This window comes from Burkholderia paludis (genome assembly GCF_000732615.1).
Lineage (GTDB): Bacteria > Pseudomonadota > Gammaproteobacteria > Burkholderiales > Burkholderiaceae > Burkholderia > Burkholderia paludis.
The window spans coordinates 1-56,810 of record NZ_JPGL01000035.1 but is presented as its reverse complement, the minus strand read 5'-3'; the positions used below and the strand labels follow the sequence as shown (position 1 = coordinate 56,810).

Genomic DNA, 56,810 nt, shown 5'->3' with positions numbered 1-56,810 from the left:
GGTTCGATCAACGGCATGGTCTACAACCGCGGTCAACAGGCCGATTTCGACGGCTGGGCCGCACTCGGCAACCCGGGCTGGCGCTACGACGACGTGCTGCCGTTCTTCAGGAAGGCCGAGACGCGCATCGGTCCCGGCGACGATCGCTATCGCGGCCGCAACGGCCCGTTGATCGTAACCGACCCGATCATGCCCGCGCCACTGTGCGACCTGTTCGTCGAAGCGGTCGAGAGCCTCGGTTATCCGTATGTGGCCGACGCCAATGCCGACGCGCAGGACGGCGTCGGCCCATGGCATTTCATGATCGACACGCGCGGCCGCCTGGCGCGGCGCTGGAGCGCCGCGAGAGCCTACCTGCATCCGGCCGTCAGGAAGGGACGCGTGACGCTGCGCACCTGCAGCCCCGCGACGCGCGTGCTGCTGGACGGCCGCCGCGCGATCGGCGTGCGGTATCGGACCGGCGGCGCCGGCGCACCCGAGCGCGAGGTGCGCGCCAATCGCGAGGTGATCGTTGCGGCGGGTGCGTTGAACACGCCGCGCCTGCTGCAGATCTCCGGCATCGGCGACAGCACGCATCTGCGCGCCATCGGCGTGCAACCGCGGGTCGACCTCCCCGGCGTGGGCGCCAACCTCGTCGATCACTTCAACCTGCGCGTGGCCGTCAAGGTGAAGGACGTCGCCACCCTCAACGAACGCGGGCGCGGCCTGCCGCTTGCCCGGGAGATCGCCCGGTATTTCCTCGGGCGGCCGAGCATCCTGAGCATGGGCCCGGTCCCGATGCGCTTCTTCTTCCGCTCCGAGCCGTCGCTGCCGCGCCCCGACCTGCAGGTTTCCTTTACGCCCGGCAGCTATCAGGAAGGATTGCCCGGCCTGCTCGATCACTATCCGGGCATGACGCTGGGCGGCCACAAGCAGCGCCCCGACAGTCGCGGCTGGGTGCGGGCGCGTTCCACGAACATCGATGAACTGCCCGAGGTCCAACCCAACTACCTGACCGACGAATCGGACCAGCGCGCGATGGTGAGCGTGGTCAAAATGGCGCGGGCCGTACTGCAGGCGCGGCCGTTCGCGCCATACTACGTCGACGAGATGTTTCCCGGCAGCGACATACGCAGCGACGACGAGATTCTCGCGTTCGCGCGCCAACGCGGCGGCACCGTCTATCATCACAACGGCACCGCACGCATGGGGCCCGGCAGCGACCCGATGGCGGTGGTCGACGCGCGACTGCGCGTGCGCGGTGTGCAGGGCCTGCGCGTCGCCGATGCGTCCGTGATGCCGCTGCCGATTTCGGGTGCGACCAATGCCGCCACCATCATGATCGGCGAGAAAGCCGCCGACATGCTGCTACAGGATGCGAAAACGGCGCCCTGAGCACGCGTTCGAACCTCGCGTCGCGCCGGGCGGCCGCAGGCAGGCCCGGGCCGTTGCGCATCGCGGGTTTCGCGCCTCGATGAAAGCAGGCGGGCCGGTGCGTCGGCGACCGGCAGCGGCCGATCGCCGACACCGGCGCTACGCGATCGCGTCCTTCACGGTCGACGCCGACGACCATCGGACAACCTGCTCGAGCCCGTGCCGGCACAGGATCTCGCTCTCGTTGAAATGGACGAACGGTTTCGCGCCCGTCTCCATGCCGGCCTGCATCGATTCAATGTTGCCGAGATCCTCGAGCATGCCGTCGGAGATGTGCGACGTGAAATGCTCGAGTTGCAGACGCTCCCGCACGCTCTTCGGTTTCTTGTTGTAGAAGCGCGCTTCCCAGACCGTCGTGTTCGCCGACGTCGGCCAGAACTCGTGCGTCCAGAACTGGTTCGCCGAGATCTGCAGATGCCAGTTCGGGAAGAACCAGTTCACGTCCTGCGACCAGTCCGGATGCCGCTCGGGATTCACGCCGCGGTGCTCGGTGAGCGGATTGGCCTGCGCGATATTGCGCGTGCCGGTCACCGTCTCGCCGGCCGAGAACAGCCAGCGCATCACCTTCGCGTGCGCCGGCACCTGGACGCTCTGGTTCAGCCACAGCGAGAACGAGCGATGCGCCCCGCGCAGGGTCGCACCCAGCGGCCGCCCGAACGGGTTTTCCCTGCCCGTGTAGATCGGCCCGAACGTTTTCGGGTGGATCGACGCGATGTGATACACCTCGCTGAAGTTTTCGGCCACCGCCTTCCAGTTCGCCTTGAACTCGCCGCGCAGCACGATCGCGTTGTCGGCGTCCGGATAGTCGATGCCGGACAGTGCATCGGCCATCGGCCCGAGGAATTCCGCGAGACCGACCTCCGGCGCCGGCGCCAGGTTGATGAAGATCCAGCCGTCCCACACGTCGAGCGCGACGGGCGTCAGCCCGCATTTCTTCCGGTCGAGACGGAAGAAGCCCGCTTCATCGGGCACGTTCGCCAGTTCGCCCGCGTTGTTGTAACCCCAGCTGTGGTAACGACAGACGAAGCGCTTCGCGTTGCCGGCCGGACGGTGCTCGACGATATTCGCGCGATGCGCGCAGACGTTGTGAAACGCGCGGATCTTGCCGTCTTCCGAACGCGCGACGATCACGGACGCCTTGGCAACCGCCAGATCCTTGACGAAGAAATCGCCCGGCTTCGGGATCCGCTCGACGCGGCCCACCATCAGCCATGCGCGACGGAAGATTCGCTCGCGTTCGGTTTCGTATTGCTCCGGATCCGTGTACAGCGTGGTCGGCATCGGCCTCGTCGACAGGCCGACGGATTCGGTCAGGCTCGGTTTGAGTTCACCAGGGTGGTTCATGCCAGCTCCTGAAAGGGATGGGGGCGACGGGTTCTGATCGCCCGAGGACGCGCGCTCAGCCGTGCGGCTGAAAGCCGGCCGCGATCGTCAATGCGTGAACGGGTGGCGCATGCCGGATGCCCGACGCCTTGTGCATTTCGACGGCGATCGCGGCATGGCACATCGCCAGCAGCAGGCGAAACAGGTTCCGCGCGGGCGCTGGCATGTCGTCGAGCGGAAATTGCTCGAGATAGACCGTCGCCTCCTCCGCCCGCTCGGACATCGCTTCGTAGAACGTCACGATCTCTGCGTACGGCGTAGCCGCGCGATGGATCCAGCGCGCGTGCGACGTCGGCGCATGCCATCGGTCGAGAAACGGTTCGAGCGCCTCGAAGCCTTCCGGCAAGCGCTGCGAATCGCGTGATACATCGTCAGTCATCGTGCTCCTCCAGTTCCGGAACGCTACGCCTGCGCCCGGGATGGGCGCAGCGCATTGCGTCGTGTCACAGCGTGATACGCGACCTCACGGCATCGACGCCGGGCCGTTCGTGCGGCCTCTTTTCCCCTGTCGATCGGCAACGCCGACGTATGCGCGTTCCATCGGCCAAGCGTCGCATTCCGTGCTTCGGAATGCGGAGCGGGCTGCCGGCGGGCACGCCATCTTCGGCATCCTCCGTTTACCTAACGAACGATAGATTGATTCGACGCAGGCGATCGCTCCATCCGGTCAAACCCGAACGCGGATGCCGATTCCGGCGGGACCGGGCGCGCTGACGTATCGACAACGCGCGCGCCGGACGCCGCGTACGCCACATCGGGTCGCACCGCGTGAAAGTCGCCGCTTGATTCATGGCCCGCGGCAGCGATGCTTAATGGATAACACGCATGGCACATCGCTTGGCGTCACGCCAAACTACCTAACGATAGTTTGGTAATCGAGCACGTGTGAGCGGCATCCCCCATGCGTCGAACGACCACCCAGGCTGACCAGATGCCCATGACCGGCCCGACGCGCAAGCGGCATGCCGTCCCGACATCCCCTTTCACATGCATCAGACGATCGTATCGGAGACAAGATGAGGAATGCCATGAATGAAGTGCCGCCTGTCGGCGGCCTGGACGATGCGCTATCGGGACGAACCTCGTCGAGGGTCGTCCATGACAGCCTCCGGTCGTGGTACATCCTGGCCATCATCACGCTCGCGTATTCCCTCGCGTACATCGACCGCCAGCTTCTCAACCTGCTCGTCGACCCGATCCGTCACTCGCTCGCCATTTCCGACACGCAGCTCAGCCTCGTTCAGGGCATCGCGTTCATTTCCGCCTACCTGATCGCGTCACCGCTCTTCGGCCGGCTCGTCGACATCGCCAACCGGCGCAACATCCTGCTGGTCGGCATTTGCCTGTGGTGCATCTTCACGGCCCTGTGCGGCAAGGCCACGACATTCCAGGGGCTGTTCCTCGCACGCTTCGGCGTCGGGGCCAGCGAAGCCTGCGTGTTTCCGATCGCGCTGTCGATGATTGCCGACTGCTTTTCGGCAAGGCAGATGCCGCGCGCGATGAGCGTGTTCATTCTCGGCCCGATGCTCGGCGGCGGGCTTTCGCTCGTCGCCGGCGGCCTCGTCATCTCGTTCGCCCGCGACGTTCATCGACAGTTCCCGGTACTCGCCGGGTTCGAGACATGGCAACTGGCATTCGTGCTGATCGGGCTGCCGGGCGTGCTGTTCGCGTTGCTGGTGTGGCTGACGGTGCGCGAGCCCATGCGCAGCAAGGTCGTCAGCGGCAGTGCGGACGACCGCCAGTTCTCGACCCGTGAATCCGCTGCATTTCTGTGGGCGCGGCGCGGGTTCTACGCGCGCATTTTGCTCGGCGTCGGCATGCTCGCCATTGTCGTGCTGGGCATGCCCGCGTGGATGCCGACTTACCTGATCCGTTCGCACGGCATGCCCGCTGCGCTCGTCGGGTTTCGTTTCGGCGCGCTGGTGGTCTGCTGCGCGATGGCGGGCGCACTGGCGGGCCCGTGGGTCGTACGCCGCTTCGAACGGCGCGGGTACGAGGACGCACCGTTGCGCACGGCCGCGTTTGCAATGATCCCGATGCTGCTGTGCTGCGCGAGCATCCCGTTTGCGCCCGGTGCGACAGGTACGCTGGTCGCAGCCGGCGGCACAGTGTTCTTCTTCACGTTGCCGACCGGGTGCATGGCGGCGGCGCTGCAACTCGTCGCGCCCAGCCGCATGCGCGGCACCGTCGGTGCGCTCTACTCGTTTTTCGCGCAACTGATCGGGTTCGGGCTCGGGCCGACGCTGATCGCGCTCTTCAGCGATCGCGTGTTCGGCAATCCGAAGATGGTCGGCGATTCGATCGGGATCGTTTGCACGATCGCGGCCGCGCTCGCGGTGTGGTTGCTGTTTGGGGCGCTGCCTCACTATCGCCGGTTGCTTGCGGAGGAGCGTGGCGCGCAGGTGGGGTGACATCGGGCGATGCGGCCAGACTCCGTACCGTTGCGGCGAAAGTCACGCGAAGCGGGTACGGGGCTCGATACGGACGGGCGTCACGTTCGCCCGTCCGATTTCAAACCAAAGGATTCCGATACGAGGTTGAAACGACAGGATCCCAATATCTTTATGAGGCGGTTTCACGAAGGTTGACGAGTCCGCTGCAAAGTATTCCAGGCGATCGAGCGGCAGCCGAGTTTGAGGAGTGCGCGGCGAATGTAAGCACGGCGCTCGAAACGCATACGAAGACGACCGAAGTGATGCAGCCTGGCATGCGTGCGCTCGGCGACCCACCGATATTTGCCGAGGCCGCTGCCATGGATGGCACGGCGCTCGGCGCGCAACGGCTCGATACCGCGCTTGCTCGACGTCAGAGCAGTACCCGTCGCACCGCTCGCCACGGCGGGTTCACGATTCACTCATGCCCTCTCCAGAATGCCAGCAGACCAATCAGGGAGATCCCCGTGAACGTGGCCCATCCCGGCGTAAGCACGGTCCAGCCGGCGGCAACGCTGCCAATGAAGTTGCCGAGCATCCCGCCGATCGCCCAGGAGATCGCCGATGCGCCAAAATAGCTGCCGGCGTTACCCTCGGTCGTCAGATCGGCAAGCGCGATATTCGATGCCGGAAGGATCAGGCTTTCGCCAAACGTGAAGACGATCGCGACGACAATCAGAATGACCAGCGACGCGCCGGCACCATCGATGCGACCGAACAGCAATGCAGCAATCGCAAAGCAGCAACACATTGCCGCGTGCCCAATGGTCATCAGGGATCGCCAGGCCGTCCTCTGAAACCAGTTCATGCCAAGCGAAGCAGTGGCGATTCCGATCAGCGCGTTCGCGATGTAGAACGGCCGAACGCCGTTGTAGCCGTTTGCGCCATGCGAAAACGTCAGCGGGATGAAGACATAGATCTGCGTGTACACCGTCCAGAATGGAACGAGCGCCCAGCATAGCCGGCGGAACCGCCTGTCTCCGAACACGATCAGCAAGCCGCGCAGCGGATGTACCGCGGCAGCTTTGCGTGCGCTCCGCCCCGAGATCCAGGGCGCCACGAATGCGAGCGCGGTGAAAATCACGCCGCTTGCCAGAAACGGCATCGAACGATCGTTGTTCGGCACGGCAATCAGCAGCGCCGGACCGATCAGCGCCCCTAGGTTGAGCGCCAGATTATTCAGTGCAAACACCTTTGGACGCACGGCAGAATCGAGCGACCCGAAGATCGAATACGCGGTTGTTTCATAAAGAGCAGCACCGAGCCCGGACAAGCATGCCCACATCAGCAGCCCCGGAAACGACGACGTAAACGCGAATCCGAAAAATCCTGCGGCACGGCAGATCAGACCGAGCGTGGCCAGCACGCGGCTGCTGAAACGATCCGTCGACGCACCCAGCACCAGCGGCATCAACCGGCTCGCCAGCAAGTTCACTGTCAGTACGCTGGCAACGCGGCCGGCGTCCAGATGACGCTCAAGGTCAAGAAACGCAGCGAGCAACGGCAGCGACCCGAACACGGACAGATTCACAAGGAACTGGAAGATCAGCAGGATTCGCGTTGAAATCGGCACGTCCTCGGCTATTCCGGCAAGCCATACCGACGCGCGCGTGAACTTGATTGCATCCATCGTCTCACCCCGGTAGTGCGATCGACTCGCGAGCCGTCTCCAGCCCGCGCTGGAACGTACGCTCGAGCGCAAGCGCGTCGGACCGCTCCCCCGCAGACACCATCCCCTCGATCGCGCCGCCGCCAGCCGTGCCTTCCGTGAGCACGACGGCTGCGCGGTCCCGCACCCCATCGTCGCCGGCACGGACCGCTGGCTTCGTCGACAAAGTCACATCGAATTCTCCAAACCCTGAATCTGCATGGATCGTCCGTGGCAACACACCGAATCGTGCGACTTTGGCCTCGATCCGATCAGGCGTACGGAGAACCTGGGCATCGTCCTGAGTGAACGCGCGGGCGCGCATGGGGCCGTGGCGCACCCCGGACGGTTCGGCTCGATGGACTGCCCCGAATTCGGAGTATCGAATCGGGAGATCCGGGTGCGATCGGGCGCCTTTCTTGAAGATCTGCACGCGACACGGGCAACTCATCGGCTTGAGACCGTGCGGGTTGCTATCGTCTTCAATGGGAAACATAGGTATCCATAGCGTCTCAAACCGACCGCTCCGTTTCCGAAGACTGCACGAGATAATCCGAGGAGGCCACGCGCCGGAGAAGCCGACCTGGCGCATGCGGACGTGGATATATCCCCCCACGATCCGATAAGGAATCATTCCGCGCCGGCACCCCAAAATGGCGACTGGACTTTCATCTTGCCGGTAAAACAGATCCAGTTTTTTACCAGGCACTCGGTGGTCGACTTCGCCCATTATGTTCTCCGTTGACATGGGTACCAGTCGAACGGAGCATTAAAAAAGCCCCGTCCGTTTCCGGCGGGGCTTGGGGATCGCTTGAGGCGCCAGCCTACGACGTACAACCTCTCCCCGGCCCGCCATTGGCGGTCGTGGTAGTAGTCGTGGTAGTCGTGACGAAAAGTGCGCTCATGTGGTCAATCTAACCAGTCGGCCCACGCCTGTCAATAAGACATTCGAGTCTGGATTTACTTTATACATCTCATGATTCTTAAAAATCGCCAAATTGCATCGACAACGAAAGAATATGAAAGCAACAAGAAATGACGTAGTAGAAAGTGCACGGCGTCTTTATTCGCGAATCAGAGATCGTCCGGCCACGGTATGCACATACTCGCCGCCAGCAGTCCCTCCCAACGCCTGGCTTGAATCGCACCTCGTCTGGTTCAGAGTCGCGGCACCGCAGGTTCGACACTGTAGAACGTCACGTTGCGCAACCAATTCCGCCTTTACTTGAAAAAGGGAATCCGATCTGCTTCCGGCTCCCCGCCCCGCCAATCGCCACGTCAACCTGTTCGCGAAATCACGCGTCCTGGTCATCGTTTACGACAGACCGCGGTATTCCGTGCGGTCATCAGGAACGATCGTCCTCTGAATAGAGTAAGCGCTCGACATAACCCGACAACGTTGCGGCCTTCGACCGCACGCTTCGAACCGATTCGATAGCGTTCCACCGCCCGCGCGAGTAAGCTGCGCATCGATGCCGGCCCCGGGCATACCCCGGGAGCAACCACTGCGCAACACGAGATAGGTCTCCGCATGAATTTGCTTAGAACACTGATAGTGGGAAATTCCGGTTCGGGAAAGAGCTGGCTTGCCGAACGCATTGCAAATCGCATGGGGTCGCCCTGTATCGATCTGGATTCGATTCATTGGCTTCCAGGCGGGTACAACGTTGCTCGCGAGCGCAACGAGGCCTTACGGTTGCTGCGAGACGCCGCGAGAACCGACCGCTGGGTGATAGAAGGAATTTACGGCTCGCTCGTCAACGAGATCCGTAGCGACTCCACGGCACTCATCTGGCTGTGTCCCGATGAAACGGAATGCGTCGAGAACATTCGCCAACGGGGCGTGCGTCGTGGAGGAGACGCGGCGTCATTCGACGCATTGCTGGATTGGACTTCGACGTATCGAAGCCGTCAAGGGCCAAGTTCATACATTGGCCACCAGCGACTGTTTGGCGACTACGGGGCAGACAAGAAAATTCTTGGATCACGCGACGCGATAATGGCGTTCCTGGATCGCCTGGAAACGTAGCCTGCCCTCGTGTTTGCGAATTTCGGCGCAATGAATCGCGTCCATACGGTCGCGACGTACCGCAGGCCCGCTCGAGAATACGTCGAACGACTGCAGAAGCGCGGCATCGACGTCAGCTTCGCGGACGCGCCAGCAAAGCCACCATGCGTGCCACGGGGCAAACCACCCCGCGGCACGCGCCCTGCCGTTCGGCAAGGACGCAGCGCAAGCGTCAGGCGGCCTGCTTCATCGCAGTGGCCGCGGATTCCGCCTTGAGCGCGGCAACCGCGCCGATCGTATCGACGCATGCACGCGCGAGCTCCGCGCCTTTCACGAGGAAGTGTTCGTGGAAGAAACCGACATGCTCGGCCGATCCATGGAAATGATGCGGCGTCAACACAGCCGACAGCACCACCACCTCGGTATCGAGCTGCACCTGCATGAGACCCGAAATCACTGCTTGCGCGACGAAGTCATGGCGGTAGATGCCGCCATCGACAACCAGCCCGGCGCAGGCGATGGCCGCGTATTTGCCGGTTTTCGCGAGTAATTTGGCATGCAGCGGAATCTCGAACGCGCCGGCCACTTCGAAGAAATCGCAATCCGCTTCGCTCATGTTCGCGTGGCCCAGTGCATCGACAAACGCGATTCGGCACTGGTCGACGATCTCCTTGTGCCAGCACGACTGGACAAAAGCGATACGGGGAGCGGCAGTTGGGGAAACGTGGGAAATCTGTGTCATCGGCTGATCCTGTGTGAGTTGAATGGGCGCACAGGGACAAGCCGCGTACCTTGCGTACGCAACGAACCCCGCTCTCTCTCATCCGGACTTTAACCGTCGGCCCCGGAATCACACCGGGTCTGCTGACCTTGCCGTGACAACCATCCCCGGCAAGCGCTCGCGGGCTACGCGCAATCGCGCGATTACCGCCGGTGGGGAATTTCACCCCGCCCTGAGAACGTTCGCAGCACTTGGCTGCAGACGGAATCTACCACAGTCCTGCCGCGATTGTTTCTGGCTTCGATCGTCCTGTACGATCGCGCACGCGAACCCGGATTTTGCAGGCTGGCGGCTTACACGCTCCATGCCTCACCAGTTGCATCCGCCCATCAACGGGGCCCTTCGGCAGATTCAGACGGCCCCAAAGCGTGATCGGCTTGACGCAAGCGCAACCGGTTCATGGCAAGCCGCTGCCAGGTTCCGGCCACGTGTTCCGCAAGACTCGCGCCCGGATCGCTCCAGGTTTCCTTGGCGCGATTCCGTAGCACAAGAGCATCGCCGCATCGCCCGAAGATGCCTCCCGTCAGACCATCGCGCCCCGGCGGCCGGGCCGGAACCCATGCATCCTGGCCGACTGCGCCACGGCCGGCGCGAGCAACGCCAACGCCACCATCGCCCACGGCAACGAGGCGGCCCCTTCGCGCCCCAGCAATAATGACAGGGACGCGAATTCACGGATAGGTGTATAGAGTCAACCGATTATTCGATATTTCATGTTCCATCAATACAATTGATTCGAAAATACATTTGCAAATCGATATCGACTTACCTTCTCGCCAGGCAGTTTTACCGAACGAAATTGACGTCTCGATAGCGTTCCCGCTTCACACGATCGACCGCGGCTTGCGTTACATCAAGGCGCTCGACATTCGCCACTGCGACAGCTCGCCCAATCGCAATGGCGAATGCAAACACGGGGAAACCGCCTGTAGCGGCCAGGATGTAAATCGGCGACCATTTCACGATCGCTATGGCGTTCGATTATCCTATCCGGCATCGTCACGCGCGCGACCAGCCATTGTGATGCGCGGAGGCCCCGTGGACCAACCCGCCGCGCTCGCTCGCCTACGGCTGCGTGCTACTCTCGTTAAAGGCACCGGCCGAGACAGTTCAGTGGTGCGCGACCAGTGAACATCGTGGATTTACGCATCATGTACTCGATCTTTCCCGCGTTCATATCTGCCCTGTTCCTCGGGTTCGGCCTCTACGTGCTGGCCACCAAGGGGCTCACGCGCGTGTCCGTCCCGTTCGCGTTGATGTGTGCGTCGACCTTCGTCTGGCAGGGAACATGGGCGTTCCTGTTCCAGACGACCGATGCGAACGTCGCCAACCTGCTGGTCAAGGCAGGCTATCTGTTCATCCTGTTCCTGCCGACGACCTTCTATCATTTCGTCACGGAGATCGTGTCGCGCCGGAGCGAGCGGCCGATCATGTTCGCATCCTACGGGCTCTGCGTCCTGATGGCCGGGCTGCTGGTCACGAGCAATGATGTCGTCGATGGATTCCGCCTGCATTTCTTTGGCCCGTATCCGAAGGCGGGATTCCTGCATCCGTTGCACGTCGTGCAGACGGCTTTCCTGGCCGGCCGCAGCGCCTGGCTCCTGATCGAGGCAAGGCGGCGGGAGAAGGCGCGAGACGTCCGTAAACTGCTTGCGCAATGCCTCGTCAGCCTGGCCCTCTACTCGCTCGCGGCCACCGACTATGCCGTGAACTACGGAGCCGAGTTCTATCCGGTGGGGGTGCTGTTCATTGCGCTCAGTCTCGGGATTCTCGCGGCGTCGATCGTCCGCTATGGCCTGATGGGCCCCTATCTGCTGGCCGCGACGGTCGCACACGAGGTAGCCACGCCGCTGGCGGCGATCGGCCTGCACGCGGACGAGTTGCGGAACGTCCTGCCGGTGCTGCTGCGCGGGTATCGGTTGGCGGTGGAGCACCGGCTGTGCGCCGACGGCTTGTATCCTGGACAACTGGAGCGGCTGCCGACGCTCGCATCGTCGATCCGGCGCCAGGTCGACACCACGAGTACCGTGGTCGAAATGTCCCTGGCGTCGTTTACGCTGGACCGGCTGGATCGCCACGGCTTCGCCGCCTGTCCGATACGGGCCTGTGTCGACGCCGCGCTGGATCGCTTTCCCTTCCGGCCCGGCGAGCGGGACCGCGTGTCGGCCGACGCGATCGATCCGGGCCTTCAGTTTTCCGGATCCGACTCGCTCGTGACCTTCGTCATCTTCAATCTGTTGAAAAACGCCCTGTACGCGATCCACGCAAGCGGCCACGGGCTGATCGAGATCGGGGCCGATCGCAGCGACGGTTACTGCGTGGTGCGTTTCAGCGATACGGGACCGGGCATCGCCCCCGATGTGCTCCCTCGAATCTTCGACGATTTCTTCTCCACCAAATCGCACGGCCAAGGCGCCGGCATAGGCTTGAGCTTCTGCCGCCGCGTATGCGAAGCGTTCGGCGGCACCATCGCGTGTGAATCCGTCCCAGGCGTCCGGACCACGTTCACGATCCGGCTGCCGGAACCCGGTTCGCCGGCGGACCAGGCATTGCGCGATCCGCCGGCGCCCACCCGGCGCTATCGCATCGGGTAAGGCAGTCTCACCTTCAGTTCGCGGCCGACGGCAGGATCAGTTCATACGCCTTGACCCGCTCGATGATGCCCGCCGGAAACCGGCGGATCCGCTTGTCGGAACCGGCAAACACGATCTGCTGATACCCCAGCGACACCTGCCGCCCGTCAACGTAGAAGCGGAACAGCAGATAGGCCGAGCACTGCCGAACCTCGAACGTATTGAGGTAGCAGTCGACCCGCTGGAACGGAAACGTCTCCTGGACGTATTCCTGATGCGCGCGCTTCGTCACGAACGACCCGCCGGCCGCCAGCAGGTTGTTGTGGATGCATTCGTGAAACCAGCGTTCACGGCACACGCCCTGCCATTCGAAATATCGTGCGAAATAGGTATTCATAAAGGCATTGGAATCCTTGAGGTAAATGTCGACCACGTGATGAAAGGTCTTTTCGGACAGATGGGTCGTTTCGTTGGAAAGGACGTGAAGAATCGCGTCTCGCGTCAGCATGGAAAACTCCTTGAGTCGCTACTGGCGGTAGCTGCGCATTCCTTCAACGAGAAGGAATGGCCCGATTCTCCCTGTGCATTTCTGCCGAGTGGCGCGATTGACACACGCCGAATGCGCGGATGAGTAACAGTTGATGCGCATCCCGTTTTCGCCGGATAATTGACGCGGTCGTGCAACGCGGCCGTCGTTTGCGGTAAAGCGTCTCCGGTACCGCACGTTCCTCTGCTGATTTATCGAGACTCGAATGCAATCCTTCGCTAGGCAGCCGGTGCTTTACCCCGTGTCCGTGGTGTTTGTCGACGACAACCCGGATTTCCTGCAGGCACTGCGCGGCGCATTTCCGGACGAACACCTGCACCGGTTCTTTACGCAGCCCCAGGCGGCGCTCGACTTCGTGTCGTCGCGTGACGCGGAGATCCCACCGGCCGCCGCGGACTATTTTGGTGCAGAGAAGAGCGGCGGAAATGCGATCGGCCACGATGTGCTCACGGATCCCGCCCGATTCGAGGCGGTGGGCGCGGTGGTCGTCGATTATTCGATGCCGGAGGTCGACGGCATCCGGTTTCTTGCGTCCATCCGCAACGCGAACTGCATGAAGATCCTGCTGACCGGCATCGCCGACGAGCGCGAGGCGGTGGAAGCATTCAACGCGGGACTGATCGATTGCTATCTGAAGAAAACCGACGTCGAGATGCCCCGCAAGCTGGCAACCGTGCTGGACAACGCGAAACGCAAGTTCTGCGCGGCCCGCGGGCACATCGGCCTGCATGAGGCGGGGGCGACCTACCGGGATCCGCGGATCGTCAGGCTGATCGACGAGGTGGCCGCGCGGGAAGGCATCGTCGAATACTACTGGCGCCCCAATCAGGACGCGGTGCTGATGTTCGACGCCGCCGGTGCGCCAAGCGTCTTTCTCGCCTGGAACGAGGAGGACTGGTCGTTCCACTGCGAAATCGTGGCCGACGCGGGCGGGCCGGCCGAATTGCGCGAAGGCATGGAAGCGCGCCGCATCATGCCGCTGTTCTGGCCATCCCAGGCCTATCGGCCGGGCCTCGCGGACATTCGCTGCGCGGCTCCGCTGCCCGTTCCGGGATGGGACGGTACGTTCCATAGCTGGACCCGTCTGGACGATGCGGCCGTCGAGCGCGAACTGCCCACGTTGGCAAAATGGCGTCACGCGTAAGCGATCGTCCGCTCAGCACTGAATGGAAACGGCGGGCAAGGCGGTGCTGCCGTCGGCTCGGTAACAACGTGAATCAGGGCGACACCTGTCAACATTGACAGTTATCATCGGCGCGGACTTTTGCTTTAATAGCGCCCTATTCCGAGGGCCACTCACTATTCCAATCAGGTGGCTCGTCCATTCGGGCAGGTTTCAGAAGCGAGGAAAAGGCCCGTCAGCGCGCGACCGATATCTACGTCGGTAAAACGCAGCGAAATCAACGGCCACCTGGTAGCGCCGCAGGGCTTCGATTGGCCGGCGGTACGTTCCCTGCCCGTCATTCGAATGCGAAACCTGCCGAGCAGATCGGACAGTTGGGCAGTCTGATAGAGCGTGTCACCCTTGCGCTACCGCTCCCCATCCGCGCCTTTCGAGGCTCGATGTAGTCGATCCTGCTCCGCTGCTTTATTTGCAACACCCCCAACTGCTTACGCAGTGTCCAGAGTGTTGCATCGACCGGTTGAATCCCCCTGACGGCCACTCATCAACTTGTGCGACTAGATTGTCCACAATCGCCGTTTTTGCAATCCGCCACATCTCGACACGCCGGTTCGCGACATACCGCAGTTCAGGCTTCTCATCGGCGCGTCACGCGCGGAGGGTCCGAATAGAATCGCTTTTTTGTGGCGGAGAGGACTCAAATGTTCACGCCGGAAATGGTAAACACCGGGTTGGGCGAGTTCGTTCTGGTAGCCAACCACAGCCTGGAATCCACTGAAGCCGTGCGACTTAGCGTCGAATACAACCGTGCGCGAATTCTGCACGGTCGGCCGCACCTGCCTTCAGACTCCTGGAAATGCAGACTTGTCCATGACGTCCGTGGGCAATCGGTGAGCGAAGCGACGCTTGATCGAGTCAGAGCACGACTCCGTGATGTTGCCGCCGTGGAGTTCAAGCGCTGATGGGCATTCAAGTCGTCGTTGTGGCAGGGAGCCACGCCGAAGTGGTCGAGAAATTGGGCAGCGTGGCTCCGTTCGCCGAGATCTTTCCCCTGCCGGAAGGTCGTTTCGGAATCTCCGTCCCATTCAAGGTCGTCGATGACACCGGCGAGCAAGTCGTGCTCGGCCGAATCTCCGCCTTCAGGTATTTCGATCTATGGGCGGGCGAATGGAAGTCGCCGACGTAGACGCTGCTCGGAAAGCGAAGGCGACATGTACAAGGCCGCCGGCATCGGTCGCCAGGCGGCCAACTCCTGTCAACGATTGATGGCTTACAAATGACCGAACTGACTGTTGGTCTCAATGCGTGGATTATCCAGGACGGAAACTACGAAGACTTCAAGCGCGGCGAGTCGTACGCGCTTGCGCTTGAATTCGGTGGTTCGGCATTGGCTCCGTCCGACGAGCGCGCAATGCGTTGCGCCCCAAATGGGGATTGCCGCTACAACGTTGTAGCGCAAGTGATATTCGCGACCCGTCATGTGTGGGTCATAGACTTCGGAGTCAAGGTCTTCTCCAATACCAGACCACCAAGATTCGCGAGAGTCGGGCAGTGGGTGGAGGGTCTGATATGGCTGGGCGTCGACCCGTACTTTTATAAGGAGCAGTTGCACCGAACACCGCGAATGCCGAACCTTTTCCTGGAATGGATAGTCATTCGAATACAACTGGATATCGCACGCCCGATCGAAAATAATTCCGGATCCGGAAAAGTAGTCGAGCGTGACCTTGATCCCAAGGACCGGGTCGATCGAACAGAAACGAATGTGTGGAGGGACGGTGGTCTAGCGGACTATCTCCTGTCACTATCGAAATCGTGAACCGGTCGGAGCGTCCCCTTCGGACGGCCATGAAAGTAGCATCCAGTGGGAGGCCCCCCCCATCTGCCGCGGTCGGCGATCAGCCAACAACGGTCCGTGAACTGACGCGTCCGGATTGGCGACAATCGGGCGATTCCCGGGGCGCCCGTCTCTGCATGGCGACCGTTATTCTTCTTCTGCCCTGAACTGAAAATGTTGCGTCTCTACAAACTTGTCCTCGGCCCCGTTCTGTTGATACAGGCGCGCAGGCTAAGGCGAACCGCGCTGCGTCTGCCGGAAGCAGCAGGACCTCGTTGCGGGAGTGAGGGCTTGCGAGACGTCCCGCAACCGGCATTGCGAATTCTGGTCGTCGGTGATTCCTCGGCGGCAGGAGTGGGCGTAGAAGATCAGACGCAGGCATTGGCGCAACCCGTCGCCAAACTGCTGGCCATCAAATTGGGCAGGCAATTACATGGCAACTGGTCGCAAAGTCGGGTGTCAACACCGAGGAGTCGCTGGCGTTGTTAAGGCAGAGCCAATTGCAACCGGCGGACTTTCTCGTGATTGCATTGGGCACGAACGACGTAACGTCGCAACGTTCGCCACTCCAGTTCCTGCAAGACTACCGGCGGCTGGTCGAAGAAGTCCGCCGTCGCACCGGCGTAGTTGGCCTGGTTGCAACAGGGTTGCCGCCATTGAGGATTCTGCCGGCGACCCAGCACCCGCTACGCTGGTATCTGGGCCGATATGCAACGCGTCTGGACCGTATGCTGCGACGGTGGATAAGCCAGGACGACGCCGCGCGCTATATATCGCTCGACTGGGCAGCAAAGCCGCTCGAGATGGCCCGTGATCGATTTCACCCGGGTGCTGGCCAATATCGTCGCTGGGCCGAACTCGTCAGCGAGCAAATCGTGGACTTGCTGGTCAAGCAGCGCGGTTTCAAACAGGCAACCATCCGCAGTGATTGTTGAGACCAACGTGCGTGCCGAGTGGTCGATATGGGCGGGTACGGCGCAAGGCCCGAACGTTCGATATCGAGAAAGGCAACGGGCCGAAATGGGTCGGCTACCTTCCTCCGCGTTCGTCGGTGTCGTGAGCGTGGACGTTCATGCGGCCTGTCGAATCGGCTAATGTAATCGGCATGACAAACGACCGGGATCAAAATGGATTTTCTCGAATTTTCTTTCGCCGAATCCCTTGAGTCAAATGACCATGAGGTGCGTCCGCTGGCCACCGGGATTGATATTCTGAACACGCTTGGGCCAGACTGTCTTGGCCTCGACCCTCCAGAGTTCTTTGGTCAGCCCGCACTTCGGGCCGGCGGAGAATTTCTTATCGGAAGATGCAGTTGCGGTGTAATTGGCTGCGGAGATCAGCTCGCAGACGTTGAGGTGTTCAGTGACCAAGTCGTCTGGCACCTGGCCCAAGGTCACCGCATCGTCTTCAAAAAGGAGCAATACGAAGCGGCGCTCGCGCAGGGCGCAGCGTCGACTCATTGGGAATCACCGGAGCGGACGGCTGAAAGACTCGTCAGTTGCCTGGACTTCTCCAGTCGAAACGAGCGTGGCTATGTTTTCCAGTGGGCCTCGACAAGAATCAAGAGGGGGCAGGTCACGCTTTTGTTTGGTGAAGGCGAGCGCCAAGTAATGATCGATGTCGGATGGAATCGTCGGGATCCAGAAGACGCCCGAAACAGCGTCCTGGCATGGATCGCGGCGGATGTTTAGTCCGTTTTTCCAGCAAACCTCTTGGTCGATCACTGAACAAGGCACGACCGCTTTCTGGCGTCGAAGTGGGCAAGTGGAAGGCCTGCAAAGGACCGGTTTCGACCGAGCGTATCGGTCGGTGGCCGGCCACTGCGAGACATTCGACACGCCAGGCCAGATCGATGATAATCGGCATGCAGTGCCATGAGATTGATTAGTCGCGTCACATTTTCCAGCATGCGCTCGTCAGTTGTCGTTTGGTAATTTCGAGCCGTCGACATGCGGAGATCGACATTTTTTGTTAATCCGATGAAGCGCCGAATAAAATGCCAGCGATAAAGTTCAATCTTCTCGAGAGCGTTCCGATCCTCAACAGGGACGCCCCGGCAACTACGCAAGTTGCCGCCCTTATTTATCTGATTTCTTTCTGTCTATCCCTGCGTCTTTTGGCCAGCCTTTCCTACGCCACCTATCTGCTCTCCCTGGAAGATTTCTCCATTTCTACCAAGATTTCGGGTAGTACTTTGAGAAACATTACGATCTTCAGCGTGGCGGCATCCGCAGTATGGGTGCTAGTGAAAGGGACATTGATTGCAAAGTTGTTTTATCGGCGACGCTGGGCAAAGAACGTTTTGTCAGCAATATCGTTACTCACCTTCCTTCTTCTCCTGCTAAGCCACTCGATGAATCCGGAGAACCTATCGACGAGTCTAGGCAACAATCTTGAGAACGTCGCCGAAGTTCTGGCCGTAATACTTTTGTTTACACCGAAAAGCACGGCGTGGTATCGATCCAAAGCGTAGACACCGACGAGATTCCAATCAGTCGAGCGTCTGCTTTGTAGGGAGTCAAACGACCATTCAAGGTCGAACGAAGCCAGTCTCAACCTGCGAACGCGCCACCACCTTCTGTCATTCACGATCGGGGCGGCGCGAACGGCATCCGACATTCGCGCCCTCGCCATGCGGCCCCACGAGGGAAGCGAGCCATCCCCCTTGCTCTCAAAGGCAGCGCCTTAAACCCACTGATCGTTTGCCACAGTGCGCTCGCTCGTTGCGCTGTCCCCGGTATTCACAACCCCGCGCGGCTCGATCAGCAGCAGTTTGACTTCGGCAGGCGCGCAGGGCTTGTGCTCGACGCCTTTCGGCACAACGGCGATCTCGCCGGCGTGCAACACGATAGTGCCGTCGCCCGACGGCCCACCACGAAAGTCGATTCGCAATTCGCCGTCCAGCACGATGAAGGTCTCGTCGGTATCGCTGTGTTTGTGCCAGACGAATTCGCCCTCAAGCTTGACGACCTTGAACTGATAGTCGTTCATTTCCGCGACCACACGCGGTTGCCAGTGCCCGTCGATCAGTGCAATCCTGCCGATCAAGTCGATCGCCTCGCATTGACCGCGTGAGGCGGGAGCCGTGCCGGCATGTGTTGATGTGGACATCGTTCTCTCCGTTCGGTATGGACATGCCGTCGAGAATAATCAGCCGCCCGACGGCTGTATTGAACGATTGTGGGTAACGACTCAACCGGCGGGCACGTTGCCCACGATCCGAAGCCAGCGCCCCGGAGTCAGACCGAAGGTCTTGAGGAAATGACGCGTCATGTGGCTTTGATCGGCAAAGCCTGCGTCCGCCGCCGCACTCGCGATCGGCACGCCTGCGAGCAACAGGCGCCGCACGGCATCGAGTCGACGCATCGTGAGGTAGCGATACGGACTCGTGCCGTAGAACGCACGGAAATCGTGCGAGAGGCTCCAGCGGTCGCGGCCTGTTGCGGCTTCAACTTCGTCGAGCGTGACTACGCGGGTGAAGTTTGCGAGCAGGAAATCGCGAGCACGGCGCGCCGCGAAATAATCGCCTCTGCCTCGTTCGCGCGGCATTCCCGCGACAGCGGACAACGCATGCGCCAGCTCCGTCAGCGCCTCGCTCTGCTCAAGCGGTTCGAGCGTGTCGCCCACCCCTTGCAGCAGGATTTCCGTTGCCGCGCCGATACGCGGATCCGTTGTCACGCCGCCTTCGAGGAACGGAAGCGCCCGGCCACCCAATATGTCCTGGATCAGTGCCGGTTCCACGTAAATCATGCGGTACCGGAAACCCTCGCCCGTACCCGCCTGACCGTCGTGCGCCTCGTCAGGGTGCAGCACGATGGTGTTGCCCGGCAAGCTATCGCGCCGACTACGCCGATAGCTGAAACTCTGCACGCCAGCGAGGGTACGGCCGATCGCGTACGTATCGTGGCGATGCATCGCGTAAGCTTTGCCGCGAAACCAGGCCTCAATGCGCTCGATGCCGTCGGCCGGCTGGGCGCGCATCACCCAGTCAGGGCTTGTGGATGCAGGCTTTCGGTGCATGACGACCCGCAACGGTAAGTGAGTGAAATCGCGCAAACGCGACGGGTTATTTTACATAGCGCCGCATGAGTGGCCCGAGCGTGGCTCACTTTCGCGTCGAACCGATCCCGTCGAGCGACGTAGATACGAAGCCGGCGTCAGCAACCCGGCACACACGGTTGCCGCACTCAGGCCTCGGCGCAGAACTGCTGATAAAGCACGGCCATCACGGCAAGCGCCTGCTGGCTCGCCACCGAGTAGAAAATGTTCTTGCCCTCGCGCCGGGCGGTCACCAACCCGTTTTCGCGAAGCACGGCCAACTGCTGGGAAAGAGTCGGCTGGCGGATGCCAAGTTGCTCCTCCAGTTCGCCGACGGACAGCTCGTCCTGCGACAGGCGGCACATGATCAGCAGACGATCCGGATTGGCAAGTACCTTGAGCAACGCGCAGGCTTTTGCCGCCGACGCCTGCATGGTGCGAAGGTCAATGGAGGGATCGGAAGGGCTCATCGGACATCACCATTTTATGTTTTTATAATCTATCAAAAGCTTATGTGAAATGCTTGGTTTGAGGTGCAAGACCGCCTGCATAGACTTCGTCCCTGATAACTGTTCCAAACATTATTCGGGGAAACGCATGAGGCTACAAGGGATCACTTGCGCATTCGTTGGCGTCGTCGTCGCAGCACCGGGCTTTGCGTGGGCCACCAACGGTTACTTTTCCAATGGCTACGGGGTCGCGTCGCAGGGCATGGCCGGCGTCGGCATCGGCCTGAGCCAGGACGCACTCGCCGCCGCCGCCAACCCCGCAGGCATCGCCTTCGTCGGCAACCGGTTCGACGGCGATATCAGCCTCTTCCTGCCCAAGCGCGGTGCGGACGTGTCGGGCAACGGATACGGCGTGAACGGCAGTTACGCCGGCAACAACCGCTCGATCTTCGCCCTGCCGGAATTCGGCGTGACCTACCAGTTTCTGCCGAACGCATATGCCGGCCTTGCACTGTACGCGAACGGCGGCCTCGACACCGGCTACGCCAACAACCCGTTTCGCGCGTTCGGCGCCTCGGGATCGGCTGGCGTGGATCTCGAGCAGGTGTTCCTCTCCCCGACGATTGCCTACAAGCTGTTTGACCGGCACGCATTCGGCATCGGCCTGAACCTTGCCTATCAACGCTTTACCGCAAGCGGCCTGCAGCCGTTCACGGCGATGTCGGCCGCGCCCGACAACGTGACCGACCGGGGCGCCGATTCGACGGTCGGCGTGGGCGTTCACCTCGGCTATACCGGCGAAATCACGCCGACACTGACGGTCGGCGTGACATGGGCGTCGAAGATCCACGGCCGCTTCGACAAATACAAAGGCCTCTTCGCGGACGGCGGTTCGTTCGACATTCCGGAAAACTACGGCATCGGCTTCTCCTGGAAGGTCACGCCGGCCTGGACCGTGGCCGCCGACTTCCAGCGCATCCTGTACGGCAACGTGAACGCGATCGCGAATCCGCTCGCCAACCTGTCTGCCGGCAATGCCCTCGGCTCCGCCAACGGCCCGGGCTTCGGCTGGCGCAATACCAACGTGATCAAGATCGGCACCAGCTACGACGTCACGAGCCATCTGACGCTCCGCGCCGGCTACAGCCATTCGAGCCAGCCGGTGGCCAGCACCGAGACGTTCCTGAACATCCTCGCGCCGGGGGTCGTGCAGGATCAGGCGACCGTCGGCGCCACGTGGAAGACCGATGCAAAGACGTCGTTCGGCGTGTTTTACGGGCATGCGTTCAGGAAGACCGTCGACGGCGACAACTCGATTCCCGCGGCCTTTGGCGGGGGCAACGCGAACGTGCATCTTTCCGAGGACGTGGTGGGCCTCTCGTTCGGCAGGCAATTCTGAGTCCGGCGGGCCGGCAGCGGCCGGCGCCCGCGCGCCTGCCCGGATTGCGCGACATCGCATCACGCGGCCTTGCATTGGGGGAAATGGAAACGATGGCGACATCCTTGACGCCCTGGAGCGCACTCGCCGGCGGATTGCTGATCGGGCTGTCGGCAACCCTGCTTCTCTGGTCCAACGGAAAGATCGCCGGAATCAGCGGCATCGCCCGTCGGTTCATCTGGGGGCCGCGATCCGGGGCCGCGTGGCGGGCAGTATTTCTGTCCGGCCTGGTCGCCGGCGCGGCCGTCTGGTACGCAATCGCTCGCTCGATCGGGCATGCCGGGTGGGCGCCGCACGCGCGCCCCGGATTCTCTCCGGTCCTGCTGATTGCGGCCGGCCTCGCGACGGGCTTCGGCACCGCGCTCGCCAACGGTTGTACGAGCGGACACGGCGTATGCGGGCTTGCTCGCCGGTCGCGTCGCTCGGCCGTCGCGACCGGCACGTTTCTGGCGACAGCGATGGTGTCCACCTATGTGGTGCGTCATGTGATCGGACTGAGATGAAGGCACCGGAATACCTGACGACCTTCGTCTGCGGGCTTCTGTTTGGCGTCGGCCTCGCGCTGTCCGGCATGACTCGCCCAGAGAAGGTGCTTGGCTTTCTCGACGTCACCGGGCAATGGGACGGCAGTCTCCTGTTCGTCCTCGGCGCGGCCTTCGCGATCGCGCGAGTCGGCTTCCATTTCGTACTGACACGCGGCGCGCCTTTGTCCGGCGGACGCTTCGATCTGCCGGCGGAACGCGCCGTCGATCGCAAACTCATTGCAGGCGCGGCGATTTTCGGCCTTGGATGGGGCGCGGCCGGGTATTGCCCCGGCCCCGCGATCGCCCTGCTCGCCCAGCCCGACATCGAGGCCGTCTACTTCCTGCCCTCCATGATTGCCGGATGGGGACTGTATCGACTCGTCGATTCAAAGGCGACCGAGCCGGATCGCAATTCATGACGCTGGCGAATACCGGCAGATCTACCGTGCATCGTTGCGCGCCCGACGCGCAATGACCGAGGTGGGACCCGAACGATCCACGCGGACAGGAAAGCGCGAGTGGCCGGAGCAGCCGACCGGTCACGGCATTCCGCCGCAGATCGGCACCGCCTGCAGAAGGCAACCGAGGCCGCTGTTATACTCGCACCGACTCTCCAGTAGCCAGGCTTGTCGGCCGTCGGCTCCGACTCGAGAAAGCGACCTTGACGAGCGCGACAGCCGGTACCCGCGAGCGAAACCGCGCCATGAATCCGGGCACACCCGTCTGGCCGGAAACCCGTCAACACCGGTTCGCCACGCTCACCCAGCGCGGGCACGCGGCGGCTACGCGAGTCAATTCAAAAGCCAAGGCGCGCACCATGATTCATGGCGGCCCTGGACAAAAAACAGAGAGCCTCGCCGATGTCGATTTCCACGCATTCCGATCGCAACGCATTCAGGGAATATCCGCTGGACGGCGCCCTGCTGCGCTTCCACCCGGCGACGGGCACGCACGTCCGGATCGAGAATGCGGCAACCGGCCACTTGCGGCGCGTCGCCCCCCGGGTCGCGATGTTCGGGATAACGAACAAGTGCAATCTGTCCTGCGATTTCTGTTCACGCGACCTGCAGCGCGAGAGCGTCTGGTCGGTTCAGTCGGCCGCCGACGTCCTGCGCGGCCTCAGCGCGGCAGGCACGCTGGAAGTCGCCTTCGGCGGCGGCGAGCCATTCGCGTTCCGCGGATTTGCCGAGCTGGTCGACATCCTCTACCACACCACCCCGCTTGCACTGAACGTCACGACCAACGGAACGCTGATCCGGCGCAGCACGTTCGCGCCCTATTCCGGCCGCTTCGGCCAGGTTCGCGTCTCGCTCTACGACGACGTGCGCTGGCGCGATGCGGGTACGGTCCTGTCGGACTACGGGCAAAGGTGGGGCGCCAACCTGATCGTCGATGACGCCGTGCTGCCGGGCCTTCCCGCGCTGCTGGCCGAACTGGCTGCGCTGGGTTGCCACGATGTCTCGTTGCTGTCGTACGTCGGCCCCGATTTGCGCCGGCACCTTTCGCCCCGCGGCCGCGCGCAGCTTGCGGACATCGTGCAGGATTCGCCGATCGCTTGCCGGCTGTCGGTGTGCTTCGGCGACGCGGTTCCCGTCCCCCGGCTCTTCGATGGCGCCGATGGGAGCGGCGACTGCGGCGCAGGTCTGGACTTCGTATCCATCACGCCCGATCAACGCATGCAGGGATGCTCGTTCCACGACGGCGGCCTGCCCGCGACCCGCGCCGAGGAAATTCTGCACGGGTGGCGGAACGAGCGTGCGCGCCTCGCGCAGCCAAGCGCGCGGCGCGGTTGCGCGCGTCGCGAAGCGAACGCATATCGCCCCCGGCCCACGCCTTCCGTCAGCGTGTGGCAGGCATTCTCCGGCAACAACAGCGGTGAGTGCGTGATGGTCGCGAAGTTCGAAACCATCGCGGATGCGGACGCCTACCTCGCCCAATTGCTGCCGTCCTGGGCGCCTGATGCCGAGTATTCGTCCGGGTGGCAGCACCTGTTCAAGGAAGAAGGCGTTGCCGGCCCGCGATTGTCGGGCGGCGGGTCGCCTCGCGAGCTGACGGCGCTCGGCCGCTCGGTGATCGCGACGGGATACGAAGCGGACGACCTGTTTCCGGAGCTGCGCGCGTTGGCCTGGAAGAACGGCGCGTATGTGGTACCGGGCGGCATCCACGCGCATGACGTCTTCCTGCTGGCGGCGGTACGCGCGTCAAGCGCGGACGACGCCCGCAGCCTGGTTCGGGTGGCGCCCCATCCGGCCGCCAGCACCTGTCTGCATGGCGATGTCGTCCTCGTCACGCTGGAATTGCAGGGCGATGGCGCGCCGGACGAACTCGCCGGAATCCGGCAGTGGCTCACGGCCTATGCGGCCGGTCGCCCGCTCGCGGCAGAAGTCGTGTTCGAGCACGTGAACGAGGCGGCCATGCTGTCGATCAGGAAGCGGCTCGGCGCGGAGATCGACAGGATTCCACGGCTCGCGCTGCAGTTCGGACGACACGAGGATTCCGGCGAGCGAGCGGCCCGATTCGGGCAGATGATCGGCGAAGGCCAGACAATCGTCGCCGGCGCATGCGTCCTGGTATCGGGGCTCGAGCGGCGCAAGCGGCTCGCCGTGCTCGCCTATCGTCAGGGCGCATATGTCAGCGCCGTCGACGGCCCGGAAGTGCGCGTCAGCGCCTATCTGTTCATGCCCGACGTTCAGCCTCGAAAAGGCCGGCGCGCGGAACCCCGGGAAATCGATATCGACCAGGTTCGCGACGCGCTGCGCCAGCGGTTCCCGAGCGACGTCCGCATCGACATCCGGGCGGGATATCGTCGAAGCATGGCGTTCGTGAACGTCATCACGGCAGACCCCGGCTACGCGTTCGCGCAACTCGAGCAGCTCGCGGCGCTGCTCGCTGCGAAGCTCACCCTCGGGGTCAGCGAGGTCGAGCCGCTGGCACTGGCCGTTCGACGCGTGATCGCGGACGTACGCGCCGGCTCCGCGGCGCGGCCAGCCGATGTCGCGCGCTCGCGTACTTCACCGTAACAGCGCAGCCCGCCTGCCGATGCACGGCGACATCCGGCGCGGCGGGCTGCCGGTGTCGCGCCCTTCCGTGCCCTCCCGGGCCGGCTCGCCGCATCGGCTCGTCGTCGCCCGCGTGTCGCGGCGAGCACGCCGGCGGCGCGCCGAACGATCCGCGACGGCCTAGTACGCAAACCCGATACGCCCGTGCCCCATCGGATGCGCGACGGTTCCCATCCGGATATCGTAGACGCTCGTCAGCACCTCTTCGCGCATGAAGGTGTCCGGCGTCCCCTCGATCACCACCCGCCCCTGCCGCAACGCCACGAGCCTGTCGCAATAGCGCGCGGCGAGATTCACGTCGTGCAGCACGACGACCACGCACAGCCCGCGTTCGAGCGCGAGTGTGCGCACCAGCGCCAGCACCTCGATCTGGTGCCGCACGTCGAGCGCCGAGATCGGCTCGTCGAGCAGCAGGCACTCGCTGCGCTGCGCGACGAGCATCGCCAGCCACGCGCGCTGCCGCTCGCCGCCCGACAGGCTGTCCGCCGCGCGGTCCGCGAATGTCGCGACGTCCGTCGCGCGCAGCGCTTCGTCGACCATCGCACGATCGTCGTCGCCGAACCGGCCGAGCGCACCATGCCACGGATAGCGGCCGAGCGCGACGAGTTCGCGCACGGTCAGGCCGTCGGTCGCGGGCAGATGCTGCGGCAGATACGCAATGGCGCGCGCCAGCGCGCGGTTCGCCCAGGCGTCGAGCGGCCGCGCCTGCAGGCGAATCGTGCCGCCCGACGGCTGCTGCTGACGGGCCAGCAGCTTCACCAGCGTCGACTTGCCCGAGCCGTTGTGGCCGAGCAGGCCAACCACGCTGCCGCGTTCGAACGCGAGATCGACCGGGTGCAGCAGCACGCGCCCGGCCGCTTCGAACGACACGCGTTCGAGTGCGAAGAACGGCGTGTGCGGCGCGGCAGCCCGCGTTGCGGCGGCCGTCGATGAGTCCGGCGCGCAAGCCTGCGCCGGTGCGGAAGCAATCGGATTCATGTCGGAGATACCATCGAATGCGGCGCCGCGGCGTCGGACCGGGCGACGATCTGCCCGTAGTCGAGCTTCACGCTGCGATCGGCCAGCGCGAAATATCGATCGTCGTGCGAGATCACCAGCACCGTCTTGCCGCGCGCCTTGAGTTCCGGCAACAGTTGCCGGTAGAACACGTCCCTGAAAAGCGGATCCTGGTCGGCCGCCCATTCGTCGAATACGTAGAACGGCCGGTCCTCCAGATACGCGACCAGCAGCGCGAGCCGCTTGCGCTGCCCCTGCGACAGGTCGAGCGTCGAGAACGCGCCGCCGTCGATCGCGACCTTGTGCGACAACTGCAGCGCTTCGAGCAGCGTGCGCGCGCGCTGGCGCTCGGCCGCATCGATCCCGAACAGCCGCTCGAACAGGAAGAAATCGCTGAACACGGCCGAGAACAGGTGCCGGTAGCGCTCGCGCGACGCCGCGTCGACCGGCTCGCCGTCGAGCAGGATCCGCCCGCCTTCCGGCGCGTACAGCCCCGTGATCAGCTTCGCGAGCGTCGTCTTGCCGCTGCCGTTGCCGCCGATCAGGAACACCGTTTCGCCCGGCACGAACGACAGGTCGATCGGCCCGAGCGTGAACGCCTCGCCGTCGCGCACATAGCGATGCGTCACGCCGTCGAGCACGATCCGCCCGAATGCGCGCCCGGGCCGCGCACCGTCGGCCGGCTCGCGCGGCAGCGCGGCATCGAGCTGCTCGATGCGCTCGAACGCGACGCGCGCGATGCTGATCGACGGAATCGCCGCAAGCAGCCCTTCGATCGGCATGATCATGTACAGGAACACCATCGCGTAGCCGGACGCGACGTGCGCATCGATCGCGTACCAGCGCGCGAGCACGAACAGCGTGAGGCCGATGAACGCAAACAGGACCAGGTTGCCCCAGCTCGCCGCCGCGGCATACAGCGTGTAGCCGCGCGTACGCTGCACGCGCACGGCCTCGACGCCCGGTTCGAGCATCTCGCCGACGAACGCGTCGCGCCGCGCGCGATGCAGCTTCAGTTCCTTGGCGCCGTCGAACAACGCGCGGAAGTGGCGCACGAGATCGTCCTCGCGCCGGCGCGAATCGCGCAGGTCGGTCAGCGCGCGCCCCTGGACCACGCGGAAGCCGAGCATCGCGATGCCGATCGTGACGGCGGCGAACAGCAGGATCTGCCACGACAGATAGCCGAGGTACGCGAGACAGCCGGCGACGACCGCGCCCTGCATCGCGATCGTCGGCAGGTTGACGAAAAACACGACGATCGTGTCGAGATCCTGCGTGAGCACCGACAGCGATTTCGCGCTGCCGAACCGTTCGAGATCGGGGTACGACGCATCGCCGATGCGGCGGATCGTGCGCATGCGCAGCATCGCCTTCGCGCGCTGGCCGAGCGACATGAACAGCATCTGCGACACGGCGCGCGCGGCGAGCACCGCGACGACGACGGCCGCGAAGCGCCAGCCGAGCGCGACGAGACGTTCGGGCGACGCGCCGAGCGCCTGGTTGATCAGCGCGATCAGCATCGCGTTGCCGATCCCGCTCGCGAGGCTCGTCAGCAACGCGAACGGCAGGATCCAGCGAAAACTTCCGGTCAGGAAACGAAACAGCGACATGGGGTGTCCTTGCGCGTGCGACGCCGCCCTGCCGCTCGCGCGACGGGCGGCGTGCCGCCATCAGTTGTAGTGGGGTTCAGGCTTGCCGTCGGCGTCATCGTCGCAACAGCCAGAGCAGGTAGGGTCCGCCGACCAGCGTCGCGAGAATACCGGCCGGCAACTGCTGCGGAAACAGCAGGTTGCGGCCGAGCCAGTCGGCGGCCACCATCAGCAGCCCGCCGACGAGCGCCGCGATCACGAGCTGCGAGCGCGCGCGCGTGAAACCGAGCAGCCGCGCGAAATGCGGCGCCATCAGCCCGACGAACGACATCGGTCCGATCACGATCGTCGCGCCGGCCGTCAGGATCGCGGCCACCGCGAACAGCGCGGCGCGCGCATGGCTCGCGCGCACGCCGAGCGCGGTGGCCACATCCGCGCCGAGCGGCAGGATGTCGAGCCAGCGCAACGCCAGCCACGCGAGCGCGCCCGCCGCCACGGCGCAGACCCAGACGGCGATCGCGGTCTGCGGCAGGACCACGTAGGTCGAACCGAACAGCAGCGCGCGCAGCAGCTCGGCCTGCACGCCGCCGCGCGCGGTCGCGAGCACGATCGCGGCCTGCGAGAACGCGCTGATCGCCATGCCGACGAGCAGCATCCGGTCCGGCGCGAAGCCGGCGCGGCGGCCGAACGCCATGATCGCCGCCAGGCACGCGAGCGCGCCCGCCGACGCGCCGCCGAGCAGCAGGGGCGCGGACGGAACGCCCGCGCCGAGCGCGACGACCAGGAGCCCGAGCATCGCCCCGCCGCTCACGCCGAGCAGGTCGGGGCTCGCCATCGGATTGCCGGTCAGGCGCTGCAGCACGGTGCCGGCCAGCGCGACCATCACGCCCGCGCCGAGCGACGCGGCCAGACGCGGCACGCGCCAGAACGCGACGGCCGGCCATTGCGCGGCGGGCGTCCATTGCCACCCGTCGATCGTCACCGCGAAATGCAGCGAGACCCACACGGCCAGCGCGAGCACGACGACGCCCGGCAGGGCGAACCGGGCAACGGAACGGCGTCGCGTGTCGTGCGTATCCATCGCCGCGCGCACCCCGCCCGTACGGACGCGCCGCAGCATCGCGAGCAGCAGCGGACCGCCGAGCAGCGCCAGCGCCGCGCCGGTCGGCAGCCGTTCGCCCAGTACGCCGGGCAGGCATTGGACGAGCTGGTCCGCGAGCGTGAGCAGCAGCGCGCCGATGCACGGCGCCCACGCGAGCTGGTCGCGCAGCCGGCGCGCGCCCGCGAGCCGCGCGAGCGCGGGGCCGCCGAGCCCGATGAAGCCGATCACGCCGACCGCGCTCGTCGCGAGTGCGCTCAGACTCACGGCGATCGCGAGCGCGACGAGCCGCACGGCCGTCACCGACAGCCCGAGCTGGCGCGCGCCGCGATCGTCGAGCGCGAACAGCGCCAGCGGCCGCGCAAGCAGCCACGCGGCGATCATGCAGCCGGCCACGCGCGGCACGAGCCATGCCGCGACCTCCCAGCCGTTCTGCACGAGCGAGCCCGCGCCCCAGATGAACACCGCGACCAGCGAGCGCTCGTTCACGATCGCCAGCAGCACCGCGAGCGCGCCGCCGTACAGGCTCACGACCATGCCGGCGAGCGTCACCGACACGGGCGCGAAACCCTTGCGCCACGTCAGCGCGAGGGTCGCCGCGATCGCCAGCGTGGCGCCGCCGAGCGCGACCGCGAAGCGGTCGCCCGCCACCAGCGCCGGCGCCATGATCGACGCGGCCGACAGCGCGAGCGACGCGCCCGACGACACGCCGAGCGTCAGCGGCTCGGCGAGCGGATTGCGCAGCACCTGCTGGAACACGACGCCGGCGAGCGCGAGTGCCGCGCCCGTCGTGATCGACACGACGACGCGCGGCAGCCACGCGTAGCGCACGACGAGCTGCGCCAGCGACACGTCCGCGCCGCCCGTCAGCACGCCGGCCCATTGCGCGGCGGGAAGCTGCGTGGACAGCGTATGGACGACGGCCCACAGCGTCGCCGCCGCGAGCAGCGCCGGCAGCGCCCACGCGCGCGAACCGGCATCGACCACCATCGTGCGCGCCTTCATCGCGCGCCCTCCTGCAACGCGAGCGCGAGGCCCTGCGCGAAGCGCATCGACGCGACGACGCCGCCGAGCGACGGCAGCGCGCCGAGTGTGCGCACGCGGCCCGCCTTCACGAACGGCAGCGCGTTCCACAGCGGGCCGCGCGCCAGTTGCGCGCCGACGCCGGCCGGCATGTCGAGCACCAGCGCCTGCGCATCGGGCTGCTGCGCGAGCGCCGCGAGTTCGGTTTGCGTCGCGCCCTGCGGATCGGTATCGCCGCGCCACGCGTTCGCGATCCCGGCCCGCGACAGCACGCCGCCGTACAGGCTGTTCTCGCCGAGCACCGACATGTGCCGGTCGTCGATCGGATACAGCAGATAAACCGGCCGCTGCGTCGCCCGGAAACCGGCCAGCCGGCGCGTCACATCGTCGAGCTGGGCGTCGGCCCGCGCGAGCAGCGCATCGGCCGCCGCCGGGCGGTCGAGGCGCCGCGCGAGCTGGCGGGTGGCGTCGCGCACGGCCGTGTAGACGTCGAGCCCGTGCCCGAACAGCCCGACGGTCACGGTCGGCGCGACCCGTTCGAGCATCGGGCGCAGTGGCGCATGCAGCGGCGTGATCAGGACGAAATCCGGCTTCAGCGCGCCGAGCACCTCGAAGTTCGGCTGGAACAGCAGCCCCGTATCGGCCACGTCGGGCGGCAACGGCGGAACCCCGTCGACGCGCTTGTACCACGGCGGGCGCGCGACGCCGACCGGCACGACGCCCAGCGACAGCACGATCTCGGTCAGCGGCCAGTCGAGCACGACGATTCTCGGCGCCTCCGGCACGGCAGCCGGCGTCACGGGCAACGGCGCCGCGTGCGCCGCGACGGCCGCCCGCGCCGCGCCGCTCGCGCAGCCCAGACCGCCGAGCGCCGCCGCCGCGCACCACGCGAGCGCGCGGCGGCGCGTCGCGCAGGCCGGCCCCGCGCCGGCACCGGCCGGTGCATCGCCGTCGTTCGGGTTTCTCGACACCGGGCTCACCATTGATAGCGCGCCGTGCCGAGCACCGTCCGCGTCGCGCCCCAGTAGCACAGCGACGACGACGAGCAGTACGAGATGTATTCGCGGTCGAACAGGTTGTTCACGTTCAGCGCGAGCCGCCAGTTCTTCAGGTCGTAGTGCACGCCCAGGTCGACCAGCACGCGCGCCGGCACCTCGAAGGTGTTCGCGGTGTCGCCCGCCGAGCTGCTCGTGTAGCGCACGCCCGAACCGATGCCGAAGTGACGCAGCGGCCCGCTCGGGAACGTGTAGTCGGCCCATGCCGACGCCGTGTGGCGCGGCGCGATCGTCGGCCGCTTGCCGAGGTTCGCCATCGTGCTCTCCGTCACCGACTGGTTCAGGTACGAATACGACGCGATCAGCTTCAGGTTCGGCGTGACGTTCGCGTGCGCCTCGGCCTCGATGCCGCGCGAGCGTACCTGTCCGGTCTGGATCGCGAACTGCGGGTGGACGGGATCGGTCACCTGCACGTTGTCCTGCGTGAGCGTGAACGCCGCCACCGAGAAGAAACCGTCGAAGCCCTTCGGCTGGTAACGCACGCCGGCCTCGATCTGCTTGCCCTTCGTCGGCGAGAACGGCTGGCCGCCGTAGGCCGAGCCGAGCAGCGGCTGGAACGAACGCGCGTAGCTGACGTACGGTGCGATCCCGTTGTCGAAGCGGTACGCGAGGCCCGCGCGCCACGTGAATGCGTGATCGTTCGAGTGATAGAGCGTGCCGGCCCCGGTCGCGATCGACGTCGTCTGCTGGTTGCCGCCGGCCCAGTCCTGGCGCATGCCGAGCGTGAGCACCCAGTTCCGGAAGCGCGCCTCGTCCTGCGCGTAGACCCCGAACGTGCTGAGCGCATAGTCGAGCCGCGTGTTGACGGGCTGGGTCGGCAGCGCCGCATAGTTCGGCTGGAACAGGTTGACCGTGCCGACCACCGCGTTGCCCTCGTTGTCGCCGAGCATCGAACGCTGGTAGTCGATGCCGAACAGCGCCGTGTGCTCGACCGGCCCGGTCGAGAAGCGCGCCTGCGCATGCGTGTCGACCTCGAACTGCGAGTAATGCTCGTTGTCGACGTTGCCCCACATCGCGACCGTCTTGCCGTTGGCCGCGAACGGGCTCGTGACCGACGTCTGGTAGTAGTGCTGGTCGATATGCAGATAGCGCAGCGTCTGCGACACGCTGATGCTGTCGTTGAACGCATGCTCGAACTGATAGCCGAACCAGTACTGCGTGCGGTGCATGCCGTCCCGGTCGGGATCGCCGAAATAGCGGTCCGGGCCGAGCCGCCCGTTCGGGTTCGCGTACAGCGTGCCGCTCGCGGGCACCGGATTGAACAGGCCGCCGTTCGGATCGCGCTGGAAACTGCCCTGCAGCGTGAACGTCGTGTCGCGATCCGGGCGCAGCGTCACCGACGGCGCGATCGCGATCCGCTGGTCCTTGATCTGGCTGACCTGCGTGTCGGCCGTGCGGCCGAGGCCGACCACGCGGTACGACACGGTGCCCGCCTTGTCGACCGGGCCGCTGAAGTCGAAGCCGAGCTGGTAGTTGTCGTGGTTGCCGACCTGCAGCATCACCTCGTGATACGGCTCGGCGGTCGGCAGCTTGCTCACGTAATTGACGAGGCCGCCCGGGCTGCCCTGCCCGTACAGCACCGACGCGGGCCCGTGCAGCACTTCCATCCGCTCGAGAAAATACGGATCGATGCGCGGCGTCGCGAAACGCGGCGACTGGTACAGATGCAGGCCGTCGAGATACGAATCGAGCGAGAAGCCGCGCCCCGACAACTGGTCGAAGCGGATATCGGTGCCGTCCTGCGAATAGACGCCCGGCGTGTAACGCAGCGCCTGGTCGACCGTCTGTACGCCGAGATCGTCCATCTGCTCGCGCGTCACGACCGACACGCTCTGCGGCTGCGTGAGCCGTGCCGAATCCGTCTTCGTGGCCGTCGTCGAACGGGTCGCGACGTACCCGACACCCGGCCCCGCCGGTTCCTGCGCCGACGCCGCCCGTACCTCGAGCGCCGGCAGCGTGCCGCCCGGCGCCGCCGCCGTCCCGTCGTCCGCCGCGCTCGCCCGCAGCACCGTGCCGCCAAGCAGCGTCGCCGCGATGCCCAGCTTCAGCGGCCCACCCATTTCCCCAAACCTCATTCCAGTCGCCCTTGCGTGTGGCTGTCGCCGATTTTGTTCACATGTAATGCAACTCATTATTATTTTCAGTCGCACTATCGTTTTCGTTCAATTGACACCCGGCAAGAATACCGGCTACCTTATTTCGCAGGTAGACAAAAAATGTTCAGTTTCAGCCAAATTTTGTCCGTTACTGAACAGTCCGTACTCACGCCTCTGATCCCGGATGAAGGAATTCCTGCTCAATCGCTATCCGCATGAACGGCGGCGCCTGCCGCGCCCCGTGATCGTGCGCACCCTCGCCTACGAAAACGGCCAGCACGAGCCGCGGCACCAGCACGAGTTCGGCCACGTGATCCTCGCGCTGCGGGGGGTCGTGCGCGTGCTGACGCCGTCGCGCAGCTGGACGCTGCCGCCGTCGCGCGGCGTCTGGCTGCCGCCGAGCATCGACCACGAGCTGCATGCGGTCGGGCGCCTCACGCTGTGCACGGTGAGCGTCGAGCCGGACGCCACGCCGTGGCACTGGCCGACCGGCCGCGTGATGGCGATCGACTCGCTGATCCGCGAGCTCGTCACGAACATGCAGCGCGACGGCTACGACTACCCGCCCGACGGCAGCACCGCGCTGTCGGTCCCATTGCTGCTGAAGCTGCTGGAGGAAGCGCCGCCGCTCGGCGAAGGCGGCTTGCCGCTGCCGCGCGACCCGCGCCTGCTGGCGATCTGCGAGCACATGATGACGGACCCGGCGAATGACTACACGCTGGACCGCTGGGCCGACGAGATCGGCACGAGCAGCCGCACGCTCGCGCGGCATTTCCGCGACGAGACGGGCATGAGCTTCGGCCACTGGCGCCAGCACATGCGCGCGGCCGAGGCGATGACGCGGCTCGCGCACGGCGCGAGCGTCGCGTCCGTCGCGCTCGAGCTCGGCTACAGCACGCCCAGTGCGTTTACCGTGATGTTCCGGCGGCTGTTCGGCCAGGCCCCCCATCAATACCTGTCCGAAGGGCGCTGACGCCGGACGAGGCTAACCGTCGCTACAGCGCGAGATAGCGCTGCGGCGCATCGCCGGCGACCTGCCGGAACATCGCGATGAACGCGCTCGGCGTGCTGTAGCCGAGATCCCGCGACACCTGCGCGACCGTCTGGCCCAGCGTGAGGCGCGTGATCGCCTCGGCCACGCGCATCTGCTGACGCCACGCGACGAACGTCAGCCCCGTCTCGGCATGCAGCCGCCGGGCCAGCGTGCGGCCGCTCGCGCCGAACTGCTCGCCCCAGAAGTCGAGCGTGAGATCGCTCGCGGGGTCGTTCATCATGTGTTCGCAGATCGCCAGCAGGCGCGGATCGCGCGGCAGCGGCACGCCCGGTTCGGGCAGCGCCGGCGTCTCGGCCATCACCTTCAGCAGCAACGGCGCCGACAGCGCGGCGCGGCTGCCGCGCGCGTATTTCTCGCCGTCCTCGGCAAGCGTGACGGCCAGTTCGCGCATCAGCGGCGACACGGCGATCACGGCCGGCTCGCGCCACGGCCACGGAAACGCGTCGGGCTCCACATAGACACTGCACAGCTGCCCGTCGCCGACCGCGTGCAGTTCATGGTCGATGTCGGACGGCAGCCACACCGCGCGGGACTGCGGCAGCGTCCAGGTGCGCGACGGCGTCAGCACGCGCACCACGCCTTGCGCCGCGAACACGAGCTGGCCGTGGCGATGCTGGTGCCAGATCACGCGATCGCCATTCCGGTAAGGCCTGACGGACGCGACGATGTCGTGCGCCAGCGGCACGCGCGCGAGCGGATAGCGTTTGAGCAGGAACGTCTTCATCGATCGTTGTCGCGAAACCGGCCGGCAGGCCTATCGCGAATTCACCTCATTTTGTCAAAAATTCGCTATCGATTGTCAGCCTTTCTTTTCAGCGACCCGATAAGCTCCTTACCTGGCAAGGCTTCAGGGCGCATACCCTGAAACGTCGGTAATGATTCTCGTTTACGCCATTGTCGCACGGCCGGTCGGCCGTCGCGCGGCGGGAGCGAGCGGCCCGACACGCATGCCGCGGCGCGCGATGCGCGGCCGAGGGCAACGGGGCCCGTCGAAACCCGTCTACAACAACGTCCCCCGGAAACCTGTCGTGCCCGCCATCGGCGGGAGGACGTCGTGCGTCTTTTCAACAGTGGGATGAGTGCAATGAGAACAACAACGGACCGCTCGGGGGCGCTGCGCGCACCGATGACCGGATGGCGACTGCGGGCGCCGTGCGTGACGCCGCTGGCGCTGGCGATGCTGGGCATCGCGTCGCCGTGCGTGCGGGCGCAGACCGCCCCGGGCGCGAACGGCGAAGCGCTGCCGGCGGTGAGCGTCACCGCGACCGCGCAGGCCGACGCGACCACCGAAGGCTCGGGTTCGTATGCGGCGAAGCGCGCGACGATCGCGGGCAGGACGGCGGAACGGCTGAAGGAGATCCCGCGCTCGGTGTCGGTGATGACGCGCCAGCAGATGGACGACCAGAACCTGACGAGGCTCGAGGACGCGTTGCGCTACATGACGGGCGTGACGTCGGTCGCCTACGGCGACGGCACCGCGTATTTCCGCGCGCGCGGCACCCAGCTCGGCGTCGAGTTCGACGGCGTGCCGATCGCGAGCGGGCTGCAGTACAAGCAGCAGTTCGACCTCGCGATGTACGACCGCGTCGAGGTGCAGCGCGGCCCGGCCGGCGTGATCGACGGCGCGGGCGAACCGGGCGGCACGGTCAATCTCGTGCGCAAGCGGCCGCAGGACCAGTTCCACCTGTCGACCGAGACGCAGGTCGGCTCGTTCGGCAGCGTGCGCCAGATGGTCGACGTGACGGGCCCGTTGAACAAGGACGGTTCGCTGCGCGGCCGCGCGGTGCTGGTCGGCAGCGACGGGCTCGCGTCGGTCGACCGGACCCGCAACAAGAACGTGCTGGCGTACGGCGCGCTCGACTACGACGTCTCGCCGCGCACGACGCTGTCGCTGTCGGCCGCCTATCAGGTGTCGCCGGTGTCGGGCCTCGACTACGGCGCGAGCGGCGTCGTCAACGCGTCGATGACCGCGCTCACCGGGCGCGTGCCGGGCGCCTATACGCAGAACTTCAGCCCGAGCTGGAACTACTCGTATACGTCGATGCAGGAGGTCAGCGGCAATCTCGTGCACCGCTTCGCGAACGACTGGACGTCGTCGACCACGCTGTTCTACCGACACGAACTGACGAAAGGCTATTACGCGTATGCGGGCCCCGGTTCGCTGCCCAACGGGCTCGCGCGGTTCGGCGATCAGCGGCAGCGCAACACGTTCGACTGGTTCGGCGCGGACACCAACGTGTCGGGACCGGTCAGGCTGTTCGGGCAGACGCATACGCTGACGTTCGGCGCGAACTACACGGTGATGTCGACCACGGCCCATTCCGGCTATGTCGCGCTCAAGGGGCCGTACGGCGGGCTTTACAACCTGTTCGACCCGAACGCGGTGCCGGCGGTCGACGTGCCCTACACGTACGGCGAGAACGACCGCACCGTGCAGTACGGCTTCTATGCGCAGGCGCGCATCCGTCTGGCGGATCCGCTGACGCTCGTGCTCGGCGGTCGCGAGGCGTTCGTGCAGACGCGTTCGCAGACGCTGCTGCCGACCGTGCAGGACTGGACGACCGGCGCGCAGATCGACCACCGCTTCCTGCCGTCGGCGGGCCTCGTGTGGGACGTCGCGCCGTGGCTGGCCGCGTATGCGAGCTACTCGCGCTTCGTGACGCCGCAGTCGGAGACGTTCTACGGCGGCGGCGGCCTGCCGCCGCGCACCGGCGAGCAATACGAAGTGGGCGTGAAGGGCAGCTTCCTCGACGGCCGGCTCGACGCGACGGCCGCGCTGTTCCGGATCAACGACAACAACCGCGCGGTGAGCGACCCGTGGCACCCGAACTTCTCCCTGGCGGAAGGCCACGTGCGCGACCAGGGCGTCGAACTCGAGGTGACGGGGCAGCCGGCGCCGGACTGGAACGTCTATGCGGGCTACACGTATCTGGATGCGCAATACGACAGCGGCAGCGACGCCTACCTCACGGACGGCACCGATCCGAAGCACCTGTTCAAGCTGTCGACGAAGTACACGTTCTCGCGCGGCCTGCTGCGCGGGGTGTCGGTCGGCGGCGGCATGCTCGCGCAGACGCGCATCACGCGCGGCGTCGAACAAGGTGCGTACGCGATTTTCAATGCGCAGCTCGGCTACCGCATCAACAAGCATCTCGAGGCGTCGCTGCAACTGAACAACGTGTTCAACCGCGACTACTACATCCGGCCGCCGAGCCGCTTCTACAGCGTGTTCGGCGACAAGCGCAACGTGATGCTCACGTTGCGGTCGGATTTCTGACGACCGGCGTGAACGAAGCGGCGCGACGCGCCGCTTCATCGGCGTGAAGTAAGGGCGGCACGCGCAAGGCGGGCCGCCCCGGCGCCCGCCGTCATGCGACGGCGGCACCTTCGTCCGGCCGCGCGCCCCGGCAACCCGACGCGGGTGGCATGCGCGGAGGCCGGCGAGAGACGGTGCCCGGATGCGCCGACGATGTTCATCGGGGCTCCTTCCGCCCCCTCATTTGCGGCACCGAACCCGCTCTCTCCTCCCGCCTTGCGCGCGTTCCACCGCCTCCGCGAGAGGGGCGACTCCACGCCGCCGCGCAATCGCGTCAACCGGACGACCGGATTCAAAAACAGTACGCTCGTCCGAAATCCGGATCTTAGTATGTGACGATATATCCTTGGACTGGCTTTGGCAGGGTCACTAAGATGCCGAGCGTACTGTTTTATTTTCGTTCGAATCGACGTGCCGCGTCGGGCAAGCTCCGGCACCGGTACGCCTCAGCCCTATGACCCTACTCACGTCCCCCGCCACGGGCCGCCAGCGACGCCCGCAAAGCGAACGTCGCGCCACGACCCGTCAGGCACTGATCGATGCGACGCTGCGATGCATGAACGAAATCGGGCTCGCCAGGACATCGATCACCGAGATCTGCAACCAGGCCGGGTTCTCCCGCGGCGCGCTGCTGCATCACTTTCCGCACAAGAACGACCTGCTCGTCGCATCGTACGTCGAGTGGCTGGAGGGCAAGCTGACCTCGCTCCAGCAGCGGATTCACAGCGCAGCCTCCGTGCGCGAGGAAGTCGCCGCCTGGCGCATCCAGATGCAGGAGACGTTTTCGATGACGCAGGAGTTCTATTGGGCGCTGCGCAACGACGAGGATCTTCGGGAACGCTTCAACGTCGCGCTGCTCACGCATTCGATCGGCGCGGACGTGAGCACGCACCTGCCGGGCACGTCGATCGACAACGCCGCAACGCCCATGCTCACCCGCTACGTGATCGCCTGCTTCATTCGCGGCTTGTGCTTTCAGGAACTGTTCGTACGGGACCGATCCATTCCGGATCAGGCATTCGACCATTTCGTCGAGATGCTGAGCGCCTTCGTGGAGCGGCACCCCACTTCTCAAACGTGATGTTCAACATCGGCTGATCCGATCTGGATTCAAATCGAAAAATGAAATTTCAATATATCGCACTCCTGAATATAAAAGACAGGAAATTCAGGATCCACGTGTTGTCCGCGCTGATGCTGGGCGCCGGATCGCTGTCGCTTGCGCACGCCGAGACCGACCCCGCTCCGGCCGCCGCCTCGACCCCCGATACGCGCGACCCGTCCGGCAAGGGCACTCGCCAGGATGCCGACAAGGCCAGGAGCCTCCCCACCGTGACCGTGAACGGCGCGCGTCGCCAGGCGCCGCAGGTGTCGAGCGGCGCGCTGGGTACGCGCTCCGACCTCGAAACGCCGTTCTCCACGCGTGTCGTGAAGCAGCAGGACCTGGAGGATCGCCAGGTCAAGGCGCTTGGCAAGGTCTTCTCGGAAGATGCAGCGGTCATGTCGCTCGGCGACACCTACTCGTTCAATGCCTACTCGATCAACGTGCGCGGCATCGCCCTCGACGATTACAACGGCTACAAGATCAACGGGCTGCCGTTCTACATGACGACGGTGGAACTGCCGGTCGAATCGTTCGACTCGATCCAGTTGCTCAAGGGCTCGTCCGGCTTCATGTACGGCTTCGGCGCCCCGGGCGGCATCATCAATTTCGTCACGAAGAAGCCCACCGAAACCTTCACGTTCAGCGCGGACGTCGGCTACAGTTCGGACAGCGTGTTCAGCGAGCATATCGATACCGGCGGCCGCTTCGGCCCGGAACACATGTTCGGCTATCGCTTCAACATCACGCACGAGCAGGGCGATACCTACAACGGATCGCATGTGCTGCGCAATTCGGAATCGCTGTCGCTCGACGCGCGCCTGGCAAACGGCCTGACCTGGACGTTCGACGGGATCTACCAGTCGCGCAAGGTCGAAGGCGGCATCCAGGATCTCACGCTCGATTCGTATACGAGCAAGGCGCTGCCGAATGCGCTGAGCGGCCGTACGAACCTGTCCGCATACAACGACACGTGGTTCAATTCGAACGTCTACTTCGCGACGACCGGCCTGCACTGGCAAATCAATCCCGTCTGGCAGGCGAAAGTCGACTACAGCCACAGCAAGGACGAACGCAGTTACTCCGGGCAATGGCTCGGGTTGCTCAATGAACAGGGCGACTTCGATACGTTCCTGAATCGCGCGCGCGGCTCGTCGATCTACGATCAGGTGCAGGCCACGCTGGAAGGCAAGTTCTCGACCGGCCCGGTCGATCATCAGGTCGTGGTCGGTGCGTCCGAGCAATGGCTCAGCAAGAAGACCGTGCCCGCGGCGCTCTACACCGACATCGGCGCGAACAACCTCTACCAGCCGATCGTCACGCACACGTGGAACGGCACGTATGACTACGGCCTCCAGTTCGACAACTTCAGCTCGCAGCAGAAGTCGGTGTTCGCAAGCGACACGCTGAGTTTCCTGAAGTACTGGTCGATCCTTGCCGGCATCCGCTACACCAGCTATCACCAGTCGTCGCTGACCAAGCCCGGCGCCACGGCCAGCGTCTATACCCTCACGCCCACCACGCCCACGCTCGCGCTGATGTTCAGGCCGCGCAACGACCTGCTGTTCTACGCAAGCTATGTCGAGGCGCTCGAGGACGGCGGAACCGCGGGCCCGACCTATGCCAACGCATACGATGTGCTGTCGCCGCTCAAGAGCAAGCAGTACGAGGTGGGCGTGAAATACGACGGCAGCAGGGCCGGCGCCTCGGCGGCGCTCTTCCGGATCGAGCGTGGCGCGGAATACGGCAACGCGCAAAACGTCTATGTGTCGAACGGCTCCGAGCGTATCGAGGGCCTCGAGCTGAATGGCCGCGTCGACCTGCCTGCGGGGTTCCGCATCTCGGCGAGCGCATCGTGGCTGTCGGGCACCTATACCGAAACCGAGGCCGATCTCGTCGGCAAGCGCATCGAGGGCATCCCGCGCTGGCAAGGCGTGCTGCAGGTCAGCGATCGCATCCCGGGCCTGCCCGGCGTGACCGCGAGCGCCGAGGCGCACTATTTCGGCAACATGAAGGCCGATGCGCTCAACCAGTATGTGCTGCCGAGCTACACGCTCTTCAACGCCGGCCTGAGCTACCGCACGACGATCGGCGGGCATGGGGTCACGCTGCGGGCCGAAGTCGACAACCTCTTCAACCGCCACTACTGGGGCTTCCTGCAGTCCGACTACATCTTCGTCGGTCAACCGCGCACGGTCGCGCTGAACGCGAGGTTCGACCTGTGAGCGCCGTGCACCTGTCATGGAACGGCCCGATGCCGGGCGAGCGCCGCCGGGCGACGTATCTCGCGCTCACGACGCCGCGCCGGGAAACGCACGCCCACGATGCGGCTCGCTCGCGGGACCATCGAGCACGCACACCGGAGGCGCGCGGCCCGCGCGACGCCGCCGCCGTTTCGCCGCGCACCGCGCTCGCATGCGCGCTGGGCGCGGCGGCGCTGCATGCCGCACTGGTCTGGACGTGGCTGCACGCGCCGGCACCGGCGAGCAAGCCGCTCGTCACGCCCCCCATCGCACTCGAGATGACGGCGCCGCCCGAGCCGTTGCCGCAGGCGCCGAAGGCCGCCAGCGTCACGCCGCCGAAGCCGCTGCCGCAGGCGCGCAACGCCCATCCGCCCCGCCCGCGTCCCGCGCCCGCACCCACGCCGCTCTCCAGCACGCCGCCGCCCCCGGCGGCGGCGCCCTCGCCCGCTCCGGCGGACACGGCCGTGGCGGCGCCGCCGGCGGCGCCGCGCGCAATCGCGACGCCGGCCGCCGAGAAAACCACGCTGCCGGACGGCAACGCCGACTACCTCCGCAATCCCGCGCCCGCCTATCCGGCCATCGCGCAGGACTACGGCTGGCAGGGCAAGGTCGTCCTGCACGTGCACGTTCTCGCGAACGGCACGCCCGATCAGGTCGAGTTGCGCAGCTCCAGCGGACATCGCGTGCTCGACGACGCCGCCGTCACGGCCGTGCGCCGCTGGAGCTTCGTGCCGGCCAGGCGCGGGACGACACCCGTCGACGGCTGGGTCGACGTTCCCCTGAATTTCCAACTTGACTGACACATCAGGAGCTCGAACATGAATTCGCTCACGCTTACCGTCATCGTGCAGGGCGCGCTGTGGTCGCTCGGCCTCTTTTCCGTCGCCACCTGGACGATCATCGTCATCAAGACCGTCCAGCATGTCCGCGCGGCGCTGGCCGACGGCCGCGCCAGCGCATCGCTCGCCGACGCGAACGGCCTGCGCGAGATCGCCGCGCGGCCGCTGCCGGCCGGCCCCAAGGCGCGAGTCACGCAAGCCGCCCTCGATGCGCTCGCCGACGCGCACGCCTTCCCCGGCGAAACGCCGGAAGATCTGTGGAGCCGCCAGGACACGCTCGAGCGCCAGCTCGCACGGCAGATCGGCCACGAACGCCGCCGTCTCGAACATTCGCTCGCATGGCTTGCATCGGTGGGCAGCGTCGCGCCGTTCGTCGGCCTGTTCGGCACCGTGTTCGGCATCATCCACGCGCTCGGCGCGATCTCGAACGCGGCGTCGGCCAGCATCGACGTCGTGGCCGGCCCGATCGGCGAGGCGCTCGTCGCCACCGGCATCGGCATTGCGGTGGCCGTGCCTGCCGTGCTTGCGTACAACGTGTTCGTGCGGCGCGTGAAGGTGGTCGTGGCGCGCCTCGACGACCACGCAGGCGATCTCTACGCGCTCGCGCAGCGCGATCATTTCCGTCTCGCGCGCGACGGCGCGGACGCCGCCGGCACGGCCCCGTCACGCGCGGAACGCGGCGCGGCGTCGTTCGTTCGCGCGCAGGAGGCCACCGCATAATGGCCTTTTCCTCTTCCAGCCAGGACGACGACGTCCTCAGCGAAATCAACATCACGCCGCTCGTCGACGTGATGCTCGTGCTGCTCGTCGCGTTCATCGTCACCGCGCCGCTGCTCAACAAGGCGATTCACGTCAATCTGCCGAAGACCGAAGCCACGGCCTCCGCCGATCCCAGGAAGCCGCTCGCGGTGAGCGTCGATGCCGCCGGCGCCGTATGGTTCGACAAGCAGCAGGTGCCGCTTGCGCAGGTGGAAAGTCAGCTCGAAGCGCGCAAGCGGCAGGACGCCGATTTCGCGGTCTCGCTGCAGGCCGACGAAACCGTGCCGTACGGGCCCGTCGCGAAAGTGATGGGGGCGATCCAGCATGCGGGCATCGCGAAGCTGTCGCTGGTCACGCAGCCGGGGCATCCATGACACGCCCCGGCCGCTCGTTTCCGCGTCATCCACGTCGTGCCGGCCGCCGTGCAGCGTGGCGGATCGCGGCGTGCATTGCGCTATGCGTCGTCGCGCCGGCCCGGGCCGCGATCGCGCCCGCCGCGCCTCCCGCGCCGGCGCCCGGCTGGCGGACCACGCTCTCCGAATTCGGCGACGCCCGGCCCGGCTCCGCGTTGACGCGCTTTGCCTACGCCGATCCCGCGCCGCCTCGCGACGGCACGCTCACGCTGTCCAACTACGGGGAAGTCTCGTCCTACGATTCGTTGAACCCGTTCCTGCTGCGCGGCAACGCGGCGCCCGACCTGCTCAATCTTGCATTCGAGACGCTGATGCAGCGCAGTCTCGACGAGGTCGGCGTCCAGTACCCACTGCTTGCCGACCGGGTCGCGGTGGCGCCGGACGGTCTCTCGGCCACGTTTCATCTCGACCCGGCCGCCCGCTTCTCGAACGGCGACCCCGTCACCGCCGACGACGTGCGCTACTCGTTCGAATGCCTGACGAACCCGGCGACATCGCCCGTCTACAGCAGCCGCTATGCGCTGATCCGCGACGCCGTCGTGGTGGACGCACACACCGTTCGCTTCGAGTTCCGCCGCGCCGACCGTCGCGCGGCGCTCACGGCGGGCGATCTCTACGTATTTTCACGAAACTGGGGGCGTACGCCGGACGGCGGCACGCCGCGCTTCGATCAGCTCGCGACGGTCGAGCCGCTCGCGAGCGGCCCCTACGTGATCGCGTCGCGTGCAGGCAACCGCGAGATCGTCTATCGGCGAAACCCCCGCTACTGGGGCGCGAATTTGCCGGTGCGGCGCGGCATGTTCAATTTCTCGACGATACGCTTCCGGCTCTACAGCGATCCGTACGCGCCGCTGCAGGCGTTCCGCGCGGGCGAAATCGACGCGCTCTTCGAAGGCAGCGCCGAACAATGGGCGCACAACTACGATGGCCCGGGTTTCGCGAACGGCACGCTCCGCAAACGCGAATTTCCCGAATACGGCATCAACAGTGCGCAAGGCCTCATCTTCAACCTTCGCCGCGCGAAGTTCCAGGACGTGCGCGTGCGCGAGGCGATCGGGCTCGCGCTCGATTACGAATGGATCAACCGCAACATGTTCTACGGGCAATACACGCGCAGCCGCAGTTATTTCGACGGCAGCGAGTTTGCGGCCACGGGCGCACCGGGCAATGCCGAGCTGGCGCTGCTCGAGCCGCTGCGCGACGCGGTGCCGCCCGTCGTGTTCGGGCCGTTGCCGCCGCAACCCGACACATCGGCCCCCAACGGCCTGCGGCGCAACCTCGCCAGGGCCGAAGCCCTGCTCGCGAGCGCGGGCTGGCAGTACCGCGACGGCGTGCTGCGCAACGCGGCCGGCGCGCCGCTCGCCGTCGAGTTGCTCGACGACGGCAGCGGGATGGAGCGCATCCTGATGATCGTGGTGCGCAACCTGCGGCGGCTCGGCATCGACGCGCGCGTGCGCATCATGGACCAGGCCGTCATCAACGAACGGCTCAAGCATTTCGACTTCGACATGACCACCATGGGCTATCGCCCGGCCAGCATTCCGGGCGCGGAGCTTGCGCGCCGCTTCGGCAGCGCGGCGGCACGCACGCCCGGCTCGGAAAACTATGCGGGCGTGGCGTCGCCCGCGATCGACACGCTCATCGACGCCGTCCAGCGCGCGCCGTCCGAAAGCGCGCTGGTCGCGGCAACGCGTGCGCTCGACCGGGTGCTGCTCGGCGAACACATCATGGTGCCGGAATGGCACATCACGCATGCGCGCATCGCGTGGAATGCGCGCATCGCGCCGCCGTCGAGCGTGCCGCGGCAGTACGGCTGGGCCGACTGGGTCATCGGCTGGTGGCATCCGCAAGCGGGCGCGCCGCTGCGCAACGACGGAGGCCGCTCATGATCGCGTACATCGGCCGCAGGCTGCTGCTCATGGTGCCGACGCTGCTCGGCGTGCTGACCCTCACCTTCATCATCATGCAGTTCGTGCCCGGCGGCCCCGTCGAACAGGTCATGGCGCGCCTCCAGGGGACGTCGCTGCACGGCGAAAGCACGAGCGGAGGCGGCGGCTATCACGGCAATGAAGGCGTCGATCCCGCGCAGATCGCGGCGATCAGCCACGAATTCGGTTTCGACGCGCCGCCGCTCACGCGCTACGTGCGGATGCTCGGTCGCTACGCGCGCCTCGATCTCGGCCAGTCGTTCTTCCAGCATCGGTCGGTACGGGACCTGATCGTCAGCAAGCTGCCCGTCACGGTCGCGCTCGGCGGCTGGTCGCTCGCGCTCACCTACCTGATTTCGGTGCCGCTCGGCATCGCGAAGGCCCTGCGCCACGGCACGCCGTTCGACGTCGCGACGAGCATCGCGCTGCTCGCGGGATACGCCATTCCCGGCTTCGTGCTCGGCGTGCTGCTGCTGATGCTCTTCAGCGGCAACCTGTTCCTGCACGTGTTTCCGCTGGGCGGCCTGGCGTCGGACGGCTACGACCAGCTCGCCTTCGGCGCCCGCATCGTCGACCGTCTGTGGCATCTGGTCCTGCCCGTCACGGCGGCGGTCGCGGGCAATCTCGCGGTCGTCTCGCTGCTCACGCGCAACGCGTTCCTGGACGAGCTCACGCGTCAATACGTGCTGACCGCCCGCGCGAAAGGCGCGTCGCGCCAGCGCGTGGTGTGGCGACATGTGCTGCGCAACGCGCTGATCCCGCTCGTCACCGGCTTTCCGGCCGCGTTCGTCGCGGCATTCGTGAGCGGCAGCCTGCTCATCGAAACGCTGTTCTCGCTCGACGGCGTCGGCCGGCTCTCGTACGACGCCATCATCGGCCGCGACTATCCGGTCGTGCTCGGCGCGTTGTTCGTGTTCACCGTGGTGAGCCTCGTCGCGAAGCTCGTCGGCGACATCGCCTATGCGCTGATCGATCCACGCATTCATTTCGGCGGCAACGCCCCCTGACCCCTTCGTCCCTCATGGCTGCCATCACCCCTCTTCGACCGCCGGCGCCGCGCCTTGCCGTGGCCCGTTTCGCGCCGACCGCCCGCACGGCGAGCTTCTGGCGGCGCTTTCGCGCGCACCGTGCCGGCTTCGCCAGCCTCGTCGTGTTCGCCACGCTGTTCGTCGCGAGCCTGTTCGCGGGCTTCATCGCCAACGACCGCCCGCTTCTCGTGCGATACGACGGCGAGTGGCTGTTTCCCGCGGTGCGCACGTACCCCGATACCCGATTCGGCGGTACGTTGCCGACCGAAGCCGACTATCTCGACCCGTTCATCCGCGAGCAGTTCGGCCGCGACGGCAATCTCGCGCTCTACGCGCCCGATCACTATCGCTACGACACCGTGAACTATCACGCGGCCACGCCGTTTCCCGCGCCGCCCTCCCGGGAAAACTGGCTGGGCACCGATGCGTTCGGCCGCGACGTTTTCTCGCGCGTGCTCTACGGCTTTCGCAGTTCGATCCTGTTCGCGCTCGCGCTCACGCTCTCCGGCGCGCTGCTCGGCGTGCTCGCCGGCGCGCTGCAGGGCTATCACGCGGGACGCGTCGATCTCGTCGGGCAGCGCTTCATCGAGATCTGGAATGCGCTGCCCGACCTCTATCTGCTCATCATCCTCTCGTCGATCTTCGAACCGAGCCTGCCGCTCCTCTTCGTGCTGCTCGCCGCGTTCGGCTGGATCACGCTGTCCGACTACGTGCGCGGCGAATTCCTGCAAAAGCGCTCGCTCGATTACGTGCGCGCCGCGCGCACGCTCGGCCTCTCCGACCGGCAGATCATATGGCGGCACATCCTGCCCAACAGCCTCACGCCCGTCATCACATACCTGCCGTTCCGGATGAGCACCGCCATCGTCGCGCTCACGAGCCTCGACTTCCTCGGCCTGGGGGTGCCGCCGCCCGCACCGAGCCTCGGCGAGCTGCTCGCCGAAGGCAAGAACCATCTCGACGCATGGTGGATCTCGGCCACGGCGATCGCGGCACTCGTCATCACACTGCTCCTGCTCACCTTCATCGGCGACGCGCTGCGCGATGCGCTCGCCGTCCGGAAGCCGGGCGCCCAGGGTTCGTCACGCACATGAATACGCCCGTACTGGCAGTGGAAAACCTGCGGATCCGCTTCGGCACGCACCCGGTGGTCAAGGGTCTCGACCTGTCGATCGGGCGCGGCGAACGGGTCGCGCTCGTCGGCGAATCGGGGTCGGGCAAGAGCCTCACTGCGCTCGCGATGCTCGGCCTCGCCGACGGCGCCGCGGTCAGCGGCAGCGTGCGCCTCGACGGGAAGGAACTGCTCGGCAATACCGAGGCAGACTGGTGCGGCGTGCGCGGGCGCGACATCGCCATGGTGTTCCAGGAACCGATGACCGCGCTGAATCCGGTGTGGAGCATCGGCCGGCAGATCCGCGAAAGCCTCCTTCTGCACGCGGGCCTGCGCGGCGCGGCCGCGCGGGACCGCGCCATCGCGCTGCTGCGCCGCACCGGCATTCCCCAACCCGAGCGCAAGCTCGATTGCCATCCGCATCAGTTGTCCGGCGGGCAACGCCAGCGCGCGATGATCGCGATGGCGCTCGCCTGCCGGCCGCGCCTGCTGATCGCCGACGAGCCCACCACCGCCCTCGATGCCACGACCCGCCAGCAAATCGTCGACCTGCTGATCGGATTGCAGGAGGACGAATCCGGGCTCGCGGTGCTGCTGATCACCCACGACCTGCATCTCGTGCGCCGCTTCGCGCACCGCGTTGCCGTCATGCGTGACGGCGAGATCGTCGAAAGCGGCGAAACCGGCGCGCTGTTCGCCGCGCAGCGGCATCCGTACACGCGGATGTTGTTCGGCAGCGTGCCGGCGCGCACGCTCGCGCCGCTCGCGGCCGACGCGCCGCGCGTGCTGGAAATCGACGGGCTCCGCGCGGGCTATCGTCAGCGGGCACGCGGCTGGCGCGGCGTGTTTCGCAGCGATGTGTCGCCGGTGCTCGACGGCATCGATCTCCATCTGCGCGAGGGAGAAACGCTCGGCGTGCTCGGCGAGTCGGGTTGCGGAAAGTCGACGCTCGCATCGACCATCCTCGGCCTGTTACGGCCGCTCGGCGGCACCATCGGCTTTGCCGGGCTCGACCGCGCGCAGGCGTCGTCGCGGATGTCGTCGCGGATGGCGCGTGCGGCCCACGTGCAGATGGTGTTTCAGGATCCGTTCGGCTCGCTGCCGCCGCGCTTGACGGTCGGCGAGATCGTCGGCGAAGGGTTGACGCTGCATCACCCGCACCTGACGCCCGATGCGCGTCGCGCGCGCGTCGCCGCACTGCTTGCCGAGACCGGCCTGCCGGCCGACGCCGCCGCGCGCTATCCGCACCAGTTCTCCGGCGGGCAGCGTCAGCGTATCGCCATCGCGCGCGCGCTCGCCGTCGACGCACGCATTCTCGTGCTCGACGAGCCCACCAGCGCCCTCGACGTATCGGTCCAGCGCACCATCCTCGCGCTCCTGGTCGACCTGCAGCGCCGCCACGGGCTCAGCTACGTTCTCATCAGCCATGACATCGACGTGCTGCACGCAACCGCACATCGAATCGCGGTCATGCAGAACGGGCGCATCGTCGAAACCGGCGAGACGCTTCAGACGCTGCATTCCCCTCGACATGCCTGCACCCGGCAGCTCGTGTCGGCGACGCGCGATCGGCGTGACCTGGCCGCACTCTCCGTGATGGCCTCCCGTCCGGAGCCGGAACGCTGCGGATGACCGCACGAGCGCGCTGACATACGCCCACGGGAGGCGCCCAAGGTGGCATGCGGCGCCTGTCACGTCCGTGGACCTTCCCGTGGCTCGCCGCCGCGCGGCAGACGGCGCGACGGCGAGGGCGTCGACGTTTCGACGCATGGCGTGCTCCGCGAGGAGCGGTGGCGTCAGGCCGACAGGGTGCCGTGGAACCGCTCGATGTGCGCGGCGATGACTTCACCGTGGTCTTCCAGCGCGAAATGCCCCGTTTCCAGCACATTGAAATCGACCAGCTTCAGGTCCCGCTGATACGGATACGCGCCGGATGGCGGGAAGATGGCGTCGTTCTTGCCCCAGACGACGAGCGTCGGCGGTTGATGCGCGCGGAAATACGCCTGCCATGCCGGGTAACGCCCCGGATTGCTGCCATAGTCGTACAGCAGCGCCAGCATCGCGTCCTTGTTGCCGGGCCGCTCCAGCAGCGCACGCTGCAGCAGCCAGCTGTCGGGGTCGATCCGCTCCACGTCGCGGACGCCGTGGGTGTAGTTCCACTCCAGCGCCGCCGCGGACATGCCGGCTTCCCGGATCTTCTCGTAGCGGGCCGGGGACGGGTCCCGCCACAGTTCGCGCACCGGCCCCCAGAAACTGTCGGGCAAGCCTTCCTCATACGCGTTGGCGTTCTGCACCACCAGGAACGACACCCGCTCCGGTCGCCGGCTCGCGATGCGCAAGCCCACCGGGCCGCCGAAATCCTGCATGTACAGGCCGTACCGGTCAAGGCCCAGTTGCTCGGCAAACCGCTCGATCACCTCGGACAGCCGGTCGAACGTATAGGAAAACGCATCCGTCGACGGCGCGTCGCTGTGGCCGAAGCCGGGGTAATCCGGCGCAACGAGATGGAAACGATGCGACAGCCTCGCGATGAGATCGCGATACATGAACGAAGAGGCGGGAAATCCGTGCAGCAGGAGCAGCGTCGGATGCGACGGATCGCCGGCCTCGCGGTAGAAAATCTTGAGATCGTCGACGATTGCGGTGCGGTAATAGGTCATGAGCAGACTCGTCCAGGGCAGCAGGTCGGGAAACAGGCGGGATTGCGGGTCGATCGGCAGCGGGCGCCAGCGCAATGTTCCAGGTACGCCGGGATGCGGTTGCATCTTGAAACCATTTGCTTTGTAGCAGACTTGGTTTTACTATGCAACCGAATTTTCATGAGCAACCAGGATGTGCCGAAGGCGGGATGCGAAGACGTCCGGCCGGAGGCAATCGAAGCGCGGCGGACGATATTCCGGGGACGTTCCGGGATCGGAAGCGGCGCGAGCAGGAGAAGCCGATGGTCAAGCGCACCAGCCACAAAGACGCCAGTTGCCCGGTGGCGCGCCCCCTCGACGCCATCGGCGACTGGTGGTCGCTGCTGATCGTCCGGGATGCCTTCGACGGCCTGACCCGTTTCGGCGAGTTTCAGAAAAGCCTGGGGCTGGCCAAGAACATTCTGTCGACACGACTGCGCAACCTGGTGGAACACGGCATTCTGGAAACCGTGCCGGCGTCCGACGGCAGCGCTTACCACGAGTACGTCCTGACGGACAAAGGCCGCGGACTGTTTCCGCTGCTGGTGGCGCTCCGTCAATGGGGCGAAACGTATTTCTTCGATCCTGAAGAGACGCACGTGCAATTGGTGGATCGCCGACACGGGAAGCCCGTGAAGCGTCTGGAACTGCGCTCGCAAGACGGCCGCCTGCTCGGCGCGCAGGACACGGTCGTCAAGCGGGGATGAGCGCCGGGGCGGCCCGCGCGGATCGTCGATGCCGGGGTGTCGGGCGACACAAGTCCGCGTGTCGTGCCGTCGCGGCGATTTGCAGGCATGACGTGCGTGCCGTGATCGCGCGCCGCCATCTGCACCGCGCCATCCGTATCTGAAACACCCCGCAATCGCTGCCTCGCTACACGTGTCAACGCCGCGGCGCCGCACATCGTTTTTTGCAAGCCGGCATTGCGTTCGGGCCTGCCCCGAGCAAGCAATCCGCGCCCCGTTCATGACCCCGGAGAAGTCCTGCCGTGAATACCGTTCGCTGCCTTGCTTGCGCGCTTTCCCTCGTCGTGGCCGCCCCGCCCGTGCCGGCCAGTGCCGGAAACGGACACGGTGCGAATCCTGTCTTCTCGCCGACGGGCCCGGACGCAGCGGCCTACGGCGAGAACCTCAACTATCCGGTGGGATCGCCCCTGTTACGCCAACAGAACATGGTCGGAAATTACGCTCACTTCGACAGCCTGCATCCGTCGCATGTCGTTGGAAAAGCCGCAACGCCTTCGACACTCGAGCGCGCGCCGGCCGAACTGGGCGTGACCTATCGATATGACCGGCGTTCGCTGACCATCGACGACTATCTGGCGCGCAACCCCACAACGGGCCTGCTGATTGCAAGAGACGACACGATCCTGTTCGAGCATTACCAGTACGGGCGCACGGATCGGGATCGCCTGCAGTCGGACTCGATGGCAAAGACCTTCGTCGCGATGCTTGTGGGCATCGCCGTCGCGGAACACAGGATTGCGTCCGTCGACGACAAGGTGCAGGCATATGTGCCGGAGCTTCGGAACACCGGGATGGGCGCGGTACCGATTCGCGCGCTGCTCCACATGGCGTCCGGCATTGCCTTTACGCAAAAGTATTCCGGATCCGACGACGATACGAAGCTGCATCGGCTGCTGTTCTCGCCCGCCGGCCCCGGTCCCGTTGCCGCGATCAAGCAGTTCAACACGCGGGTTGCGGAACCGGACAGCGTGTTCAACTACGCCAGCCTCGACACCGAAGTGCTGGGTGTCGTGCTGACCCGCGCCACCGGCATGACCCTTTCCGACTATTTGCAGACGCGCATCTGGCAGCCGATGGGGGCGGAAGGCAACGCGAGCTGGATCACCGACGACACGGGGCAGGAAATCGCCAACTGCTGTCTCAATGCCACGCTGAGGGACTACGCCCGGTTCGGGCTGCTGCTTGCGCACGCCGGCCGGTTCAACGGCCGGCAGATCGTTCCGCGACAGTGGGTGCTGGATGCCACCCGGCCCGTCGCGCCGGGCTCGTATCTCGCGTTGGGCCGTGGCGATCTTCCGGGAGGCTATGGATACCAGGTTTGGCTGTTGCCCGGGTCGCACGGGGCGTTCGCGCTGGAAGGCATCCACGGACAACGGATGTTTGTCGATCCGGTGTCCGGTTTTGTCCTCGTTCATACCGCGGTTCGCACGGAGGCCATGGGATCGCCCGGAGAAACCGAACTCCGTGCGCTATGGAACAGTTTGATCGGGCAGGACGACAAGGCGGCGCCGATCCAGATCGGGGATAGCGGGTTGCCGGTTGGGGGGGCCTGACACGGAAGTGTTTGAGGCAGTACCGGATTCGACCGGTGAGAGGGATACCCCGGCGACCGCGGCAACGCCCGGACAAAGTCCATGTGGACAAGGAATACGACTATGCGCATTGCCGGGAATCGTTGAAGCGACGCGCATCACGACACGCATCGCTCGTCGTCGTATCGAGAGCAGCAAAAAGCTCGGTCGTCACCGCTGGGTTGTCGAACGTACCCATGCGTGGCTGGCCGGCTTCGGCAAGTTGCGTATCCGCTTCGAACGGGAGTTCGATACTCATGTCGCGTTGCTCGCATCGGCTTGCGCCGTCATCTGCTCACGATTCGTAGATGCGGGAAATACGCCGTCAGCATCTCGCGCAGGCTCATCAAACGCGCGTTGCCTTGAGTTCAGGAGATTGAATTTATCGAACTTGAAATCCAACGCAATCCTTACGTTGACCCGGCGTCGGGGCGTTCAAGCTTCGTGTCATCGACACTCACGCCGCTTGGGCGCATAGTCCGTTGGAACGCACCGCAATTGTCATCGATCCCTGCCTTACCATCGAACGTATCGAATGGTTCGTTCGATGCGATCGGGAGTTTCCGACCATGAAGGGACAATCGGTTGTCGCCGTACAAGATGTACGCCTCTCGAAACGGGTGGTTTACCGACCTCCAGACAATTCAAAGACACTCCAAAGGTCGAATAAACCTTCGACCTTTGGAGCGTGATTAAAACGTGGTTTTATGTCAAGACATGAACCAACGCTTCGTTACATCGACACCTTGTTGATGAATGTCCTCTTGCCATCCTTGTAGGTGTAGATCGAAATAACACCGTGCTTCAGGTCGCCCTTTGCATCGAAAGTCGTTTCACCGATCACGCCCTTGTAGTCGCTCTTCGGCATGGCCGCGAGAACCTTGGCCGGGTCGGTCGAGTTTGCACGCTTCATTGCATCGACGATGATGTAGACGGAGTCGTACGTATACGGCGAATACAGCACAACGTCCTGGCCGAAACGCTTCTTGTACTTCGCCGCGAACGCCGCACCGCCCGCCATCTGATCGAGGCCGACCCCGGCCTGCGAGCAGACGATGTTGTCGGCCGCCGCCGCGCCTGCCAGATCGGCGATACTGGCCGTGCAGACGCCATCGCCGGCGAGGATCTTTGCCCGCAGGCCGAGTTGCTTGGCCTGCTTTGCAAACGCACCACCCGTCGCGTCCATCGAGCCGATCATGATGGCGTCGGGATTCTCGCCCTTGATCTTTGTGAGGATCGCACGGAAGTCAATCGCCTTGTCGTTCGTCGCATCATGCGACACAACGTTCAGTCCGTCGGCCTTCGCCGCCTTTTCGAACTCCTGAGCCAGGCCCTGACCGTATGCGGTCGAATCGTCGACGATGGCCACCTTCTTGACTCCCATCGACTTGGCGGCATAGCTCGCGAGCGCCGGCCCCTGCTGTGCATCGGTCGCAACGACGCGATAGGCCGTCTTGAAGCCTTGCTGCGTGTAGGTCGGATTCGTCGCCGACGGCGAAATCTGCACGATTCCGGCATCGCTGTAGATTTTCGACGCCGGAATCGACGTGCCCGATGTTTCGTGACCCACCACACCAATGACCTTGTCGTCGACGAGCTTCTGCGCTACTTGCGTCGCCTGCCGCGGATCGCCTGCGTCGTCTTGCGGATCGAGTTGCAGCGTGACCTTGTTGCCGGCGATCACGAGACCCTTCGCATTGATCTCCTCGATCGCAAGGCGAGCACCGTTTTCGTTGTCCTTGCCCTGGTGAGCCGAGCCACCCGTTAGCGGAGCGACGTGTCCGATCTTGACAATCGTATCGGCCGAAGCCGTATTGCAAAGTGCAAAAGAGAGCGCTGCGGCTGCGGCACAGCCCGTAAGAAGCGATTTGTACATTATCGATATCCCTTGTTGGGTCAGAATTGACTGGCACTACAGGTACAGCAGGACCGAAGCGGTCCGTTGACACAGCCCGCGCCGGCAGGCGCGGGCAGCGTGACAGCATAGCGTTACTCGCCCGGATACGCACCCCGTCCCTTCGGATCGTCAGCCACCTGCATCGCATCGCTTTCCATCGCGACCATGCCCGAATCCATCACGTAGCCACGGTCGGCCGCCTGCAGCGCGAGGCGCGCGTTCGGCTCGACGAGCAGCACCGTGATGTCTTCCTTCGAGATTTCGCGCATCACTTCGAATAGCGTTGTCACGGTAGCGTGAGCATGTCCAGAAGGTGCGCGAGCGCGGCCCGCGATTTCATGCTGCGGGCGGATTCCGGGGAAATTCGGTGAATTCACGTCACGTCGAGAAGCGTGCGGCCAAACGCCCCCCACGCTGGAATTGCATGCGCTCGGTTTCCGCGCGATTCACTCGGCGAGCAGCCATACCTCTCCAACCTGGCTACCTGGTATCGGCGACTGCAACGCAGATCGAGCAAACTCGGCCGTCTTCTCCCAAGACTCCTGGTAAAGAGACACCGACACGTTCGCGACGACCTCATCGAAGCGCGACATAACCTCTTCCATCGCCAGCAAGCTCGCTTCGTCGAGGTGCCAGTCCTTTCCAGAGGCTACCGCATGAACGGATTTCTCAAGCGCCGATTCCGTCTCCAACAGTCGTGGAATATCTCCATCGCCATAGCTTCCGTCAAGCATGAAGAAAAGCATGTACAGCACGCGCAATAGTACGCACAACGTTTCGGCGCTACCATATCCGCTACGCATCGCGGCAAGCGACATGTGGTTTTCAAGCGATATACTTCGCACCAGCGCCAAGGGCAACGGCAAAAGCATTGTCTTTGCACTCGCTTCGTGCGCCATACGTTTGTTCATCATGCGTTCCCGCCAACCAGCTCGATGCGTCCACCTCGTCCGATCACCCGGCGACGTATTGAAAACCGCGAGGCGCAACCCGAACCCGACCATCTCCGTCCGTCGGAACGCTTCATCGCGCGGCTTCCACCCAACGGGCAATGTGATCGATCGACACGAGCCTTCGCGAGTCGAATACGCGCCGACAACCCGCTGCCTGGCTCCAATTGAGCCAGAAATTTTATGAATGTATTACGCCAGCGTGCAATTACATCCGTCTCCACGCGGATCATCCCGGCACCTTAAGCAACATGAGACCGGCAATCTCCTTTGTCAGCACTTCATGCTTGGTTTTTTTAATCATCAATGCAGTCTTTCACTTGGCGCGGGGCGGTCATTCGGCAGGCATTCTTCATAAAAAACGCAACCACCGAAGCGATTGCGAAAGATACTCGATTCCGGGTGTATCGGGCACCGCCAAAATCTCTCTAATAGAACCAGTTCAACGAGTCGGGAGCCAGCGACGCCGTATTGTCAAGCTTGACCGGTTTTGGCCGACACGCGCCCGGACAGCGTCTCGCCCGAGCGCGACTGCGTGGCACTACCCTTGGCGCGCAATTCTGTCCCGACGCCGGCAAGCATCGAAATCTTCGACGTCCTGATCAGGCTTGTGTGACTCGTATGAAGAAATACGCTTGGGTAAATCCTGCCTTCTTTCCACTTCGGCGCGTTCACGCTCGCGAGCTCGTTTGGGGAGCAAGGACTGCGGACGCTGGCGATCTCATGACTGAACGTAACAGTCCGGACAGATTGGCGAACGATCCTACCAGCGCGCTACTATCCCGACTGTCAAGAAAGTTCAGGCCACTGCTTGTATCGCTTTCCAACGGAGCATGAACCTGGGCGGGGCCGCGCTGACTCTTGTCCCGTGTCGATGGCGCGTTTCCAATCGCAATCAGCCTGTTGTTGACCAGACATGCGCGAGTTGACCGACACTGCAACACCGGGGTGGATGCTCGTCCATTTGAGCGAATCGCAATTCCGTGCCCTGAACCAGGTACGCGCTGGCCTCGATGCTTCGGCACCAATCCGGCCGGTTTCCGAGGCGACGTAGTGCAGTTGAAAGACACTTTTTGCAATGTCGATTCCAGCACGCGTAGCATTCACTCCGGATCGTCCGGTTGTCGGGAAATGCGTGCATTTTCCACCTGGGCACATCGATGCCGTTGGCCCGCGGGGATCCACTGCCCTTTGATCTGCATTCGCGAGCGGGACGCGTTCATATCACTAGTTCAAAAACCCGGTGGGGAAGCCACTTACGTTCCCGGCAGGCCGTTACTCCTGGTTGCCTGAATCGACAAGGACGTGAAGATGAATATGCTGGCGCCGTTTGCATGTTCAAGCACCTGTGACACATACCGCTTTTGCCGCAATAGCTCAGATCAAGAATGCTGCGTCGTACGCCTCAAAATGTTCCAGCAGACGAGAGCGCAGCCAAGTTTCAAGAACGCTTCGTGAATGTCGGCTCGGCGATCGAATCGGATACGAAGACGCCGGAATTTGTGGAGCCGCGAGTGTGCCCGTTCGACTAGCCTGCGGAATTCGGCCGGATCGCAGCCATGTTCAGTCCTGCGTCGCGCGATCACCGGCCTGATGCCACGATCACGCAAGCGCTGGCGATAGGTGTCCGGGTCGTAGCCGCGATCGCCGTGGATGACCGTGGGCTCGCGAAGTGGTCTGCCGCGCGTGCCGCGAATCGGGGGGATGGCGTCGACCCATGGCAAGGCTGAACGCTTCGTCCAGTCGGCGCTACGTGAGCGGGCCTACGCATGGACGTACCCAAGCTCGGCCCATCGTATTGAAGCCTTGGCGAGTTGGCAGCATCACTGCAACCGGCATCGCGCTCATGGCGCCACCGACGGTGTCGCGCCGATGGCCAGACTTCCCGCGCCGAGAAACAACCTCTCGACGCTTCACGGCTGATATGACTCCCGCTGTCAATTGGGATCGGTTTTCAGTTCTCTCTGAGAGGTTCCATTCGAATTTCCTGAGGGCGGCGTAGCAGTACGTCTCGACGGTGGATCACGCTGATATCCGCGGATTGGCTACCGCATTACAGAGGTC

48 protein-coding genes, 5 pseudogenes and 1 riboswitch (1 of these 54 running past the window's edge) are annotated in these 56,810 nt (G+C 64.9%); of the genes and pseudogenes, 30 read left to right on the top strand and 23 right to left on the bottom strand.

Features of this window, described 5'->3' with window-relative positions; translation table 11 throughout:
* Positions 1–1,374, top strand: the 3' portion of a protein-coding gene (locus GQ56_RS0122135) for a GMC family oxidoreductase (protein ID WP_031400712.1). It extends 261 nt beyond the left edge of the window; only the last 1,374 of its 1,635 coding nucleotides appear in the window; its start codon lies beyond the left edge, outside the window; it ends in the stop codon at positions 1,372–1,374.
* A gap of 138 nt (positions 1,375–1,512) precedes the next feature.
* On the opposite strand, the gene GQ56_RS0122130 is transcribed toward GQ56_RS0122135, so the two are convergent.
* A complete protein-coding gene (locus GQ56_RS0122130; protein WP_043301567.1) occupies positions 1,513–2,757 on the bottom strand; it encodes an aromatic ring-hydroxylating oxygenase subunit alpha in 1,245 nt (414 codons plus the stop codon).
* A 55-nt stretch (positions 2,758–2,812) separates the two neighbouring features.
* Positions 2,813–3,175 (bottom strand): hypothetical protein, encoded by a 363-nt coding sequence (locus GQ56_RS0122125; protein WP_031400710.1) that lies wholly within the window; start codon positions 3,173–3,175, stop codon positions 2,813–2,815.
* A 637-nt stretch (positions 3,176–3,812) separates the two neighbouring features.
* On the opposite strand from GQ56_RS0122125, the gene GQ56_RS0122120 reads away from it, so the two are divergent.
* On the top strand, positions 3,813–5,207 hold the full coding sequence (locus tag GQ56_RS0122120; protein ID WP_031400709.1) for an MFS transporter: 1,395 nt from the start codon (positions 3,813–3,815) through the stop codon (positions 5,205–5,207).
* A gap of 164 nt (positions 5,208–5,371) precedes the next feature.
* On the opposite strand, the pseudogene GQ56_RS41655 reads toward GQ56_RS0122120, so the two are convergent.
* The 3 genes and pseudogenes from GQ56_RS41655 to GQ56_RS40205 all read right to left on the bottom strand — a co-directional run.
* Positions 5,372–5,590: pseudogene (locus tag GQ56_RS41655) on the bottom strand (IS5/IS1182 family transposase); the annotation flags it as partial.
* Positions 5,591–5,646: 56 nt separating this feature from the next.
* Positions 5,647–6,858 (bottom strand): MFS transporter, encoded by a 1,212-nt coding sequence (locus GQ56_RS0122115; RefSeq protein WP_031400708.1) that lies wholly within the window; start codon positions 6,856–6,858, stop codon positions 5,647–5,649.
* 4 nt (positions 6,859–6,862) lie between these two features.
* Entirely contained in the window at positions 6,863–7,606 is a 744-nt protein-coding gene (locus GQ56_RS40205; protein ID WP_081894951.1) for an aminoacyl--tRNA ligase-related protein, read from the bottom strand.
* An 801-nt stretch (positions 7,607–8,407) separates the two neighbouring features.
* Between GQ56_RS40205 and GQ56_RS41650 the strand changes: the two genes are divergently transcribed.
* Complete coding sequence (locus tag GQ56_RS41650; protein ID WP_075122986.1) at positions 8,408–8,905, top strand: P-loop NTPase family protein; 498 nt, start codon at positions 8,408–8,410, stop codon at positions 8,903–8,905.
* A gap of 211 nt (positions 8,906–9,116) precedes the next feature.
* Here the strand turns inward: GQ56_RS41650 and GQ56_RS0122100 are convergent, their stop codons facing one another.
* On the bottom strand, positions 9,117–9,626 hold the full coding sequence (locus tag GQ56_RS0122100) for a 6,7-dimethyl-8-ribityllumazine synthase (RefSeq protein WP_031400706.1): 510 nt from the start codon (positions 9,624–9,626) through the stop codon (positions 9,117–9,119).
* A 66-nt stretch (positions 9,627–9,692) separates the two neighbouring features.
* A riboswitch (FMN riboswitch) is annotated at positions 9,693–9,849 on the bottom strand.
* Positions 9,850–10,816: 967 nt separating this feature from the next.
* Between GQ56_RS0122100 and GQ56_RS0122090 the strand changes: the two genes are divergently transcribed.
* Positions 10,817–12,259, top strand: a complete 1,443-nt coding sequence (locus GQ56_RS0122090; protein ID WP_031400705.1) for a sensor histidine kinase — start codon at positions 10,817–10,819, stop codon at positions 12,257–12,259.
* 13 nt (positions 12,260–12,272) lie between these two features.
* Here the strand turns inward: GQ56_RS0122090 and GQ56_RS0122085 are convergent, their stop codons facing one another.
* Entirely contained in the window at positions 12,273–12,746 is a 474-nt protein-coding gene (locus tag GQ56_RS0122085) for an acyl-CoA thioesterase (protein ID WP_031400704.1), read from the bottom strand.
* A 244-nt stretch (positions 12,747–12,990) separates the two neighbouring features.
* Between GQ56_RS0122085 and GQ56_RS0122080 the strand changes: the two genes are divergently transcribed.
* The 7 genes from GQ56_RS0122080 (at position 12,991) to GQ56_RS44520 (ending at position 18,218) form a co-directional block, all read left to right on the top strand.
* A complete protein-coding gene (locus GQ56_RS0122080; RefSeq protein ID WP_031400703.1) occupies positions 12,991–13,929 on the top strand; it encodes a response regulator in 939 nt (312 codons plus the stop codon).
* Positions 13,930–14,609: 680 nt separating this feature from the next.
* Entirely contained in the window at positions 14,610–14,870 is a 261-nt protein-coding gene (locus GQ56_RS41645; protein ID WP_075122985.1) for a hypothetical protein, read from the top strand.
* Positions 14,870–15,094 carry a hypothetical protein gene (locus GQ56_RS0122075; protein ID WP_031400702.1) on the top strand — a complete coding sequence of 75 codons (225 nt, stop codon included), beginning with the start codon at positions 14,870–14,872 and terminating at the stop codon, positions 15,092–15,094. The genes GQ56_RS41645 and GQ56_RS0122075 overlap by 1 nt, the downstream gene beginning before the upstream one ends.
* A gap of 90 nt (positions 15,095–15,184) precedes the next feature.
* Positions 15,185–15,727: a hypothetical protein gene (locus GQ56_RS44530; RefSeq protein ID WP_152601819.1), complete on the top strand. Its 543-nt coding sequence runs from the start codon at positions 15,185–15,187 to the stop codon at positions 15,725–15,727.
* Between the two features lie 398 nt (positions 15,728–16,125).
* Positions 16,126–16,680 (top strand): SGNH/GDSL hydrolase family protein, encoded by a 555-nt coding sequence (locus GQ56_RS46580; protein ID WP_321029202.1) that lies wholly within the window; start codon positions 16,126–16,128, stop codon positions 16,678–16,680.
* 192 nt (positions 16,681–16,872) lie between these two features.
* On the top strand, positions 16,873–17,436 hold the full coding sequence (locus tag GQ56_RS44525; protein ID WP_152601818.1) for a hypothetical protein: 564 nt from the start codon (positions 16,873–16,875) through the stop codon (positions 17,434–17,436).
* Between the two features lie 305 nt (positions 17,437–17,741).
* Positions 17,742–18,218, top strand: coding sequence for a hypothetical protein (locus tag GQ56_RS44520; RefSeq protein ID WP_152601817.1), 477 nt, complete (start codon positions 17,742–17,744; stop codon positions 18,216–18,218).
* A 212-nt stretch (positions 18,219–18,430) separates the two neighbouring features.
* Here GQ56_RS44520 and GQ56_RS0122065 read toward each other — a convergent pair whose 3' ends face one another.
* From GQ56_RS0122065 to GQ56_RS0122055, 3 genes are all read right to left on the bottom strand, one after another.
* On the bottom strand, positions 18,431–18,856 hold the full coding sequence (locus GQ56_RS0122065) for a cupin domain-containing protein (protein ID WP_031400700.1): 426 nt from the start codon (positions 18,854–18,856) through the stop codon (positions 18,431–18,433).
* Between the two features lie 81 nt (positions 18,857–18,937).
* The gene (locus tag GQ56_RS0122060; protein WP_031400699.1) at positions 18,938–19,765 is read right to left on the bottom strand and encodes an AraC family transcriptional regulator; all 828 of its coding nucleotides are present in this window, start codon (positions 19,763–19,765) and stop codon (positions 18,938–18,940) included.
* Positions 19,766–19,932: 167 nt separating this feature from the next.
* A complete protein-coding gene (locus tag GQ56_RS0122055; protein WP_031400698.1) occupies positions 19,933–20,253 on the bottom strand; it encodes an ArsR/SmtB family transcription factor in 321 nt (106 codons plus the stop codon).
* Positions 20,254–20,380: 127 nt separating this feature from the next.
* On the opposite strand from GQ56_RS0122055, the gene GQ56_RS0122050 reads away from it, so the two are divergent.
* The 4 genes from GQ56_RS0122050 to GQ56_RS0122035 all read left to right on the top strand — a co-directional run bounded on the left by GQ56_RS0122050 (position 20,381) and on the right by GQ56_RS0122035 (position 25,214).
* Entirely contained in the window at positions 20,381–21,631 is a 1,251-nt protein-coding gene (locus GQ56_RS0122050) for an OmpP1/FadL family transporter (RefSeq protein WP_031400697.1), read from the top strand.
* A gap of 92 nt (positions 21,632–21,723) precedes the next feature.
* Complete coding sequence (locus GQ56_RS0122045) at positions 21,724–22,173, top strand: YeeE/YedE family protein (RefSeq protein WP_052007302.1); 450 nt, start codon at positions 21,724–21,726, stop codon at positions 22,171–22,173.
* The gene (locus GQ56_RS0122040) at positions 22,170–22,613 is read left to right on the top strand and encodes a DUF6691 family protein (RefSeq protein ID WP_031400695.1); all 444 of its coding nucleotides are present in this window, start codon (positions 22,170–22,172) and stop codon (positions 22,611–22,613) included. Before GQ56_RS0122045 ends, GQ56_RS0122040 begins: the two co-directional genes overlap by 4 nt.
* A gap of 405 nt (positions 22,614–23,018) precedes the next feature.
* Positions 23,019–25,214, top strand: a complete 2,196-nt coding sequence (locus GQ56_RS0122035; RefSeq protein ID WP_235212735.1) for a radical SAM protein — start codon at positions 23,019–23,021, stop codon at positions 25,212–25,214.
* 159 nt (positions 25,215–25,373) lie between these two features.
* Here the strand turns inward: GQ56_RS0122035 and GQ56_RS0122030 are convergent, their stop codons facing one another.
* The 5 genes from GQ56_RS0122030 to GQ56_RS0122010 all read right to left on the bottom strand — a co-directional run bounded on the left by GQ56_RS0122030 (position 25,374) and on the right by GQ56_RS0122010 (position 33,090).
* Entirely contained in the window at positions 25,374–26,231 is an 858-nt protein-coding gene (locus tag GQ56_RS0122030) for an ATP-binding cassette domain-containing protein (protein ID WP_043301565.1), read from the bottom strand.
* Positions 26,228–27,859 carry a cyclic peptide export ABC transporter gene (locus GQ56_RS0122025; RefSeq protein WP_031400692.1) on the bottom strand — a complete coding sequence of 544 codons (1,632 nt, stop codon included), beginning with the start codon at positions 27,857–27,859 and terminating at the stop codon, positions 26,228–26,230. Before GQ56_RS0122025 ends, GQ56_RS0122030 begins: the two co-directional genes overlap by 4 nt.
* 94 nt (positions 27,860–27,953) lie before the next feature.
* Positions 27,954–29,942 (bottom strand): Fe(3+)-hydroxamate ABC transporter permease FhuB, encoded by a 1,989-nt coding sequence (fhuB, locus tag GQ56_RS0122020; RefSeq protein WP_031400691.1) that lies wholly within the window; start codon positions 29,940–29,942, stop codon positions 27,954–27,956.
* Positions 29,939–30,931 (bottom strand): ABC transporter substrate-binding protein, encoded by a 993-nt coding sequence (locus GQ56_RS0122015; protein ID WP_235212734.1) that lies wholly within the window; start codon positions 30,929–30,931, stop codon positions 29,939–29,941. Before GQ56_RS0122015 ends, fhuB begins: the two co-directional genes overlap by 4 nt.
* Before the next feature lie 5 nt (positions 30,932–30,936).
* Positions 30,937–33,090 carry a TonB-dependent siderophore receptor gene (locus tag GQ56_RS0122010; protein ID WP_043301562.1) on the bottom strand — a complete coding sequence of 718 codons (2,154 nt, stop codon included), beginning with the start codon at positions 33,088–33,090 and terminating at the stop codon, positions 30,937–30,939.
* Positions 33,091–33,295: 205 nt separating this feature from the next.
* On the opposite strand from GQ56_RS0122010, the gene GQ56_RS0122005 reads away from it, so the two are divergent.
* Positions 33,296–34,084: an AraC family transcriptional regulator gene (locus tag GQ56_RS0122005; RefSeq protein ID WP_031400688.1), complete on the top strand. Its 789-nt coding sequence runs from the start codon at positions 33,296–33,298 to the stop codon at positions 34,082–34,084.
* Positions 34,085–34,106: 22 nt separating this feature from the next.
* Here the strand turns inward: GQ56_RS0122005 and GQ56_RS0122000 are convergent, their stop codons facing one another.
* The gene (locus tag GQ56_RS0122000) at positions 34,107–34,889 is read right to left on the bottom strand and encodes an AraC family transcriptional regulator (RefSeq protein WP_031400687.1); all 783 of its coding nucleotides are present in this window, start codon (positions 34,887–34,889) and stop codon (positions 34,107–34,109) included.
* Positions 34,890–35,249: 360 nt separating this feature from the next.
* Here GQ56_RS0122000 and GQ56_RS0121995 point away from each other — a divergent pair, with 360 nt between their 5' ends.
* The 10 genes from GQ56_RS0121995 (at position 35,250) to GQ56_RS0121950 (ending at position 48,536) form a co-directional block, all read left to right on the top strand.
* Positions 35,250–37,442, top strand: coding sequence for a TonB-dependent siderophore receptor (locus GQ56_RS0121995; RefSeq protein WP_031400686.1), 2,193 nt, complete (start codon positions 35,250–35,252; stop codon positions 37,440–37,442).
* Between the two features lie 493 nt (positions 37,443–37,935).
* Positions 37,936–38,562 (top strand): TetR/AcrR family transcriptional regulator, encoded by a 627-nt coding sequence (locus tag GQ56_RS0121990; protein ID WP_031400685.1) that lies wholly within the window; start codon positions 37,936–37,938, stop codon positions 38,560–38,562.
* A gap of 41 nt (positions 38,563–38,603) precedes the next feature.
* Positions 38,604–40,808: a TonB-dependent siderophore receptor gene (locus GQ56_RS0121985; RefSeq protein ID WP_235212732.1), complete on the top strand. Its 2,205-nt coding sequence runs from the start codon at positions 38,604–38,606 to the stop codon at positions 40,806–40,808.
* A complete protein-coding gene (locus GQ56_RS39465; RefSeq protein ID WP_052001456.1) occupies positions 40,805–41,626 on the top strand; it encodes an energy transducer TonB in 822 nt (273 codons plus the stop codon). Before GQ56_RS0121985 ends, GQ56_RS39465 begins: the two co-directional genes overlap by 4 nt.
* A gap of 18 nt (positions 41,627–41,644) precedes the next feature.
* On the top strand, positions 41,645–42,385 hold the full coding sequence (locus GQ56_RS0121975; protein ID WP_031400682.1) for a MotA/TolQ/ExbB proton channel family protein: 741 nt from the start codon (positions 41,645–41,647) through the stop codon (positions 42,383–42,385).
* Positions 42,385–42,798: an ExbD/TolR family protein gene (locus GQ56_RS0121970; protein WP_031400681.1), complete on the top strand. Its 414-nt coding sequence runs from the start codon at positions 42,385–42,387 to the stop codon at positions 42,796–42,798. The genes GQ56_RS0121975 and GQ56_RS0121970 overlap by 1 nt, the downstream gene beginning before the upstream one ends.
* Positions 42,795–44,726 carry an extracellular solute-binding protein gene (locus tag GQ56_RS0121965; RefSeq protein WP_031400680.1) on the top strand — a complete coding sequence of 644 codons (1,932 nt, stop codon included), beginning with the start codon at positions 42,795–42,797 and terminating at the stop codon, positions 44,724–44,726. The genes GQ56_RS0121970 and GQ56_RS0121965 overlap by 4 nt, the downstream gene beginning before the upstream one ends.
* Positions 44,723–45,772, top strand: coding sequence for an ABC transporter permease subunit (locus tag GQ56_RS0121960; protein ID WP_031400679.1), 1,050 nt, complete (start codon positions 44,723–44,725; stop codon positions 45,770–45,772). The genes GQ56_RS0121965 and GQ56_RS0121960 overlap by 4 nt, the downstream gene beginning before the upstream one ends.
* Positions 45,773–45,786: 14 nt before the next feature.
* Complete coding sequence (locus tag GQ56_RS0121955) at positions 45,787–46,887, top strand: ABC transporter permease (RefSeq protein ID WP_031400678.1); 1,101 nt, start codon at positions 45,787–45,789, stop codon at positions 46,885–46,887.
* Complete coding sequence (locus GQ56_RS0121950) at positions 46,884–48,536, top strand: ABC transporter ATP-binding protein (protein ID WP_034199186.1); 1,653 nt, start codon at positions 46,884–46,886, stop codon at positions 48,534–48,536. Before GQ56_RS0121955 ends, GQ56_RS0121950 begins: the two co-directional genes overlap by 4 nt.
* Positions 48,537–48,700: 164 nt before the next feature.
* On the opposite strand, the gene GQ56_RS0121945 is transcribed toward GQ56_RS0121950, so the two are convergent.
* Positions 48,701–49,639, bottom strand: coding sequence for an alpha/beta fold hydrolase (locus GQ56_RS0121945; RefSeq protein ID WP_235212730.1), 939 nt, complete (start codon positions 49,637–49,639; stop codon positions 48,701–48,703).
* Between the two features lie 206 nt (positions 49,640–49,845).
* Between GQ56_RS0121945 and GQ56_RS0121940 the strand changes: the two genes are divergently transcribed.
* From GQ56_RS0121940 to GQ56_RS46575, 3 genes and pseudogenes are all read left to right on the top strand, one after another.
* Positions 49,846–50,289 (top strand): winged helix-turn-helix transcriptional regulator, encoded by a 444-nt coding sequence (locus GQ56_RS0121940; RefSeq protein WP_031400675.1) that lies wholly within the window; start codon positions 49,846–49,848, stop codon positions 50,287–50,289.
* Between the two features lie 281 nt (positions 50,290–50,570).
* Positions 50,571–51,881: a serine hydrolase domain-containing protein gene (locus tag GQ56_RS0121935; RefSeq protein ID WP_052007297.1), complete on the top strand. Its 1,311-nt coding sequence runs from the start codon at positions 50,571–50,573 to the stop codon at positions 51,879–51,881.
* A gap of 26 nt (positions 51,882–51,907) precedes the next feature.
* A pseudogene (locus GQ56_RS46575) lies at positions 51,908–52,209 on the top strand (transposase); the annotation flags it as partial.
* Positions 52,210–52,632: 423 nt separating this feature from the next.
* Here GQ56_RS46575 and GQ56_RS0121930 read toward each other — a convergent pair.
* From GQ56_RS0121930 to GQ56_RS41630, 6 genes and pseudogenes are all read right to left on the bottom strand, one after another.
* A complete protein-coding gene (locus GQ56_RS0121930; protein WP_407638598.1) occupies positions 52,633–53,775 on the bottom strand; it encodes a branched-chain amino acid ABC transporter substrate-binding protein in 1,143 nt (380 codons plus the stop codon).
* A 113-nt stretch (positions 53,776–53,888) separates the two neighbouring features.
* Positions 53,889–54,086 (bottom strand): annotated as a pseudogene (locus tag GQ56_RS41635) (ABC transporter ATP-binding protein); the annotation flags it as partial.
* Positions 54,087–54,242: 156 nt separating this feature from the next.
* The gene (locus GQ56_RS0121920) at positions 54,243–54,710 is read right to left on the bottom strand and encodes a hypothetical protein (protein ID WP_052007296.1); all 468 of its coding nucleotides are present in this window, start codon (positions 54,708–54,710) and stop codon (positions 54,243–54,245) included.
* Positions 54,707–54,979, bottom strand: coding sequence for a hypothetical protein (locus tag GQ56_RS47225; protein ID WP_407638597.1), 273 nt, complete (start codon positions 54,977–54,979; stop codon positions 54,707–54,709). The genes GQ56_RS0121920 and GQ56_RS47225 overlap by 4 nt, the downstream gene beginning before the upstream one ends.
* A gap of 241 nt (positions 54,980–55,220) precedes the next feature.
* Positions 55,221–55,421, bottom strand: a complete 201-nt coding sequence (locus GQ56_RS44515; protein WP_152601816.1) for a hypothetical protein — start codon at positions 55,419–55,421, stop codon at positions 55,221–55,223.
* A 707-nt stretch (positions 55,422–56,128) separates the two neighbouring features.
* Positions 56,129–56,470, bottom strand: a pseudogene (locus GQ56_RS41630) (IS5/IS1182 family transposase); the annotation flags it as partial.
* On the opposite strand from GQ56_RS41630, the pseudogene GQ56_RS41625 reads away from it, so the two are divergent.
* Positions 56,460–56,669, top strand: a pseudogene (locus tag GQ56_RS41625) (integrase core domain-containing protein); the annotation flags it as partial. The pseudogenes GQ56_RS41630 and GQ56_RS41625 sit on opposite strands and share 11 nt — an antisense overlap.
* Positions 56,670–56,810: the final 141 nt, after the last annotated feature.

What these genes read in the sequence shown, in the direction of transcription:
- GQ56_RS0122130 (WP_043301567.1), bottom strand. Translation starts at nt 2,757, where the DNA reads ATGAACCACCCTGGTGAACTCAAACCGAGCCTGACCGAATCCGTCGGC.
- GQ56_RS0122125 (WP_031400710.1), bottom strand. Translation starts at nt 3,175, where the DNA reads ATGACTGACGATGTATCACGCGATTCGCAGCGCTTGCCGGAAGGCTTC.
- GQ56_RS0122120 (WP_031400709.1), top strand. Translation starts at nt 3,813, where the DNA reads ATGAGGAATGCCATGAATGAAGTGCCGCCTGTCGGCGGCCTGGACGAT.
- GQ56_RS0122115 (WP_031400708.1), bottom strand. Translation starts at nt 6,858, where the DNA reads ATGGATGCAATCAAGTTCACGCGCGCGTCGGTATGGCTTGCCGGAATA.
- GQ56_RS40205 (WP_081894951.1), bottom strand. Translation starts at nt 7,606, where the DNA reads ATGGGCGAAGTCGACCACCGAGTGCCTGGTAAAAAACTGGATCTGTTT.
- GQ56_RS41650 (WP_075122986.1), top strand. Translation starts at nt 8,408, where the DNA reads ATGAATTTGCTTAGAACACTGATAGTGGGAAATTCCGGTTCGGGAAAG.
- GQ56_RS0122100 (WP_031400706.1), bottom strand. Translation starts at nt 9,626, where the DNA reads ATGACACAGATTTCCCACGTTTCCCCAACTGCCGCTCCCCGTATCGCT.
- GQ56_RS0122090 (WP_031400705.1), top strand. Translation starts at nt 10,817, where the DNA reads ATGTACTCGATCTTTCCCGCGTTCATATCTGCCCTGTTCCTCGGGTTC.
- GQ56_RS0122085 (WP_031400704.1), bottom strand. Translation starts at nt 12,746, where the DNA reads ATGCTGACGCGAGACGCGATTCTTCACGTCCTTTCCAACGAAACGACC.
- GQ56_RS0122080 (WP_031400703.1), top strand. Translation starts at nt 12,991, where the DNA reads ATGCAATCCTTCGCTAGGCAGCCGGTGCTTTACCCCGTGTCCGTGGTG.
- GQ56_RS41645 (WP_075122985.1), top strand. Translation starts at nt 14,610, where the DNA reads ATGTTCACGCCGGAAATGGTAAACACCGGGTTGGGCGAGTTCGTTCTG.
- GQ56_RS0122075 (WP_031400702.1), top strand. Translation starts at nt 14,870, where the DNA reads ATGGGCATTCAAGTCGTCGTTGTGGCAGGGAGCCACGCCGAAGTGGTC.
- GQ56_RS44530 (WP_152601819.1), top strand. Translation starts at nt 15,185, where the DNA reads ATGACCGAACTGACTGTTGGTCTCAATGCGTGGATTATCCAGGACGGA.
- GQ56_RS44525 (WP_152601818.1), top strand. Translation starts at nt 16,873, where the DNA reads ATGGATTTTCTCGAATTTTCTTTCGCCGAATCCCTTGAGTCAAATGAC.
- GQ56_RS44520 (WP_152601817.1), top strand. Translation starts at nt 17,742, where the DNA reads ATGCCAGCGATAAAGTTCAATCTTCTCGAGAGCGTTCCGATCCTCAAC.
- GQ56_RS0122065 (WP_031400700.1), bottom strand. Translation starts at nt 18,856, where the DNA reads ATGTCCACATCAACACATGCCGGCACGGCTCCCGCCTCACGCGGTCAA.
- GQ56_RS0122060 (WP_031400699.1), bottom strand. Translation starts at nt 19,765, where the DNA reads ATGCACCGAAAGCCTGCATCCACAAGCCCTGACTGGGTGATGCGCGCC.
- GQ56_RS0122055 (WP_031400698.1), bottom strand. Translation starts at nt 20,253, where the DNA reads ATGAGCCCTTCCGATCCCTCCATTGACCTTCGCACCATGCAGGCGTCG.
- GQ56_RS0122050 (WP_031400697.1), top strand. Translation starts at nt 20,381, where the DNA reads ATGAGGCTACAAGGGATCACTTGCGCATTCGTTGGCGTCGTCGTCGCA.
- GQ56_RS0122045 (WP_052007302.1), top strand. Translation starts at nt 21,724, where the DNA reads ATGGCGACATCCTTGACGCCCTGGAGCGCACTCGCCGGCGGATTGCTG.
- GQ56_RS0122040 (WP_031400695.1), top strand. Translation starts at nt 22,170, where the DNA reads ATGAAGGCACCGGAATACCTGACGACCTTCGTCTGCGGGCTTCTGTTT.
- GQ56_RS0122035 (WP_235212735.1), top strand. Translation starts at nt 23,019, where the DNA reads ATGGCGGCCCTGGACAAAAAACAGAGAGCCTCGCCGATGTCGATTTCC.
- GQ56_RS0122030 (WP_043301565.1), bottom strand. Translation starts at nt 26,231, where the DNA reads ATGAATCCGATTGCTTCCGCACCGGCGCAGGCTTGCGCGCCGGACTCA.
- GQ56_RS0122025 (WP_031400692.1), bottom strand. Translation starts at nt 27,859, where the DNA reads ATGTCGCTGTTTCGTTTCCTGACCGGAAGTTTTCGCTGGATCCTGCCG.
- fhuB (WP_031400691.1), bottom strand. Translation starts at nt 29,942, where the DNA reads ATGAAGGCGCGCACGATGGTGGTCGATGCCGGTTCGCGCGCGTGGGCG.
- GQ56_RS0122010 (WP_043301562.1), bottom strand. Translation starts at nt 33,090, where the DNA reads ATGAGGTTTGGGGAAATGGGTGGGCCGCTGAAGCTGGGCATCGCGGCG.
- GQ56_RS0122005 (WP_031400688.1), top strand. Translation starts at nt 33,296, where the DNA reads ATGAAGGAATTCCTGCTCAATCGCTATCCGCATGAACGGCGGCGCCTG.
- GQ56_RS0122000 (WP_031400687.1), bottom strand. Translation starts at nt 34,889, where the DNA reads ATGAAGACGTTCCTGCTCAAACGCTATCCGCTCGCGCGCGTGCCGCTG.
- GQ56_RS0121995 (WP_031400686.1), top strand. Translation starts at nt 35,250, where the DNA reads ATGAGAACAACAACGGACCGCTCGGGGGCGCTGCGCGCACCGATGACC.
- GQ56_RS0121990 (WP_031400685.1), top strand. Translation starts at nt 37,936, where the DNA reads ATGACCCTACTCACGTCCCCCGCCACGGGCCGCCAGCGACGCCCGCAA.
- GQ56_RS0121985 (WP_235212732.1), top strand. Translation starts at nt 38,604, where the DNA reads ATGAAATTTCAATATATCGCACTCCTGAATATAAAAGACAGGAAATTC.
- GQ56_RS0121975 (WP_031400682.1), top strand. Translation starts at nt 41,645, where the DNA reads ATGAATTCGCTCACGCTTACCGTCATCGTGCAGGGCGCGCTGTGGTCG.
- GQ56_RS0121970 (WP_031400681.1), top strand. Translation starts at nt 42,385, where the DNA reads ATGGCCTTTTCCTCTTCCAGCCAGGACGACGACGTCCTCAGCGAAATC.
- GQ56_RS0121965 (WP_031400680.1), top strand. Translation starts at nt 42,795, where the DNA reads ATGACACGCCCCGGCCGCTCGTTTCCGCGTCATCCACGTCGTGCCGGC.
- GQ56_RS0121960 (WP_031400679.1), top strand. Translation starts at nt 44,723, where the DNA reads ATGATCGCGTACATCGGCCGCAGGCTGCTGCTCATGGTGCCGACGCTG.
- GQ56_RS0121955 (WP_031400678.1), top strand. Translation starts at nt 45,787, where the DNA reads ATGGCTGCCATCACCCCTCTTCGACCGCCGGCGCCGCGCCTTGCCGTG.
- GQ56_RS0121950 (WP_034199186.1), top strand. Translation starts at nt 46,884, where the DNA reads ATGAATACGCCCGTACTGGCAGTGGAAAACCTGCGGATCCGCTTCGGC.
- GQ56_RS0121940 (WP_031400675.1), top strand. Translation starts at nt 49,846, where the DNA reads ATGGTCAAGCGCACCAGCCACAAAGACGCCAGTTGCCCGGTGGCGCGC.
- GQ56_RS0121930 (WP_407638598.1), bottom strand. Translation starts at nt 53,775, where the DNA reads ATGTACAAATCGCTTCTTACGGGCTGTGCCGCAGCCGCAGCGCTCTCT.
- GQ56_RS0121920 (WP_052007296.1), bottom strand. Translation starts at nt 54,710, where the DNA reads ATGATGAACAAACGTATGGCGCACGAAGCGAGTGCAAAGACAATGCTT.
- GQ56_RS47225 (WP_407638597.1), bottom strand. Translation starts at nt 54,979, where the DNA reads ATGATCCGCGTGGAGACGGATGTAATTGCACGCTGGCGTAATACATTC.